At 60.9% G+C, this 44774-nt stretch carries 38 protein-coding genes and 1 pseudogene; 22 read left to right on the top strand and 17 right to left on the bottom strand.

The genetic code is table 11. From position 1 onward, the window contains the following. The 4 genes from FIV38_RS26380 to FIV38_RS26365 form a co-directional block, all read left to right on the top strand. The coding region (locus tag FIV38_RS26380; protein ID WP_146492589.1) for an RHS repeat-associated core domain-containing protein at nt 1-548 on the top strand (548 nt) is incomplete at its 5' end. Beyond that, nucleotides 545-994 carry a hypothetical protein gene (locus tag FIV38_RS26375; protein ID WP_092239077.1) on the top strand — a complete coding sequence of 150 codons (450 nt, stop codon included), beginning with the start codon at nt 545-547 and terminating at the stop codon, nt 992-994. The genes FIV38_RS26380 and FIV38_RS26375, both read left to right, overlap by 4 nt. Before the next feature lie 170 nt (nt 995-1164). Then, on the top strand, nt 1165-1920 hold the full coding sequence (locus FIV38_RS26370; protein ID WP_235861139.1) for a Type 1 glutamine amidotransferase-like domain-containing protein: 756 nt from the start codon (nt 1165-1167) through the stop codon (nt 1918-1920). A 69-nt stretch (nt 1921-1989) separates the two neighbouring features. Beyond that, entirely contained in the window at nt 1990-2538 is a 549-nt protein-coding gene (locus tag FIV38_RS26365; RefSeq protein WP_092239075.1) for a dihydrofolate reductase family protein, read from the top strand. A 74-nt stretch (nt 2539-2612) separates the two neighbouring features. On the opposite strand, the gene cysS is transcribed toward FIV38_RS26365, so the two are convergent. Continuing rightward, nucleotides 2613-3995 (bottom strand): cysteine--tRNA ligase, encoded by a 1383-nt coding sequence (cysS, locus tag FIV38_RS26360; RefSeq protein WP_070995476.1) that lies wholly within the window; start codon nt 3993-3995, stop codon nt 2613-2615. 21 nt (nt 3996-4016) lie between these two features. Further along, nucleotides 4017-5717 carry a glutamine--tRNA ligase/YqeY domain fusion protein gene (locus FIV38_RS26355; RefSeq protein WP_029299467.1) on the bottom strand — a complete coding sequence of 567 codons (1701 nt, stop codon included), beginning with the start codon at nt 5715-5717 and terminating at the stop codon, nt 4017-4019. A gap of 247 nt (nt 5718-5964) precedes the next feature. Between FIV38_RS26355 and FIV38_RS26350 the strand changes: the two genes are divergently transcribed. Continuing rightward, a complete protein-coding gene (locus FIV38_RS26350) occupies nt 5965-6468 on the top strand; it encodes a peptidylprolyl isomerase (protein ID WP_092239073.1) in 504 nt (167 codons plus the stop codon). Next, on the top strand, nt 6465-7214 hold the full coding sequence (gene lpxH / locus FIV38_RS26345) for a UDP-2,3-diacylglucosamine diphosphatase (RefSeq protein WP_092239071.1): 750 nt from the start codon (nt 6465-6467) through the stop codon (nt 7212-7214). Before FIV38_RS26350 ends, lpxH begins: the two co-directional genes overlap by 4 nt. Nucleotides 7215-7350: 136 nt before the next feature. Here lpxH and FIV38_RS26340 read toward each other — a convergent pair whose 3' ends face one another. The 6 genes from FIV38_RS26340 to FIV38_RS26315 form a co-directional block, all read right to left on the bottom strand. Further along, entirely contained in the window at nt 7351-8880 is a 1530-nt protein-coding gene (locus tag FIV38_RS26340; protein WP_092239069.1) for a DHA2 family efflux MFS transporter permease subunit, read from the bottom strand. Continuing rightward, nucleotides 8880-10082: an HlyD/EmrA/EmrK family protein gene (locus tag FIV38_RS26335; protein ID WP_092239067.1), complete on the bottom strand. Its 1203-nt coding sequence runs from the start codon at nt 10080-10082 to the stop codon at nt 8880-8882. Before FIV38_RS26335 ends, FIV38_RS26340 begins: the two co-directional genes overlap by 1 nt. A 41-nt stretch (nt 10083-10123) precedes the next feature. Further along, the gene (locus FIV38_RS26330) at nt 10124-10597 is read right to left on the bottom strand and encodes a MarR family winged helix-turn-helix transcriptional regulator (RefSeq protein WP_029298330.1); all 474 of its coding nucleotides are present in this window, start codon (nt 10595-10597) and stop codon (nt 10124-10126) included. 257 nt (nt 10598-10854) lie between these two features. Then, on the bottom strand, nt 10855-14529 hold the full coding sequence (locus FIV38_RS26325; protein ID WP_092239065.1) for a translocation/assembly module TamB domain-containing protein: 3675 nt from the start codon (nt 14527-14529) through the stop codon (nt 10855-10857). Continuing rightward, on the bottom strand, nt 14526-16253 hold the full coding sequence (locus tag FIV38_RS26320; protein ID WP_070995480.1) for an autotransporter assembly complex protein TamA: 1728 nt from the start codon (nt 16251-16253) through the stop codon (nt 14526-14528). Before FIV38_RS26320 ends, FIV38_RS26325 begins: the two co-directional genes overlap by 4 nt. 64 nt (nt 16254-16317) lie before the next feature. Continuing rightward, nucleotides 16318-16968, bottom strand: coding sequence for a GNAT family N-acetyltransferase (locus FIV38_RS26315; RefSeq protein ID WP_029298336.1), 651 nt, complete (start codon nt 16966-16968; stop codon nt 16318-16320). A gap of 187 nt (nt 16969-17155) precedes the next feature. Here FIV38_RS26315 and xthA point away from each other — a divergent pair, with 187 nt between their 5' ends. Next, a complete protein-coding gene (xthA, locus tag FIV38_RS26310; RefSeq protein ID WP_029298338.1) occupies nt 17156-17968 on the top strand; it encodes an exodeoxyribonuclease III in 813 nt (270 codons plus the stop codon). Between the two features lie 217 nt (nt 17969-18185). Then, on the top strand, nt 18186-19526 hold the full coding sequence (locus FIV38_RS26300) for a substrate-binding domain-containing protein (RefSeq protein ID WP_092239062.1): 1341 nt from the start codon (nt 18186-18188) through the stop codon (nt 19524-19526). A 101-nt stretch (nt 19527-19627) separates the two neighbouring features. Here the strand turns inward: FIV38_RS26300 and FIV38_RS26295 are convergent, their stop codons facing one another. Further along, nucleotides 19628-20857, bottom strand: coding sequence for an acyl-CoA dehydrogenase (locus FIV38_RS26295; protein WP_029298342.1), 1230 nt, complete (start codon nt 20855-20857; stop codon nt 19628-19630). Between the two features lie 151 nt (nt 20858-21008). On the opposite strand from FIV38_RS26295, the gene FIV38_RS26290 reads away from it, so the two are divergent. The 3 genes from FIV38_RS26290 (at nt 21009) to FIV38_RS26280 (ending at nt 23349) form a co-directional block, all read left to right on the top strand. Further along, complete coding sequence (locus tag FIV38_RS26290; RefSeq protein ID WP_029298344.1) at nt 21009-21944, top strand: LysR family transcriptional regulator; 936 nt, start codon at nt 21009-21011, stop codon at nt 21942-21944. 90 nt (nt 21945-22034) lie between these two features. Continuing rightward, nucleotides 22035-22436 (top strand): MerR family transcriptional regulator, encoded by a 402-nt coding sequence (locus tag FIV38_RS26285; protein ID WP_029298346.1) that lies wholly within the window; start codon nt 22035-22037, stop codon nt 22434-22436. Nucleotides 22437-22449: 13 nt separating this feature from the next. Next, complete coding sequence (locus tag FIV38_RS26280) at nt 22450-23349, top strand: hydroxymethylglutaryl-CoA lyase (RefSeq protein ID WP_070995483.1); 900 nt, start codon at nt 22450-22452, stop codon at nt 23347-23349. Between the two features lie 699 nt (nt 23350-24048). On the opposite strand, the gene FIV38_RS26275 is transcribed toward FIV38_RS26280, so the two are convergent. Continuing rightward, nucleotides 24049-25731: an AMP-binding protein gene (locus tag FIV38_RS26275; RefSeq protein ID WP_092239060.1), complete on the bottom strand. Its 1683-nt coding sequence runs from the start codon at nt 25729-25731 to the stop codon at nt 24049-24051. Nucleotides 25732-25902: 171 nt separating this feature from the next. Here FIV38_RS26275 and FIV38_RS26270 point away from each other — a divergent pair, with 171 nt between their 5' ends. From FIV38_RS26270 to FIV38_RS26255, 4 genes are read left to right on the top strand one after another with little or no spacing between them, the layout of a single operon-like run. After that, nucleotides 25903-27066: an isovaleryl-CoA dehydrogenase gene (locus FIV38_RS26270; RefSeq protein ID WP_029298352.1), complete on the top strand. Its 1164-nt coding sequence runs from the start codon at nt 25903-25905 to the stop codon at nt 27064-27066. 11 nt (nt 27067-27077) lie between these two features. After that, on the top strand, nt 27078-28685 hold the full coding sequence (locus tag FIV38_RS26265) for a carboxyl transferase domain-containing protein (RefSeq protein WP_092239058.1): 1608 nt from the start codon (nt 27078-27080) through the stop codon (nt 28683-28685). A 14-nt stretch (nt 28686-28699) separates the two neighbouring features. After that, a complete protein-coding gene (locus FIV38_RS26260) occupies nt 28700-29506 on the top strand; it encodes a gamma-carboxygeranoyl-CoA hydratase (RefSeq protein ID WP_092239056.1) in 807 nt (268 codons plus the stop codon). After that, the gene (locus tag FIV38_RS26255) at nt 29503-31455 is read left to right on the top strand and encodes an acetyl/propionyl/methylcrotonyl-CoA carboxylase subunit alpha (protein WP_092239054.1); all 1953 of its coding nucleotides are present in this window, start codon (nt 29503-29505) and stop codon (nt 31453-31455) included. The genes FIV38_RS26260 and FIV38_RS26255 overlap by 4 nt, the downstream gene beginning before the upstream one ends. Here FIV38_RS26255 and FIV38_RS26250 read toward each other — a convergent pair. Further along, nucleotides 31452-32099: a LexA family protein gene (locus tag FIV38_RS26250; protein WP_092239395.1), complete on the bottom strand. Its 648-nt coding sequence runs from the start codon at nt 32097-32099 to the stop codon at nt 31452-31454. The genes FIV38_RS26255 and FIV38_RS26250 overlap by 4 nt on opposite strands. Nucleotides 32100-32228: 129 nt before the next feature. On the opposite strand from FIV38_RS26250, the gene FIV38_RS26245 reads away from it, so the two are divergent. Then, nucleotides 32229-32576: a DUF6124 family protein gene (locus FIV38_RS26245; RefSeq protein WP_029298363.1), complete on the top strand. Its 348-nt coding sequence runs from the start codon at nt 32229-32231 to the stop codon at nt 32574-32576. Between the two features lie 166 nt (nt 32577-32742). On the opposite strand, the gene FIV38_RS26240 is transcribed toward FIV38_RS26245, so the two are convergent. Beyond that, on the bottom strand, nt 32743-32955 hold the full coding sequence (locus tag FIV38_RS26240) for a hypothetical protein (RefSeq protein ID WP_133714916.1): 213 nt from the start codon (nt 32953-32955) through the stop codon (nt 32743-32745). Nucleotides 32956-33056: 101 nt separating this feature from the next. On the opposite strand from FIV38_RS26240, the gene FIV38_RS26235 reads away from it, so the two are divergent. Beyond that, entirely contained in the window at nt 33057-34208 is a 1152-nt protein-coding gene (locus FIV38_RS26235) for a M14 family metallopeptidase (RefSeq protein ID WP_092239052.1), read from the top strand. Between the two features lie 23 nt (nt 34209-34231). Here FIV38_RS26235 and FIV38_RS26230 read toward each other — a convergent pair whose 3' ends face one another. Next, nucleotides 34232-34687, bottom strand: coding sequence for a winged helix-turn-helix transcriptional regulator (locus FIV38_RS26230; protein ID WP_029298367.1), 456 nt, complete (start codon nt 34685-34687; stop codon nt 34232-34234). A gap of 97 nt (nt 34688-34784) precedes the next feature. Between FIV38_RS26230 and FIV38_RS26225 the strand changes: the two genes are divergently transcribed. Then, nucleotides 34785-36002: an MFS transporter gene (locus FIV38_RS26225; RefSeq protein ID WP_092239051.1), complete on the top strand. Its 1218-nt coding sequence runs from the start codon at nt 34785-34787 to the stop codon at nt 36000-36002. Here the strand turns inward: FIV38_RS26225 and FIV38_RS26220 are convergent. From FIV38_RS26220 to FIV38_RS26205, 4 genes are all read right to left on the bottom strand, one after another. Further along, nucleotides 35948-36484 (bottom strand): cytochrome b, encoded by a 537-nt coding sequence (locus FIV38_RS26220; protein ID WP_092239049.1) that lies wholly within the window; start codon nt 36482-36484, stop codon nt 35948-35950. The two genes, FIV38_RS26225 and FIV38_RS26220, sit on opposite strands and share 55 nt — an antisense overlap. Beyond that, nucleotides 36481-37563 carry a catalase family peroxidase gene (locus tag FIV38_RS26215; protein WP_092239047.1) on the bottom strand — a complete coding sequence of 361 codons (1083 nt, stop codon included), beginning with the start codon at nt 37561-37563 and terminating at the stop codon, nt 36481-36483. The genes FIV38_RS26220 and FIV38_RS26215 overlap by 4 nt, the downstream gene beginning before the upstream one ends. A 163-nt stretch (nt 37564-37726) precedes the next feature. Next, the gene (locus FIV38_RS26210; RefSeq protein WP_208602595.1) at nt 37727-39019 is read right to left on the bottom strand and encodes a ferredoxin reductase domain-containing protein; all 1293 of its coding nucleotides are present in this window, start codon (nt 39017-39019) and stop codon (nt 37727-37729) included. Further along, nucleotides 39016-40620 carry an amino acid adenylation domain-containing protein gene (locus tag FIV38_RS26205; protein ID WP_092239393.1) on the bottom strand — a complete coding sequence of 535 codons (1605 nt, stop codon included), beginning with the start codon at nt 40618-40620 and terminating at the stop codon, nt 39016-39018. Before FIV38_RS26205 ends, FIV38_RS26210 begins: the two co-directional genes overlap by 4 nt. A gap of 218 nt (nt 40621-40838) precedes the next feature. Here FIV38_RS26205 and FIV38_RS26200 point away from each other — a divergent pair. The 4 genes and pseudogenes from FIV38_RS26200 (at nt 40839) to FIV38_RS26185 (ending at nt 44525) form a co-directional block, all read left to right on the top strand. Continuing rightward, nucleotides 40839-41317: pseudogene (locus FIV38_RS26200) on the top strand (sigma-70 family RNA polymerase sigma factor). Beyond that, nucleotides 41314-42060, top strand: a complete 747-nt coding sequence (locus FIV38_RS26195) for an anti-sigma factor family protein (protein ID WP_092239043.1) — start codon at nt 41314-41316, stop codon at nt 42058-42060. Before FIV38_RS26200 ends, FIV38_RS26195 begins: the two are co-directional and overlap by 4 nt. Nucleotides 42061-42072: 12 nt before the next feature. After that, nucleotides 42073-43185: a cell division protein ZapE gene (zapE, locus tag FIV38_RS26190; RefSeq protein WP_092239041.1), complete on the top strand. Its 1113-nt coding sequence runs from the start codon at nt 42073-42075 to the stop codon at nt 43183-43185. Nucleotides 43186-43220: 35 nt separating this feature from the next. Then, complete coding sequence (locus tag FIV38_RS26185) at nt 43221-44525, top strand: leucine-rich repeat-containing protein kinase family protein (protein ID WP_092239040.1); 1305 nt, start codon at nt 43221-43223, stop codon at nt 44523-44525. Nucleotides 44526-44774: the final 249 nt, after the last annotated feature.

Below are 44774 nucleotides of genomic sequence, written 5' to 3'. Positions count from 1 at the left end.
TGCGCTTTCAGGGGCAGTATTACGACCGGGAAAGCGGGCTGCATTACAACCGGCATCGCTACTACAATCCGGACAACGGACGCTACCTGACCCCCGACCCGGTGAAGTTGGCGGGTGGGGTGAACGGGTATTTGTATGTGCCTAACCCTACGGGGTGGGTGGATCCGTTGGGGTTGGCATGTAAGGCTGGTAACTGTCCTGGACAAGAAAATACAAGACCACCACCTCGCTATGAGGAATCAACACCCAGCACAAGTGGCCCGGCTCGGTTTACGAACTACGAACAAGCTTCAAACAAAGCAATGGAATGGTTACTGGAAAATGACTTCCGAGCTGAAAAACCGACACTAGGTAAGTTTGGAGGCAGCTATGGACACCCTATAGGTATGCAAACGATTGATGGAAAAACCGGGTACCGGGTTGAATTTGATGAGCGAAGTGGTGCTCATATAAACGTTTGGTCGGGAAAGAAAAAAGGGCCTCACTATCTGTTCCAAGGTTCTGCAGAACTAGTTCTCAAAATAAACAGAAGGTTTGCGAAAAAATGAGCTACTTCGACGAATTCTTGATAGATACGCTGCAAAAAAAAGGAATTGGCTTCTTACAGCTATCTAAAACTGAAGAAGCAAAACTAATTAATGAAATACAAAAAAAATTCACGTTCGTAGGAAGCAAGATAGATTGGAGCATTGTAAAAAATCCCGTCAATCTAAACACTCTAGACAGACTCGAAGCTTTGGCTAAAATCTCAGAAACCCTTAGCCATTTAAATATTAAAAATGTGTGCTTTTTAGGGGATTCCGTTATAGATCACGCTTATGTCGTTCAAATTGACGATATTAGAGAAGCAATTAATATATTCTCTGAAATCCCCCAACACACCTATGTTTTTCCTGAAAACCTATGCTGGATTGCCTGTATCACCTTTGAAGGTGACCTCGACTACGTGGATCTTAGGCCCACTGACTGTTCTCCCCCTCCCCCGTCTCAATAGAGGCAACACGAATAGATCCGAGGGATAAACGGAACAATTCCATTTGACCGCAAGGAGGCTACGATGGCGGCGCCTCAAACAATATAAATACTGGCAGCGCCGCCGCCATCGCAGCCTCGCCAAGGCCCGACAGCTCCCAACCTTAATCTTTGCTACCTTGAGCAACATCTTTGAATTATATTTTCCCAGTGTTCAAAGACCTTGAAAAATCTGAAGTTCAGGACGAAGCAGAGACCCAGATGAATAAATCAATAATTGTTATTGGTGGAGAGTCAGCCGAGGAAATGACCTGCATGACTCGCATTGACGAATACATCGTCGCCGTATCAGGAAAAGCACGTCCCACTGTTCTCTATATCTCCACAGCCAATGGCGATGACCGCCTGAAAATTTCCGACTTCATTACTAAATATGAAAGCGTCGGTTGCACCGTCATCTGCTTGACGTTTTTCATTTCGCCGTTTCCCGACGCTGGCCATATTGCGTCGCTGTTTGAACAGGCCGATGTCATTTATGTTGCAGGCGGGAATACCCGCGCGATGTTGGCTATCTGGCGCGAATTTGGGGTAGTGGGGTTGCTACGGAAGGCATGGGAAGGTGGCAAGGTGCTTTGCGGTGTCAGTGCTGGAGCCATTTGCTGGTTCGACTACGGCCATTCCGACTCTGGGGGAGCCTTTGCCCTGATCGACGGCCTGGGCTTACTTCCCGGAGCGTTGTGTCCGCACTTCAGCTCAGAGGCAGGAAGAGCAGAGTCATTTGCTGAGCTTGTGAAACTTACGGGTGTGCACCCTGCTTACGCAGCTGACGATGGGGTCGCCCTGCATTTCAAGAATAACCAACACCATGAAACGATCCGTAATAACGCAAAAAATAGCGCCTATGAAGTCAGTCCGGCACCGCCTTATCTGAGGTTGTTAACTGAGTAGAGGCCAGTTTGCAGGCGTGAAAGTGATACCTTCTTGATCCCACTTGATAAAAAAGGAGTTTTACCGCCGATGAGGATCAAATGTTCCGTCTTTATCGCAGCCAGCATTGACGGTTTTATTGCCCGGCCAGATGGGGATATCGAGTGGCTGCACCGGCCGGAATATGAGAGCTCGGGCTTGAACGGCATCACGTATGAAAGCTTCATCGCAACGGTTGACGGGTTGGTCATGGGGCGTAAGACCCTGGAAAAAGTACTGTCCTTTCCAGAGTGGCCCTATGAGGGCACACCGGTCATAGCGCTGTCTCACCAGACCTTGCAGATTCCTGCGCATCTACAGGGCAAGGTGGAGGTCTTGGCAGCCGACGTGAGTACACTCGTCGAGCAACTGGCCGAGCGCGGCATGAAACATCTTTATATCGACGGCGGCCAGACCATCCAGGCATTTCTTGAAGCCGGCCTGCTCAATGAGTTGATCATCACCCGCATTCCGATTCTGCTAGGTCAGGGGATTCCGTTGTTCGGTCAAATCGGGCATGAATGTGAGCTTCGCCACATCGATACCTGGGCCTCGGACAATGGGTTTGTCCAAAGCCGGTATGCGATCGAGCAGCGTTGAATCGCAAAACCGCCACACACAAAAACGCCCCGAACCAGTCGGGGCGTTTTTATTCAGCTTGAAGCAATCAGCCGTCAGTCAGCCAAGCGCCAGGTCGTCCCGCCCTTCCCGTCTTCCAACACCACGCCCATGGCGGTGAGTTGGTCGCGGATGCGGTCGGATTCTGCCCAGTCCTTGTTGGCACGGGCATTCAGGCGAGCCTGGATCAGTGCGTCGACTTCGGCTGCGTCCACACGCCCTTCGGCGCCGGCTTGCAGGAAGTCGTCGGCTTCCATTTGCAGCACGCCCAGCACGCTGGCCAGTTCTTTCAAACGGGCCGCCAAACCAGCCGCTGCATCCAGATCGCTCTCGCGCAGGCGGTTGATCTCGCGGACCATTTCGAACAGCACGGCGCAGGCTTCGGGGGTGCCGAAGTCGTCGTTCATCACGGTGGTGAAGCGTTCAACAAATGCTTCGCCACCGGCCGGCGCAACAACTGGCAGGCCTTTTAACGCATGGTAGAAACGTTCCAGGGCGCCCTTGGCGTCCTTGAGGTTGTCTTCCGAGTAGTTGATGGCGCTGCGGTAGTGGCTGGACACCAGCAGGTAACGCACAACTTCCGGGTGGTACTTTTCCAGCACGTCGCGGATGGTGAAGAAGTTGTTCAAGGACTTGGACATCTTCTCGCCATTGATGCGAATCATGCCGCAATGCATCCACGCGTTGGCGTAGGTCTTGCCGGTGGCCGCTTCGCTTTGGGCGATCTCGTTTTCGTGGTGCGGGAACTCAAGGTCGCTGCCGCCGCCATGAATGTCGAAGGTCTCGCCCAGGCAGCAGGTGGACATCACCGAGCATTCGATGTGCCAGCCCGGACGCCCGGCGCCCCACGGCGACTCCCAGCTCGGCTCGCCCGGCTTGGTGCCTTTCCACAGCACGAAGTCCAGCGGATCCTGCTTGGCTTCGTCGACTTCGATGCGTGCACCGATGCGCAGGTCTTCGATCTTCTTGCGCGACAGCTTGCCGTAGCCCATGAACTTGGCGACGCGGTAGTACACGTCGCCATTGCCCGGGGCGTAGGCGTAACCCTTGTCGATCAAGGTCTGGATCATCGCGTGCATGCCAGGGATGTGGTCCGTGGCACGCGGCTCCATGTCCGGCTTGAGGATATTGAGGCGCGCCTCGTCCTCGTGCATGGCCGCAATCATGCGCTCGGTCAGCGCGTCGAACGACTCGCCGTTTTCATTGGCGCGATTGATGATCTTGTCGTCGATGTCGGTGATGTTGCGCACATACGTCAAGTCGTAGCCGCTAAAACGCAACCAGCGGGTCACCAGGTCGAAGGCGACCATGCTGCGGCCATGGCCGATGTGGCAGTAGTCGTACACGGTCATGCCGCACACGTACATGCGCACCTTGTTGCCATCCAGCGGCTTGAAGACTTCTTTGGTCTTGCTGAGCGTGTTGTAGATCGTTAGCACGATGTTTCCCTTAAGACTTGATCACTGGCCCCACGAATCACGCAAGGTCACGGTACGGTTGAATACCGGAGCGCCTGGTTTCGAGTCCTTGATATCTGCGCAGAAGTAGCCTTCGCGCTCGAACTGGAAACGGTCTTCCGGCTGTGCGTCGCCAAGCGATGGCTCGGCACGACAACCCGTAAGTACTTGCAGGGAGTCAGGGTTGATGTTGTCCAGGAAGCTGGCGCTGTCTTCGGCCTTCTCAGGGTTGGCCGAACGGAACAGACGATCGTACAGACGCACTTCGCACTCGACGCTGGCGGCTGCCGGCACCCAGTGGACCACGCCCTTGACCTTACGGCCTTCAGGGTTCTTGCCCAGGGTGTCGGGATCGTACGAGCAACGCAGTTCGACGATGTTGCCATCGGCGTCCTTGATCGCCTCAAGGGCACGGATCACGTAGCTGCCGCGCAGGCGCACTTCGCCGTTGGGCTCCAGGCGTTTGTAGCCTTTTGGCGGCTCTTCCATGAAGTCATCGCGGTCGATGTAGATTTCACGGGCAAACGGCAGCTTGCGCACGCCCAGTTCTTCTTTTTGCGGATGACGCGGCAGTTCGAGGTTCTCGACCTGGCCTTCCGGGTAGTTGGTGATCACGACTTTCAACGGACGCAGCACACACATGGCGCGCGGGGCATTGTGGTCCAGGTCCTGGCGGATGCTGAATTCCAGCATGCCGAAATCGACCACGCCGTCGGAGCGGTTGGTGCCGACCATCTCGCAGAAGTTGCGGATCGACGCCGGGGTGTAGCCGCGACGGCGGAAGCCCGACAGGGTCGACATGCGTGGGTCATCCCAACCGAACACGTGTTTTTCATCGACCAGTTGCTTGAGCTTGCGCTTGCTGGTGATGGTGTAGTTGAGGTTCAGGCGGCTGAATTCGTACTGACGCGGATGCGCCGGTACTGGCAGGCTGTCGAGGAACCATTCGTACAGTGGACGGTGGCTTTCGAACTCCAGGGTGCAAATGGAGTGGGTGATGCCTTCGATGGCGTCCGACTGACCGTGGGTGAAGTCGTAGTTGGGGTAGATGCACCACTTGTCACCGGTCTGGTGGTGATGGGCGTGGCGGATGCGGTACATGATCGGGTCGCGCAGGTTCATGTTCGGCGAGGCCATGTCGATCTTGGCGCGCAGTACGCGGGCGCCGTCCGGGAACTCACCGTCGCGCATGCGGGTGAACCAGTCCAGGTTCTCTTCTACCGAACGGTCGCGGAACGGGCTGTTCTTGCCCGGCTCGGTCAGGGTGCCACGGTATTGCTTGGCCTGTTCCGGGCTCAGATCGTCAACGTAGGCCTTGCCGGCCTTGATCAGTTCCACGGCCCAGTCGAACAACTGGTCGAAATACTTGGAGGCATAGCGCACTTCACCGGACCATTCGAAGCCCAGCCACTTGATGTCGCTTTCGATGGCGTCGATGTATTCCTGGTCTTCCTTGGCCGGGTTGGTGTCGTCGAAACGCAGGTGCGTGACGCCACCGAACTCCTGGGCCAGGCCGAAGTTCACACAGATCGACTTGGCGTGGCCGATGTGCAGGTAACCGTTGGGCTCAGGCGGGAAACGGGTGACGATCTGCGTGTGCTTGCCCGAATCCAGGTCCGCCTGGATGATCGGGCGCAGGAAATTGACCGGGACGGCAGGTCCGGCCTTGGAATTCGAGGTAGGGTCGACAGTGGGCTTGCTCATAGGATCCTTGAACAGACAGGTACGTGGCCGGGTCAGGCCAGACAAACAAAGGGCTTATCATAGCCGATGCTGTCAAGCACCTGACAGGGCATGCTCAAAAACTGCTGCATTTATTGCATGGGCGGTAAAAAACCACCTCGAAATTCCTGCAGGGCACGCTAAACTGCGCGCCTTGGCAATGTCTTGCCAGACAGGTGCTGGCGTGTGACGCGCCAGAACCCACGAATTCCTTGAAAGAGTAGTGAACATGACTCAAGTCAAACTGACCACCAACCACGGTGACATCGTCATCGAACTGAACGCCGAGAAAGCGCCGCTCACCGTCGCCAACTTCATCGAATACGTTAAAGCCGGCCACTACGAAAACACTGTTTTCCACCGTGTCATCGGCAACTTCATGGTCCAGGGCGGCGGTTTCGAGCCTGGCATGAAAGAAAAGAAAGACAAGCGCCCAAGCATCCAGAACGAAGCGGACAACGGTCTTTCCAACGACAAGTACACCGTCGCCATGGCCCGTACCATGGAGCCGCATTCGGCCTCCGCGCAGTTCTTTATCAACGTGGCCGACAACGGCTTCCTGAACCACAGCGCCAAGACCGTACAGGGTTGGGGCTACGCGGTATTCGGTAAAGTCATCGAAGGCACCGAAGTCGTGGACAAGATCAAGGGTGTCTCCACCACCATGAAGTCCGGCCACCAGGACGTACCAGCAGAAGACGTGATCATCGAGAAAGCCGAGATCATTGCGTGATATTGCTGATTTCAGATTTGCATCTGGAAGAGGAGCGCCCGGATATTACCCGGGCGTTTCTGGATTTACTCGACGGCCGCGCCCGTGGCGCGCAAGCGTTGTACATCCTGGGGGACTTTTTCGAAGCCTGGATTGGCGACGATGGCATGACCCCGTTCCAGCGTTCGATTTGCACCGCTCTACGTGAGTTGAGCGACAGTGGCACCCAAGTATTCCTGATGCATGGCAACCGGGATTTCCTGATCGGCAAGGCGTTCTGCAAAGCAGCAGGCGCGACCTTGCTCAAGGACCCCAGCGTCGTGCAGATGTATGGCGAGCCCGTGCTGTTGATGCACGGCGACAGCCTGTGTACCCGCGACCTCGGCTATATGAAGCTGCGGCGCATCCTGCGTAACCCCATCGTGTTGTTTATCCTGCGCCACCTGCCCTTGCGCACTCGCCATAAACTGGCGCGCAAGCTGCGCAGTGAAAGCCGTGCGCAGACACGCATGAAGGCCAACGATATTGTCGATGTGACGCCCGAGGAAGTGCCACGGGTGATGCAGCAGTTCGGCGTGCGCACCCTGGTCCACGGCCACACCCACCGCCCGGCCATTCACAAATTGCAGATTGGCGAGCAGGCGGCCAAGCGCATTGTGCTGGGGGATTGGGACAAGCAAGGCTGGGCGTTGCAGGTGGATGAGCAAGGGTTTCAATTGGCGGCGTTTGACTTCGTCAACCCGCAGTTGGCGTTGCCTGGCGCCTGACTTACAAACAACACGAATCAAATGTGGGAGCGGGCTTGCTCGCGAATGCGCTGTGTCAGTCGACACCTTAGGTGACTGACACAGTGCATTCGCGAGCAAGCCCGCTCCCACATTTTTGACCGCGTGCGCTGCAAGATCAGTGACCCGACGCCGCCGGCCCTGCCTTCGCGGTAAACGGCGGCTTGGCCAGCCACACCAGCAGGATCAAGCCCATGAACATCCACCCCAGCAACGTGAAATAGTCCACGGTGGACATCATGTATGCCTGGCTGGTGAGCACCTGGTCCAGTTGCGCATAGGCCTTGTGGCCCGCACCGCCCAGGGTGTTCAGCGCATCGCGGGTGGCCGAGTCGTACACACTCATGCTCTCGCTCATGTAGGCATGATGCTGGTCAGCCCGGCGAATCCAGATCCAGGTAGTCAACGATGCCGCAAAGCTGCCGCCCAGGGTTCGCAGGAAGGTCGCCAGGCCCGCACCGTCGGCGATCTGGTGCGGCGGCAGGTCGGACATCAGGATGCTCAAGGTCGGCATAAAGAACAGCGCCACACCGATGCCCATGAACAGTTGCACCAGAGCGATGTGCTGGAAGTCCACTTCATTGGTGAAACCGGCGCGCATAAAGCAGCTCAGGCCAATCGCCAGGAACGCCAGGCCGGCCAGCAGCCGCAAATCGAACTTGTGTGCGTACTTGCCGACAAAAGGCGACATGAGCACCGGCAGGATGCCGATCGGCGCCACGGCCAAACCGGCCCAAGTGGCGGTGTAGCCCATCTGCGTCTGCAGCCATTGCGGCAGGATCAGGTTGATCCCGAAGAACCCGGCATAGCCCAGCACCAGCACAATGGTGCCGATGCGGAAATTGCGGTGGGCAAACAGGCGTAGGTTGACCACCGGATGTTTGTCGGTCATTTCCCAGATCACGAACACCGCCAGGGCGATCACCGAGATGGCCGCGCCGATGATGATGAAATTGGATTCGAACCAGTCCAGGTCGTTGCCCTTGTCGAGGATGATCTGCAAGGCACCGACCCCGACGATCAGGCTCAACAGGCCGACATAATCCATCGGCTGATGGCTGGTGACCACCGGCCGCTTCCTGAGCTGCGAACGTACCACCATCACCGCAAAAATCCCGATGGGCACGTTGATGAAGAAGATCCACGGCCAGCTGTAGCTGTCGGTGATCCAGCCGCCAAGAATGGGACCTGCAATCGGCGCGACCACCGTGACCATCGCCAGCAGTGCCAGGGCCATGCCGCGCCTGGCGGGTGGATAGACGGCGATCAGCAAGGTCTGGGTCATCGGGTACAGCGGCCCCGCCACCAGGCCTTGCAGCACCCGGAAGCCGATCAGCTCGGGCATCGAAGTGGAGATACCACACAGGAACGAGGCCAGCACAAACAGAAGCGTGGCCCACAAAAACAGCTTCACTTCGCCAAAGCGCCGGCTCAACCAGCCGGTCAAAGGCAGCGCAATGGCATTGCTCACGGCAAATGAGGTGATGACCCAGGTGCCCTGCTCCGAACTCACCCCCAGGTTGCCAGAGATGGTCGGCAGCGCCACGTTGGCGATGGTGGTGTCGAGCACCTGCATAAAGGTCGCCAGGGACAGGCCAATGGTGGCCATCAGCAAGCTGGGCGGCGTGAAGGAGGCGTTATTGCTCATCAGCGTTGTGCTGCCTTGGGCGCGGCCACGCTGTTGTCATGGATCAACTGGGTGATCATCGCGTCGGCCTCGGCCAACTGGCGGTCGTACACATTGGTACTGAACGAGGCCTTTTGCGGCGGTTGCTGCGCCAGCACCGGGCCGCTCTGGTCGTGCAGGTTGACTTCCACCTGGGTCGACAACCCCACCCGCAACGGGTGCTGGGCCAACTCCTGGGCGTTGATATGGATGCGCACCGGTACCCGTTGCACGATCTTGATCCAGTTACCCGTGGCGTTCTGTGCGGGCAGCAGGGCAAACGCACTGCCGGTGCCGGCGCCGAGGCTGTCGACGGTGCCGCTGTATTTCACATCACTGCCGTAGATATCGGCCTCGATGTCCACCGGCTGGCCAATGCGCATCTGGCGCAGTTGGGTTTCCTTGAAGTTGGCGTCGATCCACAGTTGGTCCAGGGGAATCACCGCCATCAACGCCGTGCCCGGCTCGACCCGCTGGCCCAGCTGTACGGTGCGCTTGGCCACATAGCCGGTGACCGGGGCGATCAAGGTGCTGCGCGCATTGGCCAGGTAGGCCTGGCGCAACTGCGCGGCAGCGGCCTGCACATCCGGGTGGGACGAGATCACCGTGTCATCCACCAGCGCGGTGGAGGTATTGAGTTGCTGTTGCAGGTTGGCCAGTGAGTTGCTCGCCGCGCTCAGGGCATCACGGGCATGGGACAGTTCTTCCAGGGAAATCGCGCCACCCTGGGCGAGGATCCTGCGGCGGTTGAAGTTGTCCTGGGCCGTTTGCACTTGGGCTTTTTGCGCCTGAACCTGGGCTTTCATGCCATCCACATTGCTGTACAGGCCGCGCACTTGGCGTACGGTGCGCGCCAGGTTGGCCTGGGCACTTTGCAAGCCGACGGCCGCGTCGTTGGGGTCGAAGTTGATCAGCACCTGACCTTCGTGGACCAGGTCGCCATCATCGGCGCCAATGCTGACCACGGTGCCGGTGACCAGCGGGGTGATTTCCACCACGTTGCCGTTCACGTAGGCGTCGTCGGTGCTTTCGCTCCAACGGCCATACAGCTCGTGCCAGCCCCAGACGCCGACGACGCAGAGCACGACGATCAGCGCCAGGCCCAGCAACATGATCTTGCGTTTGCGCGGGTTGCTGTCGTCGGGTTGGGAGGGTGCGGTGTTGTTTGCTTGGGCAGTAGCCATGACAAATACCTTGCGTTATTCAGCGCGCGTGACTGGCGTGTTCATTGAGTCCCGACCCGTTGCAGGGTGATGGGGTCACCCGCAGCGATCAGGATTTTCTTGAGGATGTATTCCAGGGTCTGCAATTCCCCCGGCTCCAGCACGCCAGCCAACTGGTTCAGGGCCTGGGCGCCGATCTGCGGCAACATGTCCGCCAGGCGCTGGCCGTCGGCGGTCAACACAAGCTGCACCTGGCGCCGGTCCTGCTCGGAACGCTTGCGTGCCAGCAGGTGTTTTTGCTCCAGGCGGTCGAGCATGCGGGTCATCGAGCCACTGTCCAGGGACAGATTGCGGCACAGCTCCGCCGGGGTATCGACGCCAAACTGGGCCATGATAATCAACACCTTGAACTGCGCGGCGGTGATGCCGTGGGGTTCCATATGGGTGTCGATGATGCGGTCTTTGAGAATCGCGGCGCGCCCCAGCAACAGGCCGAGATGGCAGTTGTGGAAGTTTTCCGGGGTGAAGTGTTTCATCGAAAGTCACCTTATTACTGCCTAGGCAGTGAATATGTGACCAAATATTACTGCCTAGGCAGCGAATGTCAAATAAATAGTTAGGTTGCTTGGTAATCAGGTGATGACTGGAGCCATGGGAAGGTTCTGAATCCACGACAAAACAAATGTGGGAGCTGGCTTGCCTGCGATTGCGGTGTGTCAGCCACTAGAAATAGTGACTGAACCACTGCTATCGCAGGCAAGCCAGCTCCCACAATTTGATTGACGTTTAAGCGTCAGAAATCCCGTTTGTAGAAGATATCCAGGGAGCTTGCCACGCCGCTGGCCACTTCCAGATACACCCGCTTGCTCAGCAGGTAACGCAAGGCGATGGTGCTGGCCGGCTCGAACACCCCCACGCCGTAACGCAAGCTGAGCTTTTCGGTGATCTTGCCGCTGGCCACCACCGCCGTATTGTTGCCGCTGCCCTGGGTGTCCAGTTCGAAGTCCTGGATTCCCAGGTTCTTGGCAATATCCGACGTCACCCCGGCACTGCCCATCAACCCCAGGCCCAGCGCCGCTTGCGCCAGCATGTTGTTGTCTTCACCGGTGGTGCTCAACGGACGGCCCAGCACCAGGTAGGACAGCGCCTGCTCCTGGCTCATGGCCGGTTCCGAGAAGATTTGCGTGGTGGGTTGCTCGGCACTGCCGCTCAGGCGGATACCCGCGATCACGTCGTCGGTCTTGCGGATGGCTTCGATATCCAGATACGGCTGGTCGAGCGGCCCGGCGAACAGCAGGCGCGCACGGCGCACATCGAGTCTCTGGCCGTAGGCACGGTAACGGCCGTCGTTGAGCCAGAGTTCGCCACGGGTGTCCATGTTATCGCCGATATGCACCCGGCCCTGGACCTTGGCCGTGAGGCCGAAGCCCGCGAAGTTGAGCTGATCCTCGCCCACCACCACGTTGATATCCATGGCCATGGCCATCGGCGGCTTGCCTTCTTCGGTCTGGCTGCCAACGATCACCGTGTCATCCGAGACCTTGACCGTCGAAGGCGGCAATTCGCGCACGGTGATATCACCGCGCGGGATGTGGACATTACCGGCGATCGCCAACTTGTCGTCCTTGAGGCTGATCTTCAAGTCGGGCGCCACTTCCAGCTTGGCGTAGGGTTCGACCGTAACCGGTAATTGCGAACCCTGCAGGCTGAGGTCAACGATCAGGGCCCGGCCCCAGTCGATCTGGCCCTTGAGGCTGCCCTGCCCGGCCTTGCCGCTGCGCCAGCCGCCGTTGATCTGCACGCTTTCACCGGCAATCAGCGCCTGCACGTTCAGGCCCTCAAGGCTGATCGGCAGTTCGGGCCCGGAAATCTCGCCCGCGATCAGGTTGATATTGCCGTTGACCTGCGGCGCCAGCAGCCCGCCGGAAATACGCCCGCTGCCATTGAGCTTGCCGCTGAGTTTTTCCACCATCGGCACAAACGGCCGCGCTACCGCCAGGTCCAGGCCAGTGAGGCTGAAGTTGCCAGAGATCGGCTTGTTTTTCGCCAAGGGGTTGAGCTGTGCCTGCAACAGCAACTCACCGAGTTTGCCGCCGCGGAAATTCAGCTGGGTATCGATGCGCGTAGGGTTGAGCGTGGTTTCCAGCTTGAGGGTGTCGTAGGGGAAATCCAGCCACTGGTCCTTGTCCTTGACCCGCAGGGTGCCGCCACTGGCATCCACCGCGATCAGGCCTTTGGGGCCGCTGGCCGGCAGGTCGAGCTGGATATCGGCGTTGAGCTTGCCCTGCCAGGCAAAATCCTTGGGCAGCCATTGCGCCAGGCTGTCGATGGGGAATTGCTTGAGGTGGTAGCGCAGCTTGGGATCGGGCATCAGCCGCTGGTCTTCGCCACACAGGCTGGCGGGCCCGGAGACCCAGCAATGGGCAGCGAATGTCAGCTTGCCGTCGGCCATGCGCTCGATTTTTGCCGGGGCCTGCAGTTTCCAGTCCTGGCCACCGGCCTGTACGTCGCCACTGGCCAGGCGCCCGCGCCAGTTGCCTTTGTCGAGCGTGCCGTCCAGGGCCAGGGCCAGCTTGACCAGGGGGCCCATCAGGTCCAGTTGGACTTTCTGGCTTTTGATATCGCCCTGGGCGCTGGCGGTCAAGGTGCCGAGCTGGGTGTCACCAGCCTGGATCCCGCTGCCCTTGAGGTCGATCTTCGCCCGTTGCGCGCTATCAAGTGTCGCGTCCAGGCTGAGGGCTTGCAGGCGATTGTCTTCAAACACCAGTTGCTGGCCCTTGAGGTCGAGCTTGCCCTGGGGGGCCTTTAAAGTGCCGGCCACATCGAGCCGGCCATTGACCTGCCCACGCAACTGCGGCCACAGCTGGGCCAGGCGTGCGAGCTTGATGTCGATCTGCCCGGCCAGGCGCTGTTGCAGGCTGCCACTGCCGTTGATGCGGTTGTCACCCAGGCGGATATCCAGGTTGGCCAGGGTCCATTGCTCACCCGCGCCTTCGGCCTTGGCCGCCAGCACGGCGGGCTGGCCGCGCAAACGGCCCTTCAGATCAAGGTCAGCGGTGAGCTTGAGTTGTTCGTTTTTCATTTCACCCTGGCTGCGCAGCGGCCCGGCGAGCGTGCCCGGCAGTTCCGCGACCCAGTACGCCGGGTTGATCGCCGACAGGTCAAGCGCCGTATCCCAGGCGATGCCATCGGCAAATTGCAGGTTCAGGTGGCCTTCGGCCTTGCCTTGGCCGGCAACCAGTTTCAGTTCTGGCAGGAACACTTGGGTCAGGTCGCCACTGAATGGCGTAACCAGACTGAACTTGCCGGCCGGCCCATCGAGGTCGGCCTTGAGATTGCCCAGGTAATTGCCGTCCTTGTAGGAGACTTCGCCGTTGAAGGTACGCAACACCACTTGCGGCTCGTCAATCAGCGGGTACAGGCGGTGCCAGGGGAAATCCAGCCAGTCGATTTTTGCATCTGCGCTGAAGCCCTGCTGCCAATCCAGTTGGGCACTGAGCTTGAGGCTCTGCTTATCCCCGGCATTCAGGTCAAGGCCGGCGATCTGTGCGCCCTTGGCGTCGACCCGGCCTTGCAGCAACAGGTCAACCGGGCCCTTTTCTGCGGGTAATACGGCCTTGCCCAACAGTTGATAGCCCTTGCCCAGGTCGCCCTTGGCCGTCAGGTCCAGTTGGTTGAGCTGCAGGGTGTCCGGCAAGTCGGCGGCGGGCTTGAAGCCATCGGCGGTGATCTGCAGTTGCGCCGGCAGGTTCTCGACCAGAGGTTGCAGTTCGCCCTTGAGCTTGGCGGGCAGGTAGCCCGTGCTGTCGGCGTCGAGCTTGAGGGTCTTGAGCAAATCACCCGTGACGTTCAGCGCCACGGCCCATGGCGCGCCACCCGGAGCGTAGGGCAGGCTCAGGTTACCGGTCGCCGTCAGCGGCCAGTCACCGGTTGGTTGCAGCATACCGCTGAGGTCCAGCACCAGGCCGTCGCGCTGCAGGTGCACCGCGTCGATCTGCATTCCTTCAGCGGTCCAATGGGCCGCCAGTTGCAGGCCCTGGAGTTCTTCGCTGCCGTTGAACAGCAGGCTGCCTACACGCACGTCGCCCAGTTCGATGGCCAGGGGCAGGTTCAGGTCTGGCAGGGTAATCGGGCCGCTGCTTTCTTCGGTGCTGGGTGGGAACTGCAGGCTCACCTGCTCCACGTCCAGTTGCCGGATGCACAAAGTCATGCGCAGCAGGCACGCCGGCGACCAGTCGAATTTCGGCGCATTGAGTTCCACGCGGCTGCTGTCTTGCTGCCACAGCAGATGGTCGGCGCTCCACTGCCCGCCCAGGTGGCCCTGGAAGTTGTCCACGCTCAACCCCGGAACCTGGCCGAGTGCCCAGCGACTGCCGACTTGCGTACCCAGTACGCTCCATACGGCCAGGGGCACCAAGGCGACAAGCGCCACCACACTCAGACCCGCTATTTTCAAACCACGCTTCACAGCTCAGGCCCCATGGAAAAGTGCAAACGAACGCCGCCCGGATCTTCCAGGGCATGGGCCAGGTCAAGGCGAATCGGGCCGACTGGCGACACCCAGCGCACGCCGATGCCGACCCCGGTTTTCAGGCTCGGCAACTCAAGGCTGTTAAAGGAATTGCCCTGGTCGACAAAGGTCGCGATCCGCCATTTTTCGGCGATGGAATATTGATACTCGGCGCTCAAGGCCACCATATAGCGGCCACCGATACGGTCGCCCTTGTTGTTTTCCGGGGACAGGGTCTGGTACTCGTAGCCACGCACGCTCTGGTCGCCACCGGCAAAAAAGCGCAGGGACGGCGGCACCGACTTGTAGCCGTTGGTGGCGCTGCCGCCAAACTGTGCACGGCCGAGGAAGCGGTGCTTGTCCCACACCGTGGTCAAGCCCTTGATCATCGCGGTGCCGTACAGCAGGTTGGTGTCCGAGCCCAGCCCCTCTTTAGCCACCTTGGTATCGAACTGCAGGCGATAGCCGTTATGGGGGTCGATGCGGTTGTCGCTGCGCAGGTAGGAATAGCTGATTCCCGGCATCAGCAAATTGCTCAAGCCGGAGTCATCCCCCAGGCGATATTCTTCGCGCTGCCATTTGAGCGAGATCACCCGTGTCCAGCCGCTGGGCAACTTGCTGTGCCATTCCGGGCCGAGGGTGAGCAGTTTGCTGAGGGTGTCGGTGTTGGCCAGTTCTTCGTTCTGGTAGCCACCGGCAAAGCGCAGCTTGTCGGTCAGTGGCGGGTCGAGGGGGATGTCGTACCACAGGCCGACGTTCTGCCGGGGCGCCGACAGTTCCGCCTCCCAGCCATAGCTATGCCCCTGGGGGTTGACCCAGTGCCGCGTCCAGTTGGCCTTGCCGCGCGGGCCGACGTCGGTGGAAAAACCCAGGCCCAGGCCCATGGTCCGGGGTTTGCGGGTTTCCAGCTGGACTGCCACCGGGATCACATCATTGGCCGCTGCGGCCGGGGCCGCGTCCACCCGCACGCCCTCGAAATAACCGCTCGACTGCAGGGCCTGGTTCAGCTCGGCAATCAGCTCGGAATCGTAAGGGGTGCCACTCTGGAACGGCACCATGCGTTGCAACAGTTCTTCATCAAAGGGGGTATCGCCGGCAAAGTTGACCTTGCCGAGGGTGTAGCGCGGGCCGCTGTCGTAGACCAGCTCGATATCGGCCACGCCCGCCTGGGGATCGACAGACAGTTTCTGCTGGGTAAAACGGCCACTGAAATAGCCGAAGCGCGAGGCCTGGTTCTGGATCAGGCGCTTGGCGTCTTCGTAATGACCATGGTTGAGTACGGCGCCGGACTTGAGGTCTTGGCTATCGGGCACGCGAAAGGACTTTAACTCGGCCGCAGGGCCGTCCACCCGAATCGTGACATTACGCAAATGCACGGGCTCGCCAGGGTCGATGCTGAGGATCAGGCGCGGGTTCTTGCCGGCCTTTACCTCACTGGCAATCTGCGGCTGATAAAAGCCCAGTGCCTGGGCGGCCTTGCGCGCCTGCTCCTCGGCACCGCGACTGAAGCGCAGCAAGGCCTCCTCATCACGCTCGCCAACCCCGCCGATATAGCCTTCGATATTGGCCTTCAGCGCATCGTTTGAAGGTTTGACCCGCACGTCCAACTCGCTTTGCGCCAAGGCGCCGCAGCTTGTGAACAGCAGAATCAAGCCGCTGGTAAATCTATTGGAAAACTTCATAGGCGCGGATGCTACACGAGCTGGGGAGCACCTTAGAACCGGGAATTGTCTGAATAATTCTGCGTTAAGGCGTTGCAGGTTGTAACACTTGGGGGTTTGGGTGAAAAAACACATGTTCCAGGATAGGTCCTACAGCCACCTCGCCCACTTCGTCATAGCCCTGGCGTTTATAGAATTCCAGGTAGAGCGGATTGCCGGTGTCCAGCACCACCCCTTGAGAATGCGGGTCTTCGGCGCACCAGTTATGCACGGCTTCGAGCAGTTGCTCGCCGTAATGCTTGCCCTGGAATTGCGGGTGAATCCCCAATAGCGGCAACACGTGTACCGACTCGGACGGCAGGCACGCCAACACCGCCTGATGGTATTCGAGGTAACGCCGGGTACACCTCAAGCCAGTGCTCAACCACATGCGTAATTGCCAGGCCCAACTTTCAGTGATACCCAGGCGCCGTTGCGGAGGGGCAATCAGGGCGATGCCGATCAGGCGGTCATTGACCAGCAGGCCGATCGCCGGCAGCTCCTGGAGAAAATGTTGCTTGACCAGTTCGCGCACCGTAGCCCTGACCCGCTGCTCGTACCCGGAGCGTTCGGCTTCAAACAGGTAGGCGAAGGTCGGCTCATGGCGATAGGCGTGGTACAGCAACGAGCGCGCTTCGCGGGAATAGCCGCTATCGAGCATGTGGACCTGGGCAATGGCGGTGCTAGTGTCAGGCATCAGTTGTATCTCCCCTGGGCGCAACTCAAAAGGCCGCGCTCTTATTGTTACGAGCCCGGGGCAACTGAGTCGTTCCGTGCCATTGGCTCCTTGAGAGACATTAGCAGTGCATCTGTCCTACCGCCACGCTGGCTCCCGTCCGACTTGTCGGCTAGCATCGCCCTTTTGCCAGACTGGACTGCCGACCATGAAAATCGTCTCCTTCAATATCAACGGGCTGCGTGCCCGGCCTCATCAGCTGGCGGCCCTGATCGACAAACATCAACCGGACGTGATCGGCCTGCAGGAAACCAAGGTCCACGACGACCAGTTCCCGCTGGCTGAAGTCCAAGCCCTGGGGTACCACGTGTACTACCACGGGCAGAAAGGCCACTACGGTGTCGCCCTGCTCTCGCGCCAAGAGCCGCTGGCCCTGCACAAGGGTTTTGCCAGCGACGATGAGGATGCCCAGCGCCGTTTTATCTGGGGCACCTTTGCCGATGAACACGGCAACCCGATCACCATCATGAACGGCTATTTCCCACAGGGCGAAAGCCGCGATCACCCCACCAAGTTCCCGGCCAAGCAGCGCTTCTACGAAGACCTGCAACAGTTGCTGGAAACCCAGTTCAGCAATGACCAGGCGTTGGTGGTGATGGGTGATGTGAACATTTCCCCTGAGGATTGCGATATCGGCATCGGTGCCGACAACGCCAAGCGCTGGCTGAAGACCGGCAAATGCAGCTTCCTGCCGGAAGAACGCGAATGGATGGCGCGCCTGAAAAACTGGGGCCTGACCGACAGCTTCCGGCACCTGAACCCAGATGTGGCGGATCGCTTCAGTTGGTTCGATTACCGCAGCCGCGGCTTTGAAGATGAACCCAAGCGTGGCCTGCGCATCGACCTGATCATGGCCTCCAATGGCCTGCTGCCACGGGTCAAGGATGCGGGCGTGGACTACGAACTGCGCGGCCTGGAAAAACCGTCGGACCATGCGCCGATCTGGCTGGAACTGAGCTGATTTTTGCGGCAACACCATCCAAAAATGTGGGAGCGGGCTTGCTCGCGAAATCGGTGGATCAGTCGCTGGATGTGTTGAATGACACACCGTATTCGCGAGCAAGCCCGCTCCCACACAAGCCAGCTCCCACATCGGGTTCAATTGGCCGTCAGTCATATTCTGGCAACCTTACTGACTTAATCTGCCCGCACGTCCTTTGGCTTGAGAAGGTGGCGGCATGATGCTGCGCGTTCTGTACCTGCTGGTTCTGTGTAGCACCTTCCCTCTTTCGGTCGTTGCAACGCCCCTGCCCTTTCCCGAACAGGGTCCGGCCCTGCGCCTGCAGGGCTCCAACACCATTGGCGCGGCGCTGGGCCCGGCGCTGATCAAGGGTTTGATGGTGCAACAGGGCCTGAAGGCCGTGCACAGTGAACCGACGAACCACCCCAATGAGCAGCGCCTCGTCGGCACGAGCCCCCAAGGCAAACGGGTCCTGGTAGAAATCGCCGCCCATGGTTCCAGCACCGGCTTTGCCGCGCTGAAAAATGCCGAAGCCGACCTGGCCGCCGCGTCGCGCCCGATCAAGGACCGCGAGTTGGTGGAGCTTGAACCCCTGGGCGACCTGAAAAGCCCCGGCGCCGAACAGGTAATTGCCATCGACGGCCTGGCGATCATCCTGCATCCACGTAACCCCTTGCAGACCTTGACGACCGAACAACTGGCGAAGATTTTCAGTGGTGAAACCAGCACCTGGGAAGCCTTGGGCGGCACCGGCGGGAAGATCCGGCTGTATGCCCGTGATGATCAATCCGGAACCTACGACACCTTCAAGGAGTTGGTGCTCAACCCTCGCGACAAAACCCTCGACAGCGCGGCCAAACGCTTTGAGTCCAGCGAGCAATTGTCCGATGCGGTGAGCCACGACCGGCAGGGTATTGGCTTCATCGGCCTGCCTTATGTGCGCCAGGCCAAGGCCGTGGCCATCAGTGATGGTGATTCCCAAGCGATGTTGCCAGCGAACAGCCTGATCGCCACCGAGGACTACCCTCTGTCGCGGCGATTGTTTTTCTACCTGCCACCCGCTAACACCAATCCCTGGGCCAAGGCGCTGGTGGACTTTGCTCAGAGCGCCCAAGGCCAGGCCATCGTTGCCGCCAACGGGTTTATCGCCCAACAGGTCCAGGCTATCAGCGTGCAGCCACGGCCACCGATGCCGGACGCCTACCAGGCCATCGCTCGCGAGGCACAACGCCTGAGCGTGAATTTTCGCTTCGAAGAAGGCAGTGCGAGCCTGGACAACAAGGCACGCCAGGACCTGGCACGGGTGGTGGCTTATATAAGCAGCCACGACAAACGGGACAAGCGGGTCACGCTGGTGGGGTTTGGTGACGCCAAGGATGACCCGCAGCGCGCCGACCTGTTGTCCAAGTTGCGGGCAATGGCGGTGCGTCGCGAGTTGGTCAAGAGTGGCGTGGTGTTGCGCGACATCCGCGGCTTTGGCGCCGAAATGCCGGTGGCGGCAAATACCGTGGATGAGGGGCGGATCAAGAATCGCCGGGTGGAGGTCTGGGTTTACTGACGCCTGAAGACTGGGGTTGACTGGCCCACCGCTATCGCGGGCAAGCCCGCTCCTACACTGAATGTGGGAACGGGCTTGCCCGCGATAAGGCCGGCGTGGTGTTACTGACCGCTGCGCATCAGCTCTTTAGGCACATATTTGCCAATCTCGAACTTGCCGATCGCCGCCCGATGCACTTCGTCCGGGCCGTCGGCCAGGCGCAGGGTGCGCTGCATGGCGTACATGTAGGCCAGCGGGAAGTCGTTGGACACCCCGGCACCACCATGGATCTGGATCGCCCGGTCAATTACCTTGAGTGCCACATTCGGTGCCACGACCTTGATCTGGGCGATTTCACTTTTCGCCACTTTGTTGCCGACCGTGTCCATCATGTACGCCGCTTTCAAGGTCAACAGGCGTGCCATGTCGATTTCCATCCGCGAGTCGGCGATTTTGTCGATATTGCCACCCAGGCGCGCCAGCGGCTTGCCAAAGGCGGTGCGGCTGACAGAACGCTTGCACATCAATTCCAGGGCGCGTTCAGCCATGCCAATGGAGCGCATGCAGTGGTGAATACGTCCTGGGCCAAGGCGCCCCTGGGCAATTTCAAAGCCGCGGCCTTCACCCAGCAGCACGTTTTCGTACGGCACGCGCACGTTGTCGAACAGCACTTCGGCATGCCCATGGGGCGCGTCGTCGTAGCCGAACACCGGTAGCGGCCGGACGATTTTCACCCCGGGCGCATCTACCGGTACCAGGATCATCGAGTGTTGCTGGTGGCGCGGCGCATCCGGGTTGCTCAGGCCCATGAAGATGAGGATTTTGCAACGCGGGTCGCACGCGCCGGAGGTCCACCACTTCTTGCCGTTGATGACCCATTCGTCACCCTGGCGTTCGGCGCGGGCGGCCATATTGGTGGCGTCGGAGGACGCCACATCCGGTTCGGTCATGGCAAACGCCGAGCGGATCTCACCGCGCAGCAGCGGCTCCAGCCAGCGCTGTTTCTGCTCTTCGTTGGCGTAGCGCACCAGCACTTCCATATTGCCGGTGTCGGGTGCCGAGCAATTGAACGGCTCCGGGCCGAGCAAGGAGCGGCCCATGATTTCTGCGAGCGGCGCGTATTCCAGGTTGGTCAGGCCCGCGCCCAGCTCGGACTCCGGCAGGAACAGGTTCCACAAGCCTTCGGCCTTAGCCTTGGCTTTGAGCTCTTCCATGATGGCGGTGGGCTGCCAGCGATCACCTTCGCTGACCTGGCGCTCAAACACCGGTTCGGCTGGGTAAACGTAAGCATCCATAAACGCGGTGACGCGTTCACGCAGTTCCTGAACCTTGGGTGAATAGGCAAAATCCATGAGCAGCTCCCTTCTTTGAGAGGTTGTTTAGGTCATGCAATCGATGCTAGAACAGCGCTGATAATTTACCTAGCCTATTCTCGGCGTGTATTAACATTCATCACCGATATATGATCGGCGTATGAAAACCTAACAAGAAGAGCGCAACGAAATGAATCTGAGCAAGGTCGACCTCAATCTTTTCATCGTGTTTGACGCGATCTACACCGAAGCCAACCTGACCCGCGCCGGGCAGATCGTCGGCATTACCCAGCCGGCGGTATCAAACGCCCTGGCGCGCCTGCGCGAGACCTTCAACGACCCGCTGTTCGTGCGGACTGCCCAAGGCATGGTGCCGACACCCATGGCCCAGAACATCATTGGCCCGGTGCGCAATGCGCTGTCGCTGTTGCGGGTGTCGGTGCAAGAGAGTCGGATCTTCAACCCCTTGCAGGCAGCCAAGACCTACCGCATCAGCATGACCGACCTCACTGAAGCGGTGATCCTGCCGTCGCTGTTCCAGCGCCTGCGCCGCCTGGCGCCCACGGTGATCATCGAAAGCTTCCTGTCCAAGCGCCGTGAAACCACCAAGGAACTGGCCGCCGGCCGCCTGGATTTTGCGGTGGACGCGCCCCTGAACACCGACCCGCAAGTGCGCCACGTCAAGCTCATGGAAGACCGCTACGTGTGTGCCATGCGCAAGGGCCACCCGATGGCGGGCAAAGAAAAATTCAGCCTGGATGACTACCTCTCGCTGACCCATATTCATATTTCCAGCCGACGCAATGGCCTGGGCCACGTCGACCTGGCCCTGGGCAAGATGGGGATCCAGCGCAAGATCGCCCTGCGTTCGCAGCATTACCTGATGGCCTCCCAGGTATTGCAGCAGACCGATATGGTGATGACCGTGCCCGAGCGCTTTGCAAGGCGTAACGAGCTGCACTCGTTCAACCTGCCGGTCAATGATGTGCCACCGGTGGAAACCCACCTGTACTGGCATGAAAGCACCGACCAGGACCCGGCCAACCGCTGGATGCGCGAACAGATGATCGAACTGTGCCAGCAGGTCACGGCGCGTGAGAAGAAGCTGGACCAGCAATCGACCTGACCTTGCCGGCTCCTGCAATGGGCTTGATTCGCTTGACGTTTACGTCAAGCAGCCATTAGCGTAGCGCCGAGACCCTCCTTGAGCGCCACCATGAGCACGACCTACAGCATCTCCGACCTGGCCCGCGAGTTGGACATCACCACCCGGGCCATTCGCTTCTATGAAGAACAAGGCCTTTTGAGCCCCGAACGCCGTGGCCAGGAGCGTATCTATTCGCCTCGGGACAAAGTCAGCCTGAAGCTGATCCTGCGTGGCAAGCGCATCGGTTTTTCCCTGGCCGAGTGCCGCGAGCTGATCGAACTCTACGACCCCACCAGCGGCAATCAAAAGCAATTGCACAGCATGCTGGCGAAGATCAGCGAACGCCGTGAGCAGTTGGAACAACAGTTACTGGACATCGAACAGATGAAGCTGGAACTGGACACCGCTGAAGAACGTTGCACCCAGGCCCTGGAACAGACGATCCAGAGCCAGGTCGGCCAACCCCAATAAAAAGGTAGATCCCATGTCTCTCCCCTCCCATGTGCGCCTGGTCGAAGTCGGCCCGCGCGACGGCCTGCAAAACGAAGCACAGCCCATCAGCGTGGCCGACAAGGTGCAACTGGTCGACGCCCTCAGTGCGGCGGGCCTGGGTTACATCGAAGTCGGCAGTTTTGTCTCGCCCAAGTGGGTGCCGCAAATGGCCGGCTCAGCCGAGGTGTTTGCGCAGATCCAGCGCAAGCCGGGCGTGATCTACGGCGCGCTGGCGCCGAACCTGCGCGGGTTCGAGGACGCGCTGGCGGCCGGGGTCAAGGAGGTCGCGGTGTTTGCCGCGGCGTCGGAGGCGTTTTCCCAGCGCAATATCAATTGCTCCATCAGCGAGAGCCTGGAGCGCTTTGCGCCGATCATGGCGGCGGCGCAGCAACAGGGGGTGAGCGTGCGCGGCTATGTGTCCTGCGTGCTGGGTTGCCCTTACGAGGGCCAGGTGGCGCCGGAACAAGTCGCCGCCGTGGCCCGAGAGTTGTATGCCATGGGCTGTTACGAGGTGTCTCTGGGCGACACGATCGGCACCGGCACCGCCGGCGCCACGCGCCGTATGTTTGAGGTGGTGGGCAAGGACGTGCCACGGGCAAAGCTTGCCGGGCATTTCCATGACACCTACGGGCAGGCCATCGCCAACCTGTATGCCAGCCTGCTGGAAGGTATCAACGTGTTCGACAGCTCTATCGCCGGCCTCGGCGGCTGCCCCTATGCCAAGGGCGCCAGCGGTAACGTGGCCACCGAGGACGTGCTGTACCTGCTCAACGGCCTGGGCATCGAGACCGGTATCGACATGGACAAGCTCCTGGTGGCGGGCCAGCAGATCTGTTCGGTACTCGGCCGCCCCACCGGCTCACGCGTGGCCAGGGCCCGTAGCGCCAGTTGAGTAGCGTGCCCGTGGCGATGTGTTACCTCGCGGCTACACATCGGGTAACACGGGAACATATTTTGTCGCATTCTCTGAAGTAAATTTCCTACTAAAAAATTAAATCATTGATTTTAAAGGCTTTTTAAAAGTTGGCACGGCTTCTGCTATCTCTATGGCATAACAAGAATAAAAAGCACCAAACCTAATAAAAATAAGACGTACCGACTCTGACATAACAAAAACAACACGGCAGAGACGCAGCTAACAGATTTTTTTGGAGAAGATGTGCTTCGCAGGGTACGGCGCAAGCCGCCACTCGCAACCGGGCAGAGAACAATAAAACTACCTCAAGGTAGCTACCCACTGGTTGGATCGCGTGCGAAGAAGCAGATCAGCGCTCAAAAAAATACGTTTGCTCTTGACCCCGGATGGGGGTCGCCAAAAACAGCGGTAAAGGGCCACGGTTGCCAAAAACAACAATAGACCGCCCCTCAATAATAAAAAAAGAGCACGTGACAACAAATTAAAGGGGAGCTTCGGCTCCCCTTTGTGCTGCCTGGGTGAAATGAATTTTGTGAGCCACCCTCTACCCCCTGTGGGAGCGGGCTTGCTCGCGAAAGCGGTGGGTCAATTGATAAATACTTGACTGATACTCCGCTATCGCGAGCAAGCCCGCTCCCACACAAGCCGAGCCCCACATCAGGTTTGGGCCAGGCCTCAGGTTTCGCTACGCAGTTGCTCGATCGTAATCTCGCGCATACGAAACTTCTGGATCTTGCCGGTCACCGTCATCGGGAACTCTTCGACAAACCGGAAATGCTTCGGCGTCTTGAAGTGCGCAATGCGCCCCTTGCACCAGGTTTGCAGCTCCAGTTCGTTGGCGACCTGCCCCGGGTGAAACTTGATCCAGGCCACGATCTCTTCGCCGTAGCGCTCATCGGGAATGCCGATGATCTGCACATCGGCCACCGCCGGGTGGGTGAAGAAGAACTCCTCCAGCTCCCGCGGGTACACGTTCTCGCCACCGCGGATGATCATGTCCTTGTTGCGCCCGGCGATGCACACGTAACCCTGCTCATCCATGCTCGCCAGGTCGCCCGTATGCATCCAGCCCGCCTCGTCGATGGCTTCGCGGGTGCCCTCGGGGTTGTTCCAGTAGCCGAGCATCACGCTGTAGCCACGGGTGCACAGCTCGCCGATCTGCCCGCGCGGCACGGTGTTGCCGGCTTCGTCGATGATCTTGCTTTCCAACTGGGGTTGCGTGCGCCCGACCGTGGTCACGCGCCGCTCCAGGTCGTCATCGGCCCCGGTCTGCAGCGACACCGGGCTGGTCTCGGTCATGCCGTAGGCGATTTGTACCTCACTCATATGCAGGTCGCTGATCACCCGGCGCATCACCTCGATCGGGCAGGTGGAGCCGGCCATGATCCCGGTGCGCAGGGTCGACAGGTCGAACGTGCCGCGTTGCGGATGATCGAGCATCGCGATAAACATCGTGGGTACGCCGTAGAGGCCGGTGGCGCGTTCTTCGGCCACGGCGGCCAGGGTCAGCAGCGGGTCGAAGCCGTCATTGGGATAGATCATGGTCGTGCCATGGGTGATGCAGCCCAGGTTGCCCATGACCATCCCGAAGCAATGGTAGAGCGGCACGGGGATCACCAGGCGGTCCTGGGCGCTCAGGCCCAGGCTTTCGCCGACCATGTAGCCGTTGTTGAGGATGTTGTGGTGGCTGAGGGTGGCGCCCTTGGGGAAGCCCGTGGTGCCGGAGGTGTACTGGATGTTGACGGGTTGATCGAAGTGCAGGCTGGCCTCGCGGTGATGCAGCTGTTGCGGGGGGATGCCCGTACCCAGGGCCGACAATTGCGACCAGGGCAGGAACCCCGAGGGCGGTCGCGCATCCAGGCTGATCACCCCGCGCAGTTCAGGTAACAGCTCGCAGCGCAATTGGCCGATGCCCTGCTCCGCCAGTTCCGGTACCAGCGCCTGCAGCATCCCGTGGTAGTCGGAGGATTTGAACGAACCGGCACAGATCAACCACTGGCAGCCCGATTGCTTGAGCACGTATTCCAACTCGCTACTGCGGTAGGCCGGGTTGATGTTGACCAGGATCACCCCGAGCTTGGCACTGGCCACCTGGCTGATGCACCACTGCGCGCAGTTCGGCGCCCAGATGCCAAGACGATCCCCGGCTTGCAACCCCAGGGCCAGCAGAGCGCGGGCGTGCAGGTCCACAGCTTCGGCCAATTGCTGCCAGGTGTAGCGCAACTGCTGATGGCGCACCACCAGGGCCTCGCCCTGCGGGTACTGCGCCACCGTGCGGTCGAATGCCTGGCCAATGGTCATGGCCAGCAGGGCCTTGTCCTGTGGGCCACGGCTGTAGCTCTGATTCGGTTGATCCATGACGACCCCTATTGTCTTTTTTGTAGGTGGACGGTGCGCCGGTCAGGCGCGAGCTTGACGTTAACGTAAGCTACGATTGACAGTCATGCAACGCAAGTTTACGTTAACGTAAAGGTGATCGCCCAATGGCGTCGCCAGCCCCACAACAATAATGTTTATAGGTGCCCTCCCATGAGTTACCCGACCCTGAACTTCGCCCTCGGTGAAACCATCGACATGCTGCGCGACCAGGTGCAGGCCTTCGTGGCCAAGGAGCTGGCGCCCCGGGCAGCACAGATCGATATCGACAACCTGTTCCCCGTGGATATGTGGCGCAAGTTCGGTGACATGGGCCTGTTGGGCATCACCGTGCCGGAAGAATACGGCGGTGCCGGCCTGGGTTACCTGGCCCACGTGGTGGCTATGGAAGAAATCAGCCGTGGCTCGGCCTCGGTGGCATTGTCCTACGGCGCGCACTCCAACCTGTGCGTCAACCAGATCAACCGCAACGGCAGCCACGAGCAAAAGCTCAAGTACCTGCCCAAGCTGATCAGCGGCGAGCACATTGGCGCCCTGGCCATGAGCGAGCCCAATGCCGGTTCTGATGTGGTCTCGATGAAGCTGCGCGCCGATAAGCGCGGCAGCGTGTATGTGCTCAACGGCAGCAAGACCTGGATCACCAACGGTCCCGATGCCCACACCTACGTGATCTATGCCAAGACCGACCTGGAAAAAGGCGCCCATGGCATCACCGCGTTTATCGTTGAGCGCGACTCGAAAGGCTTCAGCCGCAGCAACAAGTTCGACAAGCTGGGCATGCGCGGCTCCAACACCTGCGAGCTGTTTTTCGATGACGTCGAGGTGCCTGAAGAAAACATCCTCGGCGCGCTCAATGGCGGCGTCAAAGTGCTGATGAGTGGCCTGGACTACGAGCGCGTGGTGCTCTCCGGCGGCCCGACCGGGATCATGCAGGCCTGCATGGACCTGATCGTGCCGTATATCCACGACCGCAAGCAGTTCGGCCAGAGCATCGGCGAGTTCCAACTGATCCAGGGCAAGGTCGCCGACATGTACACCCAGCTCAACGCCAGCCGCGCCTACCTGTATGCCGTCGCCCAAGCCTGCGAACGCGGCGAAACCACACGCAAGGACGCGGCTGGGGTGATTCTGTACAGCGCCGAACGCGCCACGCAGATGGCCCTCGATGCAATCCAGATTCTCGGCGGCAATGGCTATATCAATGAATTCCCGGCCGGCCGCCTGCTGCGCGATGCCAAGCTGTATGAAATCGGCGCGGGCACCAGCGAGATCCGGCGCATGTTGATTGGCCGCGAACTGTTCAACGAAACCCGCTGAGGGAGTGCACCATGGCCACCCTGCACACCCAACTCAACCCACGCTCGGCAGAATTCGCCACCAACAGCGCGGCAATGCTCAAACAGGTCGACGCCCTGCACACCCTGCTCGCCCAGGTCCAGCAAGGCGGCGGCAGCAAGGCCCAGGAGCGCCACACTTCCCGGGGCAAGCTGTTGCCGCGCGAACGCATCAACCGCCTGCTCGACCCGGGCTCGGCATTCCTTGAGCTCAGCCAACTGGCGGCGTATCAGGTCTACGGTGAAGAGGTGCCGGCCGCTGGCGTGATCGCCGGGATCGGCCGGGTCGAAGGCGTGGAATGCATGATCGTCGCCAACGACGCCACGGTAAAAGGTGGCTCCTACTACCCGCTGACCGTGAAAAAACACCTGCGCGCGCAAACCATTGCCGAGCAGAACCGCCTGCCCTGCATCTACCTGGTGGATTCCGGCGGCGCCAACCTGCCGCGCCAGGATGAAGTGTTTCCCGACCGCGAGCACTTTGGGCGGATCTTCTTCAACCAGGCCAACATGAGCGCCCAAGGCATCCCGCAGATTGCCGTGGTCATGGGCTCCTGCACCGCCGGTGGTGCCTATGTGCCAGCGATGGCCGACGAAGCGATCATGGTGCGCCAGCAGGCGACCATCTTCCTCGCCGGCCCGCCGCTGGTGAAGGCCGCCACGGGCGAAGTGGTCAGCGCCGAAGACCTTGGCGGTGCCGATGTGCACTGCAAGATCTCTGGGGTGGCCGACCATTACGCCGACAGCGACGAACACGCCCTGGCCCTGGCCCGCCGTAGTATCGCCAACCTCAACTGGCGCAAACAGGGGCAGTTGCAGCAGCGCACGCCAGTCGCGCCGCTGTATGCCAGCGACGAGTTGTATGGGGTTATCCCGGCCGACGCCAAGCAACCGTTCGATGTGCGCGAAGTGATTGCGCGGCTGGTGGACGGTTCGGTTTTCGATGAGTTCAAGGCGCTGTTCGGCACCACGCTGGTCTGCGGTTTTGCCCATTTGCATGGCTATCCCGTCGCGATCCTCGCCAACAACGGCATCCTCTTTGCCGAAGCGGCGCAAAAAGGCGCGCACTTTATCGAACTGGCCTGCCAGCGCGGGATTCCCCTGCTGTTCTTGCAGAACATCACCGGCTTTATGGTCGGCCAGAAGTACGAAGCCGGTGGCATCGCCAAGCACGGCGCCAAGCTGGTGACGGCGGTGGCCTGCGCCAAGGTGCCGAAATTCACGGTGATCATCGGTGGCAGCTTTGGTGCCGGAAACTACGGGATGTGCGGGCGCGCCTATGACCCGCGCTTTTTGTGGATGTGGCCTAACGCCCGTATTGGCGTAATGGGCGCCGAACAGGCAGCCGGCGTGCTGGTGCAGGTCAAGCGCGAGCAGGCCGAACGCAGTGGCCAGGGGTTCAGCGCCGAGGACGAAGCGCAGATCAAACAGCCGATCCTCGACCAGTACGAGACCCAGGGCCACCCCTATTACTCCAGCGCCCGCCTGTGGGATGACGGTGTCATCGACCCTTTGCAAACCCGTGACGTGCTGGCCCTGGCCCTGTCCGCTGCGCTGAATGCCCCCATCGAGCCGAGCCGCTTCGGCGTGTTCCGCATGTAATTGGAGCTGCACCCATGAGCGATTTCAACACCGTTGAACTGGTGAACGACCCCCGTGGCTTTGCCACGCTGTGGTTGAGCCGGCAAGAGAAGAACAACGCGTTCAACGCCGAAATGATCCGCGAGCTGATCATTGCCCTGGATCAGGTGCAAGCCGACGCAACCCTGCGCTTTTTGCTGATACGCGGGCGCGGCAAGCACTTCAGCGCCGGCGCGGACCTGGCCTGGATGCAACAGTCGGCCGAACTGGATTACCACACCAACCTTGACGACGCCCGCGAGCTGGCGGAGTTGATGTACAACCTGGCCAAGCTGAAAATCCCGACCCTGGCCGTGGTCCAGGGCGCGGCGTATGGCGGCGCCCTGGGCCTGATCAGTTGCTGCGACATGGCCATTGGTGCCGATGATGCGCAGTTCTGCCTGTCGGAAGTACGCATCGGCCTCGCACCGGCGGTCATCAGCCCGTTTGTGGTGCAGGCGATTGGCGAGCGCGCGGCCCGGCGTTATGCCCTCACCGCAGAACGCTTCGACGGCCAGCAGGCACAGGCGATCGGGCTATTGGCGCAAAGCTATCCCTTCGATGAGCTGAATCAGCAGGTCGAACAGTGGACTGCCAACCTGCTACTCAACAGCCCGGCCGCCATGCGCGCCAGCAAGGACTTGCTGCGTGAAGTCGGCAACGGCGCGCTCACCCCGGCGTTGCGCCGTTACTGCGAAAACGCCATCTCACGCATCCGCGTCAGCACCGAGGGCCAGGAAGGCTTGCGCGCGTTTTTGCAAAAGCGTGCACCCAGCTGGCAGTCCCAGGAGCCTCGTTCATGAGTTCACCGTTGATTACCTGCGTGCTGGTGGCCAACCGTGGCGAAATCGCCTGCCGCGTCATGCGCACGGCCAAGGCGATGGGCATGACCACCGTTGCCGTGCATAGCGCCACGGACCGCAATGCGCGCCACAGCCGCGAAGCTGATATCCGCGTGGACCTGGGCGGCAGCAAGGCCGCCGACAGCTACCTGCAGATCGACAAATTGATTGCCGCCGCCAAGGCCAGCGGCGCCCAGGCGATTCATCCTGGCTATGGCTTTCTTTCCGAAAACCCAGGCTTTGCGCGGGCAATTGAAGAGGCGGGGCTGATTTTTCTCGGCCCGCCGGCTTCGGCCATTGATGCCATGGGCAGCAAGTCCGCCGCCAAGGCGCTGATGGAAACCGCCGGTGTGCCGCTGGTGCCGGGTTACCACGGTGCCGGGCAGGACCTGGAAACCTTCCGCCAGGCCGCCGAGCGCATTGGCTACCCGGTGCTGCTCAAGGCCACCGCTGGCGGCGGCGGCAAGGGCATGAAAGTGGTCGAGGACGAAAGCCAACTGGGCGAAGCCCTGGCCTCGGCCCAGCGTGAAGCGCTGTCGTCGTTTGGCAATGGGCAGATGCTGGTGGAGAAGTACCTGCTCAAGCCACGCCACGTGGAGATCCAGGTGTTTGCCGACCAGCATGGCAATTGCCTGTACCTCAATGAGCGCGACTGCTCGATCCAGCGTCGCCACCAAAAGGTCGTCGAGGAAGCACCCGCCCCCGGCCTCAGCCCTGCCCTGCGCCAGGCCATGGGGGAAGCGGCGGTACGTGCGGCCCAGGCGATTGGCTATGTGGGCGCCGGCACTGTGGAGTTCCTGCTGGATGCGCGCGGTGAGTTCTTCTTCATGGAGATGAACACCCGCTTGCAGGTGGAACACCCGGTGACCGAGGCCATCACCGGCCTGGACCTGGTGGCCTGGCAGATTCGCGTGGCTCAAGGCGAGCCGCTGCCAATGACCCAGGAGCAGGTGCCGTTGCGCGGCCACGCCATCGAAGTGCGACTGTATGCCGAAGACCCGACCCATGACTTTTTACCGGCCACCGGGCATCTGGCGCTGTACCGCGAATCGGCGCCAGGCCCGGGGCGCCGGGTAGACAGCGGCGTGGAGCAAGGTGACGACGTGTCGCCCTTCTACGACCCGATGCTCGGCAAGCTGATCGCTTGGGGCGAGGACCGCGAACAGGCGCGCCTGCGCCTTTTGAGCATGCTGGACGAGTTTGCGGTCGGCGGCTTGAAGACCAACCTGGGTTTTTTACGGCGCATCATCGGCCACCCGGCGTTCGCCGCAGCGCAGTTGGATACCGGGTTTATCCCGCGCTATCAGGAACAACTGCTGCCTGTTGCAAGCGCGTTGAGCGATGAGTTCTGGCAGGCGGCTGGCCACGCCTTCATACAAAGCCAACTGCCTCGACTGCGGGACGACGATCCCGCCTCGCCGTGGGCTGCGACACAGGGGTTTCGTGCAGGCCTGCCTGCCGAGACATCACTGCACCTGAGCTGCGACGGCCAGGACCGCCTGGTGACGCTGCAAACCACCACTGCGCCGCAACTGCGGGACGAACACCTGCTGATCGAAGACGCAGGGCTTCGCCGCTCGCACCTGGCGGTGCGCCAGGGGCAGACGCTGTTCCTGCGCTGGCAAGGTGAGATGCGCAGTGTGACGCTGTTTGATCCGATCGCCGCGGTCGATGCCGGGCAGGCGCATCAGGGCGGCCTGACTGCGCCAATGAACGGCAGTATCGTGCGGGTGCTGGTGGAGGTCGGCCAGACGGTTGAGGCCGGTACGCAATTGGTGGTGCTCGAGGCGATGAAGATGGAGCACAGCATCCGCGCGCCCCATGCAGGTGTGGTCAAGGCGCTGTATTGCCAGGAAGGCGAAATGGTCGGCGAAGGCAGCGCCTTGGTGGAGCTGGAGGCCCAGCCCTAGAACTTCACCGTGGCTTGTACCACCACGCCGATGATCCGGCAGTCATCGGTGAGCAACGCCTTTGGGTAGGTCGGGTTGAGTGGCACCAGGTAACGCTGGCCGCTTTCTTCCAGCAGCTTGCGAAACGTCGCCTGACTGCTGCCTGCCCATTGGGCCACCACCAGTTTGCCAGGCTCGGCGTCGAGGGCCGGATCCACTAGGATCATCATCCCATCGGCGATGCTCGGCCCGCTGGGCGCGGTCATTGCATCGCCGCTCACCTGGAGCCAGAACGCCTCGCCGTCGGCGTCGTAGTCGCTTGCCTGAAAACGCCCGGATCCGTAGGCCAGACGCTGTTCGTGGACCTGGCAGGGCTGTTTCCAGTCTTTTACCGGGTAGCGAAAGTACGGGTTGTATTGAACGACCGGCGCGACTTTATCGTCTGCCGGGGCGTGGCCTTTCTCGCGAATCACCAGCGCCGCTTCGAGATACCCCAGGCCTAGTTCTTCGAGCACCCGGTTCATGTCGGCGAGGCTCGGTACACGGCGCTTGCCCAGCCAATGGCCAATGCCGCCCTGGGACATGCCCATGCGTGCAGCCAGTTGATTCTGCGTGACCTTGCGGGCCTTCATGTTGGCTTTGACCAACGCTATCCATTTATCCATGGGGCAGACAATACCGGGTGTATTCGCGGCGACAATAAACAGTTTGTAGTAATCAATCAAATGACATAAATACAGATCGTATTATTATCAGTCGTACCTGTTCACCTTCCCACCCAGAGCACCCACCCCATGACCACAACCCCGGATCACTTGGACGGTACACCTGATACCGACGAAATAAAGTTCTTGCAGGGCAGCGACGCAGCTCGACGCGCACTGGATTACTACTTGAAAGAGGATACAGACCCTGCATCGGACGATATGGCCTGGTTCGAGGCCAACCCCACCGTCAGCAGTGAAGAAGCCCTGATCCACGCGTCGGACTTGCTGCGCAGCGCCGCCGCCATCGCGTATGAGCTGGCGAACAACAAGCTGGGAGGCACCCGGGACCTGGCGTTTTCGGTGGTGTATCTAATTGATATGGCCAAGGCCATGCTGGAGCGTCCACTGCAACTGGCAGGCGGGAAAACCTCGTAACCAGGTAGGCGTGCAGGAACAGAAGGAAAAATATTTCTATCTGGTAGATAAAAACATTTGACTTGCAAATGATAATGATTATTATTGCAAGCAACTGGTCGCGAGATCAGTCGATAGACCAAGAGACCTTAGGTCGGACTCTTGGAATATCTCCTCATCAGGCTAATCACGGTTTTTGACCCGGCTCTTTGGCCGGGTCTTTTTTTTGCCAGTTATTCTGGCGTGGCTTCAGGCTAATGAAGACTGTGTGTTGCTTGATGGCGCGCATGGTAGCAAAAGACCATCGCCGAAAGAAAGCCGAGAAAGCGCTCTGGTCCGGTTCTTTCCAAATTAGCACTTGAGAATCAATCTCATAGACTCTAAGCTGCTGCTGCGTCACGGACGACGCCCCCTCCTTTTTCGCAACAATTTGCGTCCCAAACTTTACCCCGCCCCTGTGTAAACTGCCTGTCACATCTCTCATATTCAGGCAACCAGACTATGACCGTGGCCTTGACCTCCCTTAAAATCAGCAGCGATTTCGACAGCGGCAATATCCAGGTACTCGACACCCGCGATGCCCATCAACCGCTGCTGGCGATCAAACCCGATACCCGCAGCCAGCACTTCCAATGGTTCCACTTCAAGGCCGAAGGTATGCACATCGGTCATACCCATACCTTTCGCCTGAGCAACGCCGGCCAGTCCTCCTACAAACATGCCTGGAGCGGCTACAACGCAGTGGCATCCTACGACCATATCAACTGGTTCCGCGTGCCAACACGCTTTGATGGCGAAACCTTGCACATCGAATTCAAGACCGAGCAAAAACACGCCTGGCTCGCCTACTTCGAACCCTACAGCCGCGAGCGTCACGCCTGGTTGATCGACCGAGCGCTGAACCGCGCAGGCACCCAATTGCTGGCAACTGGCAAAAGCATCGAGGGCCGCGATATCCCCCTGCTGCGCCGTGGCAAGGGCGGTGCGGGGCAACGCAAAGTGTGGATCATCGCCCAGCAGCACCCCGGCGAGCACATGGCTGAATGGTTTATGGAAGGCATCATCGAACGCCTGCAACAGGACGGTGATGATGAGCTGAAAAAACTGCTGGCCGCCGCCGACCTCTACCTGGTGCCGAACATGAACCCGGATGGCGCGTTCCACGGCCATCTGCGCACCAACGCCATGGGCCAGGACCTCAATCGGGCCTGGCAAAGCGCAAGCCAGGAGCAGAGCCCGGAAGTGTTGTTCGTCCAACAGCAAATGGAGAAATACGGCGTCGACCTGTTCCTGGATATCCACGGCGACGAGGAAATCCCCTACGTGTTCACCGCAGGTTGTGAAGGCAACCCCGGCTATACGCCACGTATCGAGGCCCTGGAAAAACACTTTCGCAGCCACTTGAGCGAACTGACCCGCGACTTCCAGACCACCCATGGCTACACCCGCGACTTGCCAGGCCAGGCCAACATGACCCTGGCGTGCAACAGTGTGGGCGAGCGGTTCGATTGCCTGTCCCTGACCCTGGAAATGCCGTTCAAGGACAACGACGATGCACCCGACCCGCATACCGGTTGGTCCGGCAAACGCTCGCTGCAACTGGGCAAGGACGTGCTGAGCAGCGTGGCGGATATCGTCGACGTACTGCGCTGACCCTGGCCAACCCGGGGGGTCATTCAGCCCCCGGATTGCGCCGCCACCCGCAGACATTCCTGCGGCCCGAGCACCCGGCCATCCGCCGCACGCACTTGCAAGGGCTGCAGGGCCTGCCCGTGCTCTCGGTCCAGCATCAACGAATGCGCCTCGCCCTCAGCGTAAAAAAAGCCCTCGCCCCACTGCCGTAACCCAATGATCACGGCAAACAACCCCCTGCCCTTTTCGGTCAACACATACTCCTGATAAGCACTGCCATCGGAGGCTGGGACGATCTCGAAAATCCCATGGGCCACCAGGTTGCGCAGGCGCGCCGAGAGAATGTTCTTGGCCATCCCCAGGCTGCGCTGGAACTCGCCAAAACGGCGGATGCCATCGAAGGCATCACGAATGATCAACAGCGCCCACCCATCGCCAATGGCCTCCAGTGAGCGCGCGACCGGGCATTCGGCTGTTTCAAAGCGGGTGAGTTTGACCATGGATGATGCCTGCCTGACAAAAAATGTAGTTGCAATATAAAACCGGAATACCTACCGTACAACTGGTTTCATTTCAAAACCATAACGAGCATCCAACATGCCAAAATCCCCCTTGAGCGGCGCGGTCGTGCTGCTGTTCGCCATTGCCTGCGGGTTATCGGTGGCGAATGTGTATTACGCCCAACCCCTGCTCGATGCCATGGCCAGCACGTTCGCCATGGACCCGGCCACCGTCGGCATCGTCATCAGCCTGACCCAGGTCGGTTATGGCATCGGCCTGTTATTGCTGGTGCCGCTGGGAGACCTGCTCAATCGCCGCCACTTGATTGTCAGCCAGTTGTTGCTCTCGACCTGTGCGGTTCTGCTGGTCGCGCTGTCCAGCAGCGGCCCGTGGTTCCTGGCGGACCTGCTGCTGACGGGCCTGCTCGCCGTGGTGGCCCAGGTGTTAGTGGCGTACGCCGCCCACCTGGCACAGCCCGAGCAACGGGGGCACGTGGTCGGCCTGGTGACCAGTGGCATCGTGGTCGGCCTGCTGCTGGCGCGCACGGTATCCGGGATCATGGCGGACCTGGCCGGCTGGCGTTCGGTGTACCTGTTGTCGGCCGGCCTGACGCTGCTGATGGCACTGTTGCTGTGGCGTGTGTTGCCCGCCACCGAACAGCCTCGTACGCAGGGTTCCTACGGACAATTGCTACGCTCGGTGTTCAGCCTGTTGCGCGAGGAAAAAGTCCTGCGGGATCGTGCAGTGCTGGCGTTGCTGACGTTTGCCGCTGGCACCGTGCTCTGGACGCCTTTGGTGTTGCCGCTGAGCACCCCGCCATTGTCGTTGTCCCACACCCAGATCGGCCTATTCGGCCTTGCCGGTGCCGCCGGCGCACTGGGTGCGGCCCATGCCGGGCGCCTGGCCGACCGAGGCCGCGCCCAGTGGACCAGCGGTGCAGCCTTGATGTTGATGCTGCTGTCGTGGCTGGCCATCGCCTTCACCCAGTCCTCGTTATGGGCGTTATTGCTCGGCGTGATTACCTTCGACCTCGGCCTGCAAGCCGTGCATGTCACCAGCCAAAGCCTGATCTACAGCGTGCGCCCCGATGCCCAGAGCAGGCTGGTGGCCGCCTACATGCTGTTCTACTCGGCAGGCAGCGCCCTGGGCTCGGTCATGGCCACGATGATGTACGCCTGGGCCGGTTGGCTCGGCGTGTGCGCCCTGGGCGCTGCCATCAACCTGTTGGCCCTGGTTTACTGGCGGTTTACCCTCGGTGCTCAGTCCTTGCCCAGCATGCTTTGCAACACGCCATCACGACGCACCCAGCCATGAAACAACGCCGCCGCCAAATGCAGCAGCACCGTCAGAAACAGTAAATAGGCGAGGTACCCGTGAGCCTTGCGCAACACCGCAAACACCTGGGCATTGGCCGGCACCCACGCCGGCAACTGCACGGTGCTGGAGAGCATCACCGGGTCGCCCGCCGCCGAAATCATCGCCCAACCCAGCAACGGCAACACCAGCATCAAGCCATACAGCAGCAGATGAGACGCCTTGGCCGCCAGCACCTGCCACAGCGGCAAATCAGAAGGCAACGGCGGCTGGCGCGTCGAAAAACGCACCACCAGGCGCACGATCACCAACGCCAGAATCGCAATACCCAAAGGCTTGTGCAGGTGCAGCAGCCACTCATGCCGTTGAGAAACCGACGCCACCATGCCGGCACCGATAAACAGCATGGCGATGACCATCAATGCCATCAGCCAGTGCAGCAAGCGCGCCAGCGGGGTAAAAAACCGGGATGGGGCATTCATGGCTTCGACTCCTGAACCGCGTTGTGCAGTTGGCTGACTTCACCGGTACGCCGCAGATACGAACTGGCATAGGCGGCAGAACGCGCCGCCAGCAGCGGATCGTTGGACGCTTCAATGCCACTCGGCAGGATCAGCGGATCAAAATTGATATCACGACAATCGCCGCTCAGTTGCGGCTGGCTGCTGTCGAGCACCAGCGTGCCGGCATTGAGCACCGTATGCTCGCCAGCCCACACTTTGCTGGCGTCATCCACGGGGTCAGCGGGGTTGGCCAGGGTGATCAGCAATTGCCAGCGCACGGGGCCGGCGAGCAAGCGTTGTTCCAGGTCCTGTTGCAAGAAATCGGCCCCCGCAGGCGCCGCCGCCTCCTTTGTGTCCTGGCTGATTGGCACCACTCCCCAGCGCACGGCCTGGCGCTGGCCATTGGCGTTGATCAGGTAAAACCCATTGATGCCGTTGTAGGACTCGGTGGCATAACTGGCCGAAGGCTTGGCGGTCTTGACCCATGCCAGAAACGGCGCAGCCTCGGGATGGCTGGCAAAAAATGCCGGCATACTGGCCGGGTTCGGCTTGCCGGTCGCCGGGTCCGGAGCGCCCGCCTTGAGCATCTGGTAGAACGCCTCGGGCGTGCCCACCGGGAACACCGGCATGCTGTTCATCCCAGTGCGCCACTGCTGGCCGTTGGCCTGACTGAACTGCAAGGCCAGGCTACGGATCGGCACGCTGCTGTCGGGGGCATACGGGTTGCCGCTGGGCAAGGCAAAACGCCCGATCACCGGAGTGCGTGCCTCGTGGAACACCTGCGCACTGGAATACGCACGCGCCGCAGGACCGCTCTCAAAATAGCCCGCGACACACACGCCCTTGGAATGGTTGCGTCGGTAGCCGGGGTGAACGCCGTTGTTGGTTTCCAGCGCATTGACCAGAGTCTTGGGCCGCAAACGTTGTGGGTCGAGTGTGCCATTGACGTAGGCAAAGGCTCCCGCCACTGCGCCGACAACCACACCGATAGCGGCCAGGCGCAGCAGCAGGCTTGCACGCCCCAACGGCCGACGTGACGGTGATGAGTGATCTACCATGAAATGCTCCGAGGCCCACGGCCACAGGGGAAGGTGCAATAAGACGCTGCTGACGCAGGCTTATTCCCCTGAAGCTGTAGGTATTTTCAGAACAAGTGCCAAGTAGTCCTATTTCTCGGACTCATCCCACCCCTGCTGGCGGGGCGGCGTGCCAAACCGTTGCTCAGGAATCCCAGATCGCGCCGTAGGCCGGTATGCCCCGGGCTTTCATCTCTTCAACCACCCGCCGGGTCAAGGCCTGGTTGGCGATGCAGATCACTGCTTCGGCCCCTGCGGCTTGCACGGCAGCGTAGGCCAACTGCACCAGATCCGGCTTGCCCCGCACATCGGTGTCCCAGATCACCGCGTCGGGTTGTGCCCGCACAATTTCCGCGACTAATTGCGCGCCAAAGGTCTTGGCGGGGCTGCGGGTGGACCACACCAGTTGGATCGGTACCTGCGCCGCCAGCAAATGCGGCATCACCGGGCCGATGCCACTCCCTGTGGCGATGTACACCACCGATTTGAACAAGGTCTCGACGTTGGCCACGCCCGCGGTAGTAATCCCCTTGACCCACACATGCGATGGCAAGCGGTCGATATAGCGCCCCGTCCAATCCCCGGCCCGGGAAATAATCAGGCGAAAACCCGGCTGGCCCGGAGCTGGGATATTGGCAAACGAATGCCACTCCAGCAGCGGCTGGAGACTGATTGCAGTGGACGAGCCGGCAAACGGCGTGGTGTGGCACAGGCGGGTCACTATTGCATGGTCGGACGGTCGGTGATGACTGACCGCCACCCTGCGCAGGCGCAACCAAGGCAGGGCAATACTCAGGCTCAGCAGGAGCAACACCCAGAACTCCATGGCATGCAGCAGCCTGCCCTGGGGTACCGCCATCAGCGTCTGCGCCCAGAACAGCAACAAGGCTGCCCACCCTGCAAACCGATGCACGCGCTCAAAGCCGTTATGGAAGCGACCGCGAATCCACGGCTGCGCCATCACCACCATCAGCACCAACATCCCCAACAACGCCCCACTGACCAGCAACCACGCCGCCGAAACGCTGTGGGGCTGTTGCAGGTAACGCCATCCCTGGCTGCCGACCAGCAACGCGAACCACAACGTCGCCGCCACCGCGCCACCGCTGTGCAGCCCCCCCAGGTGATAGACCTTGGCCGCATGGCGACGGATGCACAGCGGCCACGTCACGGGGATCCGCGTCGCCAGCCAGAACAACCCGTTGATCACGTACTGCTGGCGCACCAGAATCGCCAGGGCCAGGTTGAACATCACCAGTTGCGACACCACCTGCACATCCACAAAAGGCAGCTGCAGGCTGGCCAGCGCAAACCAACCGTTGGCCACCAGCACCAGCGCTACCAGCCGGTTGTAATGAGAAAACAGCGGCGCACCAGACCAACGTCGCCACCCACCAGGCCGTGCAGGCAATGGTGTTTCCATCAACCTGTCAATCATGGGCGGCCACCTGCTTGCAGGGCGAGTTGCTGCCCCTCGGCGCTGTCGCGCGCCCATTGCAGCAGTAAGGTCTTGTCGATCTTGCCGCGCGCCGTCAGCGGCAGATTCTCCACAGCAAAGATCAACGCGGGAACGCAGTAGTAGGCCAACCGCTGCGCGCAGTACTGCCTGGCAGCCGGAACATTCGCACTGGCCGGCGTCACAAACGCCACAAGGTGCTGACTGTCGAACTTCAGCGTCACCGCCCGGCTACACGCCCCACACGCCTCCAAAGTGCTTGAAACCGCATCCAGCTCCACGCGAAAACCACGCACCTTGACCTGATCGTCCACTCGCCCCAGATGTTCCAGGGCCCCGCTGTCGGTCCAGCGTCCCAGGTCCCGTGTGCGAAACATCATCCGGCCCGCCCCCAGGAACGGATCTGGGCAATAACGTTGCGCGGTCAATAGCGGGTTGTTCAGATAACCCGCCGTCACCCCGTCGCCCCCGGCCCACATCTCACCGACCGCCCCTGGCGCGCAGGCCCGCCCGTGTTCATCCAGCACATACACGGTGTTGTTGGGCGTAGGCGTACCGATGGTCAAGGGTGCCCCCGGCGTGTGCCGGTGCAGGGTGTTGACGATGGTGGTTTCGGTAGGCCCGCAGCCGTTGTAGAACACACAATGGGCCGCCCATCGGTCCGCCAGTGCCTGTGGGCACGGCTCACCCGCCACGGCTACCGTCTCAAGGTCGGGGCACTGTTGGGGGTCCAGGGTGCCGAGGATTGACGGCGTTGCGATCAGCACCTGGCAAAGGCGCGCCGTCTGCCCGATATCCTGGGTGCGGATATGCAATGTTGCGCCGTGGGCCAGGCAGCCGAGAATTTCCCAGGCGGCCATGTCGAATGCAATGTTGAGAATCTGCCCGACGATCATGCCCGGCTTCATGCCCAGGTTTCCCGGCGCCGTCAGCAGCACGTTGCACACATTGCGATGGGTCACCTGCACCCCGTTGGGCCGACCCGTGGTACCAGAGGTAAACAATACAAAACACAAGTCGCCGGGGCGGGGCACAACGACGTTCTGGTCTGCGTCCTCTGCCGGCCACGGCGCCTGCGCGAGAAACTCATCTAGGCACACGCACGGCTGATCCGCTGCCAGCGGCAGGCGATCCTTGAACCCCGACAATGTCAGCACCACCTGGCTCGACAACGACTCAAGGATCATCGCCAACTGGGCCGGTGGGGTAATTCGGGCGTCCTGGGGCACATACGCAGCGCCGACTTTCAGCACCGCGAGCATCCCCACCAGCATGGGGATCGAGCGTTCGACAAACAGTGCCACACTGTCGCCCGGCACAACCCCCTGCTCGATGAGGTACGCCGCCAGCCGATTGGCTTGGCGATTCAACTGCCGATAGCTGATGCTCTGGTCCAGCCAGCGGGCGGCTATCGCCTCGGGCGCTGCCGCCGCGTGCGCCTCAAAGGCCTGGTGTATAGAGGTGTACGGCAGTGGGCTGACCGCACCGCATCCCCAGGCCTGGAGGGTATCGCGTTGCTGGGCCGGCAAATGGCCTAGCGCCCTGGTACTGACAAACCCACTACTCGTTGCTGTTGCCGACATCATAGGCTTACTCCTCATCTGGCTCCTGCCCCACAGTGACCGGGCAGTCAGGGCGCTTGATTGAGGAACTGACACGACATTACAGACTTGCGAGAGGCTACAAACGATAGGGAACGAGGCCATTCACTGGATTTATTTTTCCTACAAATGGAATATCCATTGCTGGCTAGCGTCTCCCTGAGCACAGCCCATTGCCACACACGCGCCGCAGGCCATCCATGCATGAACTCGACGAACAGTTGCGTGAGCTACTCCCCAACGCAACGCCAGCAGCGCTGACGACCTGGTGCAGGCCAGCCTTGAGCGGGCCATCGTCCATTGGCGCGACAAACGCGTAGACGGTGACTTGCGGGCCTGGCTGTTCTCGATCCTCTACCGGCAATTCCTCGATGCACACCGCCGCTCCCGGCGCTACGCGCGAATGCTGGAGTTCTTTACCGGCCGCGATGACGCGCAGCCGTCCGCCGAACGCACAGTAATCGCCCAGACGACCCTGCAAGCCTTTGACCAATTGACGAGCGAGCAACGCGCCCTGCTGCTGTGGGTTTCGGTGGAAGGCTTGAGCTACAAGGAAGTCGCCCACATTCTTGAGGTGCCCATCGGCACCGTGATGTCGCGCCTGTCCCGCGCGCGCCAGGCCTTGCGCCAACTCAGCGACGGTGACATCACCAGCCCTTCCCTGCGGAGACTCAAATGATCAGCCTGCCCCCCAGCGAGCGCGACCTGCACGCTTACGTCGATCACCAGCTTACGGAGCCTGATCGACGCCAACTGGACATCTGGCTCGCCGCGCACCCCGAGGTCGCGGACCAGGTCCACGCCTGGCAGCAGGATGCCCAGCACCTGCGCGCGGCCCTTGGCGCCCAGCCTGCGGCCAACGCCGATCTGGACCCGGCGCTGATTCGCCAGCGCCTCAAGCGCCACGCGCGCCGTCGATTCGCCAGTGCGGCCGTGCTGTTGCTCGCGGTCGGGCTCGGTGGCCTGGGGGGCTGGCAAGCGCGGCAGGCCACGCTTGTCACCACGGCACTGCCGATGACCGATGCCCTGCAGGCCTATCGCCTGTTCGCCCAGGACCAGATCATGCCCGCCGACTATCAGGTCCACGACAACGGCGATATGCAAGCCTGGCTCGACCGCTACTTCGCCCAGGCCCATCGCCTGCCAGACCTGAGCCGGGCCGGCTTCAACCCCGTCAGCGGGCGCCTGCTCACCACGGACCAGGGCGCAGCGGCGATGGTGCTCTACGAGAACCCACAAGGCCGGCGCATCAGTTTCTATATTCGCCCACCGGGCCCGCAGAACACCTTGCTGCCACGGGGCAGCCGCAGTGCCGACGGGCTCCAGGCCCAATACTGGTCCAGCCCCGGCTACAACTACGCGATGGTCAGCCCAGAGGACGAACCGACCACGCGCTTGCTCAAGCAAACCACACGGTTCTAGGACGCCAACGCCATGCCCTTTCACGATAACCGCCCCCGTCGCCTGACCTTGCTCAAACGGTTGCTGGGCAAAAAGACCGCCACCGATAGCGCGCCAGCCATTCACCGTTTCTTCGCGGACAAGGCCCGGCAGCAGGCTTACACCCTCAGCCCCAGCCAGTTGCGGGTGATCGATGCCATGGCCCGGCAAACCGCACAATTGTTAGCCAACCGCCCGGCCCGCAGCCTGTACCTGCATGGCGCCGTCGGCCGCGGCAAAAGTTGGTTACTCGACGGTTTTTTCCAGGCCTTGGCGCTGCCCGGCAAACAGCGCGTGCATTTCCATGACTTTTTCGCCCGCCTGCACCGGGGCATGTTTGCCCACCGCCAGCAGGCCGATGCCCTGGGCGCGACCTTGGACCAGCTGCTAGACGGCTGCCGGGTGCTGTGTTTCGACGAGTTCCATGTGCATGACATCGGCGATGCGATGTTGATCACCCGGCTGTTCAAGGCCCTGTTCCAACGCGGCATCCTGGTGCTGGTCACCTCCAACTACCCGCCACAAGGCTTGCTGCCCAACCCGCTGTACCACCAGCGCTTCAAGCCGGCGATCGACCTGATCAGCGCGCGCATGGACGTCATGGAAGTCAGCGCGCCCCAGGACTACCGCGGCTTGGCGCAAAACCACCGGCAGCAGCGTTTCACCCACGGCCAATACGTGTGGCCCGGCACCCCGGCCCAGCGCCGTGAACTGGGGCTGCCCGCGACCGATGGCCCGCCCCTGGCGCTGACGGTCGGCTCGCGGCAACTGCGAGTGCGCTGGCAACAGGCACGCAGCCTGGCCTTGGCCTTCGAGGACCTGTGTGAACAGCCCACCGCCGTGATGGATTACCTGCTGCTGTGCGAGGACTTCGACCACTGGATCATCGACGGCCTGCCCCGGTTGGACGACTGCCCGATTGCCGTGCAACAGCGGTTTATCAACCTGATCGACGTGCTGTACGACCAGGACAAGCACCTGACACTGTTGGGCCAACAGCCACTGGATACGGCCCTGCAAGGCCAGGCGATTGACCTGGCCCGCACCCGCAGCCGCCTGGGCCAGCTGCAACAAATCAGCTCGCCAGCGCTCAAGTCGCTATCATGAGCGCCTTTGCCCTTGTCGAGTGACCGAAGCTGTTCATGGATACCCTTGCCCAACTCAAGGCTGGCCAACTGGCCGGCATCAAGCGCCTGGACCTGTCCTGCGGCCTGACGCAGTTCCCCCGGGAAATCTTCGACCTGGCCGACTCCCTGGAAATCCTCAACCTGAGCGGCAACGCCCTGAGCAGCCTGCCGGACGACTTGCACCGCCTGCCCCACCTGCGTGTGCTGTTTTGCTCGGACAACGCCTTCACCGAACTGCCAGCGTGCCTGGGCCAATGCCAGCAACTGAGCATGGTCGGTTTCAAGGCCAACCAGATCGAGCATGTGCCCGCCGCCGCGCTGCCGTCGCAGTTGCGCTGGTTGATCCTCACCGATAACCGCATCAGCCACTTGCCGGACGCACTCGGTGAGCGGCCCCTGCTACAGAAGCTCATGCTGGCAGGCAACCGCCTGGAGCAACTGCCGGCGAGCTTGGCCCAGTGCCACAACCTCGAGCTACTGCGCATCGCCTCCAACCGCTTGACGCAATTGCCGCAATGGCTGCTGACGCTGCCGCGCCTGACCTGGCTGGCCTATGCCGGCAACCCGGTGGAAAGCGCGGTGGACCTGGTAAATGATGAGGCGACGCCGAATATTCCCTGGGCTGAACTGCAACTGGGCGAAATATTGGGCGAAGGCGCGTCAGGGGTGATTCGCAAGGCGCTCAGGGGAACATCGGGTGCATCTGTCGCCGTCAAGCTCTATAAGGGCACCATCACCAGCGACGGTTCGCCGCTGCACGAAATGCAGGCCTGCATTGCCGCCGGGCTGCATTCCAACCTGATCAAGGTGCAAGGCCGCGTGATCGGCCACCCCACTGAGCAGGCCGCGCTGGTAATGGAGCTGATCGACCCGAGCTACCGCAACCTCGCCGATCTGCCCAGCCTGGCGTCCTGCACCCGGGACGTCTACGACCCTGCCACCCGTTTCAGCCTGGAAGTGGCATTGCGCATGGCGCGCGGCATCGCCTGCGTAGCGGCGCATCTGCACCGGCACGGCATTACCCATGGCGACCTGTATGGCCACAATATCCTGTGCAATGCCGAGGGTGATTGCTTGCTCGGGGACTTTGGCGCGGCATCGTTCCACGCCACGGCAGACACCCTGGAAACCAGGGCGTTGCAGCGCATTGAAGTGCGCGCGTTCGGGGTATTGCTGGGGGAGTTGCTGGAGCGCATTGACGAAGGCTTAAGCGATGAACAGCGCCAAGTGCTGGAGGCGCTGCGTGACAGTTGCTGCCAGCCGCAGGTGCTCACGCGTCCGGCGTTCCAAGAGATCGAGACACTGCTGTCCTCCTTCTGAAACGCCATGCACATGTGGGAATTAGCTTGACCGCGATAGCCATAGGTATCTACACAACTTTGCCGCAACGCCTAGATCCAGGCAGATAGCGCAGTTGTGGCGAGCGGGCTTGCCCCGCGCTGGGCTGCGAAGCAGCCCCAAAACCAGCCGCTGCGGTGTATCTGGTACAACGCATTCGGCTTATTGGGGCTGCTTCGCAGCCCAGCGCGGGGCAAGCCCGCTCGCCACAACTGCGCTATCTGCCTGGAT

The organism is Pseudomonas proteolytica, from assembly GCF_007858275.1.
Lineage (GTDB): Bacteria > Pseudomonadota > Gammaproteobacteria > Pseudomonadales > Pseudomonadaceae > Aquipseudomonas > Aquipseudomonas proteolytica.
This window is presented reverse-complemented; position numbering and strand designations above follow the sequence as displayed.

Coding starts and splice junctions, on each gene's coding strand:
- FIV38_RS26275 (WP_092239060.1), bottom strand. CDS start 25,731: ATGGATCAACCGAATCAGAGCTACAGCCGTGGCCCACAGGACAAGGCC.
- FIV38_RS26270 (WP_029298352.1), top strand. CDS start 25,903: ATGAGTTACCCGACCCTGAACTTCGCCCTCGGTGAAACCATCGACATG.
- FIV38_RS26285 (WP_029298346.1), top strand. CDS start 22,035: ATGAGCACGACCTACAGCATCTCCGACCTGGCCCGCGAGTTGGACATC.
- FIV38_RS26185 (WP_092239040.1), top strand. CDS start 43,221: ATGGATACCCTTGCCCAACTCAAGGCTGGCCAACTGGCCGGCATCAAG.
- FIV38_RS26245 (WP_029298363.1), top strand. CDS start 32,229: ATGACCACAACCCCGGATCACTTGGACGGTACACCTGATACCGACGAA.
- FIV38_RS26255 (WP_092239054.1), top strand. CDS start 29,503: ATGAGTTCACCGTTGATTACCTGCGTGCTGGTGGCCAACCGTGGCGAA.
- FIV38_RS26250 (WP_092239395.1), bottom strand. CDS start 32,099: ATGGATAAATGGATAGCGTTGGTCAAAGCCAACATGAAGGCCCGCAAG.
- xthA (WP_029298338.1), top strand. CDS start 17,156: ATGAAAATCGTCTCCTTCAATATCAACGGGCTGCGTGCCCGGCCTCAT.
- FIV38_RS26355 (WP_029299467.1), bottom strand. CDS start 5,717: ATGAGCAAGCCCACTGTCGACCCTACCTCGAATTCCAAGGCCGGACCT.
- FIV38_RS26265 (WP_092239058.1), top strand. CDS start 27,078: ATGGCCACCCTGCACACCCAACTCAACCCACGCTCGGCAGAATTCGCC.
- FIV38_RS26315 (WP_029298336.1), bottom strand. CDS start 16,968: ATGCCTGACACTAGCACCGCCATTGCCCAGGTCCACATGCTCGATAGC.
- FIV38_RS26280 (WP_070995483.1), top strand. CDS start 22,450: ATGTCTCTCCCCTCCCATGTGCGCCTGGTCGAAGTCGGCCCGCGCGAC.
- FIV38_RS26210 (WP_208602595.1), bottom strand. CDS start 39,019: ATGATTGACAGGTTGATGGAAACACCATTGCCTGCACGGCCTGGTGGG.
- zapE (WP_092239041.1), top strand. CDS start 42,073: ATGCCCTTTCACGATAACCGCCCCCGTCGCCTGACCTTGCTCAAACGG.
- FIV38_RS26195 (WP_092239043.1), top strand. CDS start 41,314: ATGATCAGCCTGCCCCCCAGCGAGCGCGACCTGCACGCTTACGTCGAT.
- FIV38_RS26290 (WP_029298344.1), top strand. CDS start 21,009: ATGAATCTGAGCAAGGTCGACCTCAATCTTTTCATCGTGTTTGACGCG.
- FIV38_RS26220 (WP_092239049.1), bottom strand. CDS start 36,484: ATGAATGCCCCATCCCGGTTTTTTACCCCGCTGGCGCGCTTGCTGCAC.
- FIV38_RS26340 (WP_092239069.1), bottom strand. CDS start 8,880: ATGAGCAATAACGCCTCCTTCACGCCGCCCAGCTTGCTGATGGCCACC.
- FIV38_RS26205 (WP_092239393.1), bottom strand. CDS start 40,620: ATGTCGGCAACAGCAACGAGTAGTGGGTTTGTCAGTACCAGGGCGCTA.
- FIV38_RS26335 (WP_092239067.1), bottom strand. CDS start 10,082: ATGGCTACTGCCCAAGCAAACAACACCGCACCCTCCCAACCCGACGAC.
- FIV38_RS26320 (WP_070995480.1), bottom strand. CDS start 16,253: ATGAAGTTTTCCAATAGATTTACCAGCGGCTTGATTCTGCTGTTCACA.
- FIV38_RS26225 (WP_092239051.1), top strand. CDS start 34,785: ATGCCAAAATCCCCCTTGAGCGGCGCGGTCGTGCTGCTGTTCGCCATT.
- FIV38_RS26350 (WP_092239073.1), top strand. CDS start 5,965: ATGACTCAAGTCAAACTGACCACCAACCACGGTGACATCGTCATCGAA.
- FIV38_RS26215 (WP_092239047.1), bottom strand. CDS start 37,563: ATGGTAGATCACTCATCACCGTCACGTCGGCCGTTGGGGCGTGCAAGC.
- FIV38_RS26365 (WP_092239075.1), top strand. CDS start 1,990: ATGAGGATCAAATGTTCCGTCTTTATCGCAGCCAGCATTGACGGTTTT.
- FIV38_RS26300 (WP_092239062.1), top strand. CDS start 18,186: ATGATGCTGCGCGTTCTGTACCTGCTGGTTCTGTGTAGCACCTTCCCT.
- FIV38_RS26230 (WP_029298367.1), bottom strand. CDS start 34,687: ATGGTCAAACTCACCCGCTTTGAAACAGCCGAATGCCCGGTCGCGCGC.
- FIV38_RS26295 (WP_029298342.1), bottom strand. CDS start 20,857: ATGGATTTTGCCTATTCACCCAAGGTTCAGGAACTGCGTGAACGCGTC.
- FIV38_RS26330 (WP_029298330.1), bottom strand. CDS start 10,597: ATGAAACACTTCACCCCGGAAAACTTCCACAACTGCCATCTCGGCCTG.
- FIV38_RS26260 (WP_092239056.1), top strand. CDS start 28,700: ATGAGCGATTTCAACACCGTTGAACTGGTGAACGACCCCCGTGGCTTT.
- FIV38_RS26235 (WP_092239052.1), top strand. CDS start 33,057: ATGACCGTGGCCTTGACCTCCCTTAAAATCAGCAGCGATTTCGACAGC.
- FIV38_RS26375 (WP_092239077.1), top strand. CDS start 545: ATGAGCTACTTCGACGAATTCTTGATAGATACGCTGCAAAAAAAAGGA.